The organism is Streptomyces sp. NPDC102259 (genome assembly GCF_044766465.1).
Taxonomy (GTDB): Bacteria; Actinomycetota; Actinomycetes; order Streptomycetales; family Streptomycetaceae; genus Streptomyces.
Genome location: NZ_JBIWMA010000002.1, coordinates 817,201 through 872,388, shown reverse-complemented (window position 1 = coordinate 872,388; position 55,188 = coordinate 817,201). Strand labels below are relative to the sequence as shown.

Below are 55,188 nucleotides of genomic sequence, written 5' to 3'. Positions count from 1 at the left end.
GCTGCTCGCCGCCCTCGAACCGCTGCCGTTCCCCGCACGCCTGACCTTGACGGCTCGGACCGCACGTCGGCTCGCGGACGAGGGGACACTCGCCCCGCTGCTTGCCGAGTGGGACGGGCGCGGGCCGTACGAGCGGCGGCTCGCGGCGTTGGCGGCCCTGGTCGGACGGGACGCGGGGTTCCTCGCGGAGCGGCTGGCCGACCCGGACCCGGTCGTCGCCGGGTACGCGCGCCGCGCCGCACGGGACCTGCCCGTACCGGACCGGGCGGTGGAGGCCGCGTACGACGACGCACCGGCCGTGCTGAGGCAGCGACTGGCCCGCCTGCTCGCCGCGGGAGGCCGCAGCGAACTCGCCGAGCGGCTGGTGGCGCGACTGCGCGCGGAGTGGGGCGACGCCGAGGCCGCGCGGCTGCTGCCGGCCTGCTCCACCTCCTTCGTGGCACGGGAGTTGCCGGGCCTGGCGTACGCCGTCGACGGCTGGACGCGGCTCGCGTGCCGGCATCCCGACCCGGTGCTGGACCACGCCGAGCAGACCCTGGCGGACCGGGCCGGCGGAGAGCAGCGGGACCACTGGTGGCGCCGGCACGCCACCACGGTCGCGGCGCTCGCGCCCCTGCGCCCCGAGCGGGTGCTGACCCTGTTGGAGCGGCACGGCCCCGGCAGTATGCCGCCCGCGCTGAACAACGGACTCGGCCCCCTGGCCACCGCCGACGCCGAGCGCGTGATCCGCTGGATCACCTCCCCCGACCGCCGGGAACAGCGCAACGAGCCGGTACCGCCGCCCGGAGTGCTGCACAGGCTCGCGCGGGCCGAACCCGCGGCACTGACCGCGCTGGGCCGTCACTGGCTGACCCGCGGCGGCCACTTCGCCGCACTGGTGAAGGCCGTCGCGCCCGGCCGACGCCCCGCGTTCGTGGACGCGGTCGCCGCCGGAGGGACTCGATGGGACCCGGCGCAGAGCGTCCTCGACCTGCTGCCGCGCGAGCGCCGGTGGGCCGAAGTCCGGCGTGCGGCGGCGGAGTTCGACGGCTCCGACTACTGGTTCGATGACCTGGACACCCTCGCCCACGGCCCGATCGACGAGGTGCGTCCCGCGCTGCTCGCCGCGATCGGACGGTCCGACGCCGACGACCGGGCCACCGCCTGGCCGATGTTCGTGGCCTGCGCCGCCCGGGACGGCGGCCGGGAGGCGATCACCGAGCTGCTGACCACGGCGGGCCGCCGGCTGCGCAACGAGCGGGACCCCGTACGCGCCGAGGCGCTCGGCGCACTCGCCCGGGCGCACCCGCGGCTCTTCGGCTCCGACGACGCCCCGCTGCTGGACGCGATCGCCGCCGACGCACTGGAGGCGCGGGACAGCTCCGCCGCCACCCTGACGGCACTGCGCACACTCGCCGTACGTCTGCTCGTCGAGCACGCCACGGACGAGGAGGCGGGTCTGCGGCACTGGGCGCTGCGCACCCTGGAGCGCATCACGAGCCGGGTCGGCGTACCCGATTTCGGCCCGCTGCACCGCGTCCTGCGACGAGGCCAGGAACACCAGGTGTGCGAGTCCCTGCGCCCCTGGCTCGACGCCGGGGCCGGGCGGGCCGACTTCCGGCTGCTGCTGGGCCTGGCCACCGCACTGGGTCCGCGCGCCCGGCGGCTGCCCGAGCTGCAGGAGCGGCTGGCCACGGCCCTGGAACGCGGCGACGACGAGACGTTCCGGGCGGCGGCCCAACTATGGCTGGCCGCACCGGCGACCCGCGACGAACGGGTCGCCAGGATCGTCGCGCTCGAACCGTCGTCGGTCGTGCTGGCACCCGTACGGCGGGTGCTGAGCCGGCGGCGCACGGATCTGCTGGACACCCTGCTCGACACGTCCGCGCCGTACGGCCGCTTCCTGGTGGACGGGGCCCGGCGCCCGCTGCCGGACCTCGCCGACAGTGCCCGCTGGCTCCCCCGCCAGCAGCGGACGGCGGTCCGACTGGCCGCGGAGGCCGTCGCGGACGCTTCCCTTTCGCTCGACGACCGGGCCGCCCTGATCCGGGCGGCGGCCCCGGTGCCCGAGTTCGGGCGGGCTCTGGCGCTCGCGCACAAGGACGACCCGGAGGTGGTCGTCGCCGAGGCGGCGCTCGGCGCGCTGCCCCGGACCGATCGGCCCCACGACATCCTGCCGGCGCTGCTGGAGCAGGCGGGCAGCGACCGGGCCCGGGTCGCCGTGTACGCGGCGTCCCGCGCCGCCCGTTTCACCGCTCCGTCCGAACTCGCCTTCGCCCTGGGCGCGTTGCTCACCGGGGAGCGGCCCGTGAAGGTGACCTCCCGCAAGGAGGCCGTGCGGCTCGCCGCATGCTTCCTGCCGCCCCGGCAGGCGGTGTCCCTGCTGGCGAGCACCTTCCACGCCCCCGACCGCCACCCGGACGTGCGGGCCGCCGTCGTCCGCGCCCTGCCGCCGCTGCTCGGCGAACCGGAGGCCTGGCGCCTGCTCGCCGACGTCGCACACGACGACGCCCTGCCCGTGCACGAGGCCCTCCTGGCCGTCACCCCCTGGGAGCTGGCCGAGAAGCACCGCCGCGCCTACGCCGCGGCGATCGTCCCGGCCTACGACACGTCCCTCGCGCTCACGGAGGGTTTCGGGGGCGGCTACGCCCTGCTGCTCGCCATGGGGGTGTGGTGCCGCTACTCACCCGAACTGGCCTTCCGTATCTCTCGTACCGTCTGCGACCTCGGCGAGCGTACGCACTGGCGGTTCGCGGGGTGGGTGCTGCGCGATCTCGCCGCGTCCGAGCCGGCGCACCCCGTGGGCGGTGCCGCGCCGGGCAGCGTGTTCCATGGCGCGGTGGCCGAGTTGCTGGCCGCGATGCGCACGCCGGAGGGCGGCTGTGACGCGCAGGAGGGCCGGGACCTGCCGGCGCTGCAGCGGCTCCGGAACCTGACGTCGTTCGGCTTCGTCGACGGAGTGCGACCCGGGTTGCTCGAAGCGGTCGCGGCCCAGCTGGCGTCGGAACCCCTGCTGGCCGCGGAACGCGCCTCCCTGCTCGGCCAGTTGGTCGATCACACCGTGGAGCCGGTCGCGCTGCTCGAACGGCTGCGGGACCTCGCGGACGCTCTCGAGGGCGCCGGGACGACCGTCGCGGTGCACACGTCCGACCGACTGCGGACGTCCTCGTCGTATCGCGCCGTTCCGCAGCGCGCCGAGACCCTGCTGACCGCGGCCGACCGGTTCGCCCGCGACGGTGGCACCGCCACGGGCCTGCTGGCGGTCGGCCTCGTGAAGGGAACGGGCGTCGCACTGGGCTGGCCCGAGGAGTGGCGGTCGCTGCTGCGCCTGCTGCGCGGGCACGGGAACGCCGACGTACGCCACGAGGCGCACAAGACCATGACGGAGAACGAATGACCGCCGCCGGCCACCCTGGAGCCGGGCGGCAGCGTGCGATGTCCCGGTCGCTGTGGACCGGGACCCGCACGGCCCTGCTCACCGGGTCAGCTCGGCTGGTCTCCGGTGTAGCGGTAGATGCCGCCGGCGGAGTTGACGACCCAGACGGTGCCGTCGGCGGCGGCACCGACGTCCGCCGCTCCGCCGGGGATGCCGGTCCAGGGACTGGCGTCGTGGCCCGTGTACCGGTAGATCTGCTGGGAGGAGTTGGTGCCCCAGACGTTCGTCCGCGAGCCGGCGGAGATGCGCGACAGGCCTCCCGAGACGGAGATCCAGTCGGTGGCGCCCTGGTCCCCGGTGTAACGGAAGATCCCACCCGCGGAGTTGACGTGCCACACCGTCCCGTCCGCGGCCACACCGATGTCCACCGCCCTGCCCGGGATCCCGATCCACGGGTTCGCGTCGTGCCCGGTGTAGCGGTAGATCTGCCCCAGGGAGTTGACCCCCCACACACATGGGTCCGCGACCCCACCGAGATGCGGGTTAACCCGCCGGCGACGCCCACCCAGTCGGTCGCGCCCTGGTCCCCGGTGTAACGGAAGATCCCACCTGCGGAGTTGACGTGCCACACCGTCCCGTCCGCGGCCACACCGATGTCGACCGCCTTGCCCGGGATTCCGATCCACGGGTTCGCGTCGTGCCCGGTGTACCGATAGATCTGCCCCGCGGAGTTGACCCCCCACACGTGGGTCCGCGACCCCACCGAGATCGTCGTCAGACCGCCGGAGATCTGCTTCCAGTCAGCCATGCCTGTCGCCCCTCTCACGTCGCACGTCGCACGTTGCGCGCTGCACCCGGTACATGCGGTGCGACCAGGACGACCAAACAGCGCTATATACCGATTGACCGCTCAAAACATCCAGAAATCGATGTTTGGCACCACCTCGCCCTCTGGCGCACGGGAGCGGGAAAGTCGGCGCCGATTCCCGGAAGACCGGAAACGCCGTAACCCACATGGAGGCACCACGGCCCCGCCGCCACGGACCGCCTACCAGCGGAACGGCCATGAGCCCGGCGGATCGCGGCGGTCGCGCTCAGACAACGGCCGGTACGGGGACGCCGACGCCCAACGCCTCCAAGCGCTTGATCTTCTTCCGCACCACGTACAACGGGATCACCCCGAACACTCCGAACGACATGTCGATCACGCTCCACCAGAAGGGAATCCCCCGGACGGGTCCGCAGATCAGCGCGAGCGGGATGATCCCGGCGCAGGCGATCATCGAGAACTCGACGACCCAGATGTTGCGCACGGGGTCACGGTAGGGGCCGTAGAAGGCGACGGCGATGACGAGATGAGCGAAGGCCAGCCAGTCCGTTCCGTAGAGGAGGAAGGGATGGTCGGCGTCGGCGGTGTCGAGCCCGCGCCGGACGCGCTCGATCCATTCCATGAGGCCGGGCAGATGCTCGGGGACGGACAGGTGGGGCCATCACCACTCGCGCCGCCGACCCCCTATCGCAAATAAGACATACCGACCTAAGATGCTTGGAACCTCTGCCGGGTCGCGGCGCTGTCGCGCGCCGTGCCCATCGCTTGCCCTGCCTTCCGGCGGCCTTGAGAGGTGCACCATGACCGGCCCATGTTGCGAACACCCGGCAACGTCCGACTGGCGCGATCAAGCCGCGTGCGTCGGAGAGGATCCCGAGATCTTCTTTCCTCTCTCGGACCTCGCGACGCCCGGCGCGGAAGCCGCACTGGCCCGAGCGGTATGCCGCCGCTGCGCCGTACTCGTCGCCTGTCGCGACTGGGCGCTCGAACAAGGCGAGGACGACGGAATCTGGGGCGCCACAACGGCTGCCCAACGCCGTGCCATACGACGAGCGACCCTGGAGCCGACTCTTGCCACCAGACGCCGGCGGCATACAAAATCTGGCCAGGACGCAACTGCCGACGGCTGAAACTCGTCCCTTCCTCCCGAGCCGACGAAGCTCACGGAGATCTCAGACAAGCAAGATGGGGGACGCATCATGAACCTGACGCCGAGGAAGAGCCGTCGCAGACCGGGCGCCGTCCGAGCGGTCGTGCTGGGCGTGTGCGCCGCGGGCGCGCTGAGCCTCACGGGCTGCTCCGGTGACGACGGCACGACGGACGCCGGCAGCGGCGCGAAACCGAGCGCGACGACGGCGAGCGGCACCAGCGCCAAGCCGGGGGCGGATGCCGACACGACGGGCAAGAAGCCCGGCGCGGAGTCCTCCGCGGGCGCGGGCGGCGGCGTCAAGTCACCCAGTGTCGTTCCGATCGCCTCAAAGTCCCCCGCTCCCCCGGCGAAGGCCTCGGCGGGCGCCGAGGGTGACGGGGGTGCTGACGGTGACGACTGTGACCACAAGATGCCCATCTCCCCCGACGAGGTCGCGGTCTACCGCTACACGCCGGAAGGCGGATCGCTGAGCCTGATCGTCAAACACGGCAACTGGGGGTGCGGCTCTCCCGACTCGGACGGCGCGCCGTTCGAGACCGTCGGCAAAGAGATCTACATCCCGATGGATCAGGCCGCGTACGTCACCGTGACCAACCCCATCGTGGAAAGCACCGAGAACCAGCCCCTCGGCGTCCAGGAGTTCCTCGACTGGCTCGAGGCCCACCCGAACTCCGGGCTGGTCTTCACGTACCACCTGGGCGGCGACGGGGCCATCGACCGCCTCGACGAGGTCTTCACCCCCTAAGTACTCCAGCCGTAGATCGTGACCTTCATGCTTGATCGGCTTGTCGCCGGTAGTGGCTGGTCTGGGATCGGGCCTGGTGGCGGCGTCGCCGGACGGACCAGCCAAGCCGGTGGACGGGGTCAAGGACGGGCCGGTCATCAGGCCCTCGAACGCTTCCTGCCAGCGTGCAGGGTCTACGCTGTGACCTTCGGCCACCGCATGATCTTCAGTCTTCACACAGCGATGATCAACGGTGGCCGCCCCCGTCTCCACAGCGCGTCAGGGTCGTGCAGCGTCTGCCTGCCGTCCTGTGTCTGGAGGACTTGTGCAACGTGGCGAAGTCTGGTGGGTCCAGTTCGACGAGAGGAGGTTGGTCGTACTGCTGTCGGGAGACGACACGTCCGGGATCCGGGTGATGCAGGTCGTCGCTCCGGCGGGCGTCGACATCAGCGGTCTGGGCATCGAAGTGATGGTCGGCGCCGGTGAAGGACTGCCGTTCGAAGGCGTGCTGCGGCTCGCGTTCCCGCGTCCAGGCTTCACCCCTTGCACATGGCTGACCACTGTGTCCCGCGACGACCTGATAGAGCGGGCGGCCGTCCTGTCCTCCCTGAAGCTCAGCGAGATTGACAACGCCCTCCGACTCGCTGAACAAGCGCAGGAGCCGACCCCGGCAACGACCGCGAAGCTCAGCGAGATGAGGGATGCCCTCCGTCTCGGAGAACTCGGGTAGACGGAGAAGGAGCCGACGCCCGCGACGGCGTGGGCGACCTCGGGCGGGATGATCGACGCCGGCCACCTCTCGCCTCAGCGCCCCTCACCACCGAGATCGCGGGGGGATGGCCACGAAGCCCCCTGAAGGCCGGTGGATCCAGGCTCAGGCGAATACAGTCACCGTCGTGGTGGAGATGTTCAGGAATCCCTTCGCAAAGCATGGATCAGCCATGTGTACACAGGGATCAGATTCGGTACCACCTGCCAGCCGTTGACGATCCACACCAGCCGCCAGTACTCATCCACGCGGGGGTCATAGGCGACTTCGAACTGCTGGGCCAGCCAGTCCCGGAATTCCGCGTCCGGGGCGCGCGTGAACACGTCGGCGAAACGTTGCACGAGATCGTCGACGATGGGTGTTGCCTCATTGCCGAGCGGATCGATGCCAGTACTCCTGGCTTCGACAAGCTTTTGACGGGTGAACTCCATCAATTCTTCGCCGGCTTCGACCTCGATACCGAGCGTGTGCTGATCGGCCTGGAAGGTGGCCACCCGTCGCATTTGTGTCCGGAAGTCCTCGTCGCTGAGCAACTCGGCAAGCTCCACCCAGGCGGCGACCTGTTCAGTGGACGGGTCCTCCGGAAGATTCGGAGTGGCAGCGCGAACCATGGCCACCGCATTCGCGTCGGCGTCCTCCACTCCAAAGGTGCCATCGATGAAATCGTCGATCAGATGACGACGCTCCTCGACGGACAATTGCGCGAGCTTGTGCATGAGCTTGGTCTCCTTGGGACTGGATCCGAGTTTTGCCGCGGCTCGCAGAACACTCCGACGCAGATGCAGCATCTGGATCTGAACATCTACGGCGTCGGCGTGGGCCGAGAGGACTTCCGCCATCGACAGTTCGCGGTTCAGTACTCGCTGGACCGTGGGTAGGTCGATCCCCAACTCGCGTAGCGTGCCAACGAGTTCCAAGCGACGCAGTGCGTCGACATCGTACAGTCGATATCCGGCGGGAGTGCGGCTGGTCGGCGCTACCACCTTCGCATCGGAGTAGAACCGGATTGTCCTCACTGACAAACCGGTGCGCCGGGAGAGTTCCCCGATCGAATAGAGAGTCGCGCCGTCCATGTCGCCCATCCTGATGTCTCCAGTCGCTGGAGAGTCAAGGCTGTCTTCGAGCCGTGCGGACGGAGTCCGTCGATCACCCAGATCCCCAGGCCCTCCCGGGGCGCGGCCGGCGGCCGGCGGCCCGTTCAGGCCGCCCGGTCCCACCGCACGTGCAGGGTGCTGGGCTTGCGGAAGACCAGGCCGTACGGGGCCGCGGGGTGGTCGGGGTCCAGGCGCAGGGCGGGGAGGCGTTCCAGCAGGCGCTGGAGGGCGATGCGGGTCTCCAGACGGGCGAGATGTGCGGCGAGGCAGTAGTGCGGGCCGTGTGCGAAGGCCAGTTGGAGACGCGCGTTCTCGCGGCGGACGTCGAACAGGTCGGGTTCGGGGAAGACGGCCGGGTCGCGGTTGGCCCCCGTCAGGGAGACGGTGACGAGGTCACCGCGGTGGATCACGGCGGGGCCGAGGACGGTGTCACGGGTGGCGTAGCGGTCCACGACCGCCGCGCCGGGTTCGAGGCGCAGTGACTCCTCGATCGCGCCGTCCAGCAGCTCGGAGTCGGCCCGGACAAGGGCGAGTTGGTCGGGGTGTCGCAGCAGGTGCAGCAGCAGGTTGGTGATCATCGCCTCGGTGGTCTCGATGCCTCCGAACATCAGCACCGCGGCATTGGACGCCACCTCGGGCACTGTCAGCTGCCCGGCGGCCGAGCCGAGGAGGGAAGAGGAGCTCCGGTCGGCGACGGTGGCTTCCACCGCGGTGCGCAGCTGCGCGTACGCCGCGACGCCGGCGGGCCCCGCCTCGTGGCCGGCGGTGATGTCCGAGACCGACCGCACAATGGAGTCGTACCAGCCGAGCACCGTGTCCCCGGTGGTGCCGGCCAGCCCCAGCGCCTCGGTCACGACCGCGACCGCGAGGGGTCCGGCGAAGGCGCTGCGCAGTTCGGCGGCGCCCGTCGGCTCCAGCGCGGTGAGGAGTCGGTCGGTCTCCCGCTCGATGAACGCGGCGAATCCGTCGCGCACCGCCCGGGGGCGGAAGGGCGCCGTGAAGGGCTCGCGATGCCGGGTGTGGTGGTCGCCGTCGAGGGACAGCATGCTGGGGCCGACGACCTGCGCGGTGGAGAACCGGGGGTCGTCGACGGTGAAGGTCTCGGCGTCCCGCATCACGCTCAGCGCGAGGTCACGGCGGGTCACCAGCCAGCCGTCCAGCTCGGGGAGCCAGGACACCGGCTCCCGCGCGCGCAGCAGCGCCAGTCGCGGATGCGGATCCCGGGCGAGTTCGGCGAGCGTGGTCGCGGCACCGAGAGGGCAGGAGTCGACGACGCTCATGATGTGCCTCGGCCTGGCAGGGAAGAACTGTTCACGCCGGCGAGGCTAACAACCCGCTCCGCAGATGAGGAGGTTGAGGGAGCTTCGACGAGGCCGGTCGGACGAGGTCCTGGCCGTTCCCGGTCTGGAAGCCCTGTCCATCGGCGTGTGGGACAGCGCGCCCCTCAGCCTCGCCCCCGTCGCCGGGCTGCCCCGCCTGCGTACACTCACCGCCTACCCGGGCACGCTGGCCGACCCTCTGGAGATCGCCGAACTCCCCGGCCTGGAGTTTCTGCAGCTCGGCCCCCAGGAGTGGCGCGTCCTCCTCGACGCCCGAGCCGTTCCACGCAGTCTGTCGGCCGCCGCCATCGTGGTGCACGGGAACCAGGACCCGCTGCCCGTCGTGGCCCTCGCCAAACGAGATCCTGGCCCTCTGGGACCGGCCCCGGATCGTGCAGACCGTCCTCGAAGGGGCCGTTGGCCCTGGCCCTGGCCCTAGCCCTGGCCCCGGGGCCGGCCCGGGGCCGGCCGACGGTCGGCCGGGACACCTCAGTGAGCGGTGAGCATGCCTTCGCGCAGCCGGGCGAGGGTGCGCGACAGCAGCCGGGAGACATGCATCTGTGAGACGCCCAGGTGCTCGCCGATCTGGGCCTGGGTGAGTTCCTCCACGAACCGCATGTGGATGATCTGCCGGTCCCGCTCGCCGAGTTCGGCGATCAGCGGGGCCAGGGCGTGGAAGTCCTCCACGAGTTCCAGGGACTGGTCCGGGAGGCCGATGAAGTCCTGCAGCGCCGCTTCGCCGTCCTCGCTGCCGCTGATGGCGGCGTCCAGGGAGGAGGAGTTGTAGCCGTTCGCGGCGAGGCGGGCCTCGCGCACCTCTTCCTCCGGAAGGCTCATCAGCTCCGACAGCTCCTTCACCGTCGGGGTGCGGCCCAGCCGGCTGCGCAGTTCCTCCGTGGCGCGCGCGAGCTGGACGCGGGCTTCCTGGAGTCGGCGGGGCACGTGCACGGCCCAGGTGGTGTCGCGGAAGAACCGCTTGATCTCACCCACGATGTAGGGGATGGCGAAGGAGGTGAACTCCGCCTCCCGGGAGAGGTCGAACCGGTCGATCGCCTTGATCAGGCCGATCATGCCGACCTGGACGATGTCCTCCATCTCCTCCGGCCCACGACTGCGGAAGCGGCCGGCCGCGAAGCGGACCAGGGACATGTTCATCTCGATCAGCGTGTTGCGCGCGTACTGGTGCTCCGGCGTGCCCTCCTCCAGCACCGCGAGCTGGTCGAAGAACAGCCTGGAGAGTTCGCGCGCGTCCCTGGGCGCGACACGAGAGGGATCGGCGACCTCCGGCAACTCCCGTGCCTGTGTGTCCTCAGCCGTCGCGCTCATGAACGCCATGACCTACCCCTCCCACCATCGAAGCCGACCACCACTGCCGGCGGATACGACCGGCGCCATCGCGCGGATACCCTCACCTGGTGCGTCCATGCCTGCACTCACTCCCCTTTTTTTCTCGCCCCCCTTCTCCTCGCCGCCTTCTCCTCGCCGCCGCCCGAGCAGGCGCCGGCGGGCCGGTCGCGGCGGTCGAGAGGCGGGAACAGGCGAGAACAGGTGGGATTCATCGGTGCAGGGGCAGTCGGGAAAGGCGGATACGTCGTACGGGCGTGCCGCCCGTCAGCTGAGGAGATCAGGGCATGGCAGGACCGGAGGACACACAGGGCCACGGCAGACGGCTTCTGTCGGCGCCCGCATCCGCGGTCGCCGAGGTGCTGCAAGCCATCGGGGCCGGGGCTTACCTCGTGGACGAGGAGGGCCGTATCGTCGCCGTGAACTCCCGCGCCGAACAGTTCCTGGACCGGCCCGCCGAAGATCTCCTCGGCCATGACGCGCACGACCTGCTGCACCGGGACGCCCACGGCCATCCCTTGCCGAGAACCCAGTGCCGTATGCGGCTGGCTTTCCACGCCGGGCGCACCGCTCAGGCCGAGGAGGACCACTTCGCCTGCGGGGACGGCTCGGTGCTGCCCATCTCGTGGCTGATAACCCCGTTCGATCTCCCTGAGGGTGCGGGCAGCACGCTCGTCCTCTTCCATGCCCGGCATCCGCGGGAGGCCGACACACGGCCGGAGCCGGCGGCCACGCTGCTGCCGGACCTCGAACGACTCGCGCTGCTGGCCGCGACCACCACCCAGCTGACCTCGACCCTTGATGTCGAAGAGGCGCTGCGACGACTGGTGACTCTGGTGGTGCCCCGGCTCGCGGACTGGGTCATCATCGACCTGATCACCGAGCGCGACGAGGTGTGGCGCACCGTGGTCGTCGAGGCGACCGGTGACTCCCTGGTGGCCCACGAGGAGCTTCAGGGGCCGATGCCGCCGATCCCCGAGGAATCCCCGATGCCCCTGTCCAGGGCCCTGCGCGGAGTCGCCTCGACGCTGGCCGGCCCGCAGACCTACCAGGGGCCGCCGGATTCCGGCATCGCGGTCGAACAGCGCCGTCTGTTCGACGCCACCGCTATCCACTCCGCGGCCATCGCGCCCATCCGCAGCACCCGCGCCGTCCTCGGCGCACTGACCCTGGGCCGTGCCGGGCAGCCGGGGGACTTCAACACCGCCGACCTTCCCCTGATCGAGGACATCGCCCGCCGCGCCGGCCTCGCTCTGGACAACGCGCGCCTCTACCAGCGCCAGCGCAAGGTCGCCGAGACCATGCAGAACCATCTGCTGCCCCAGATGCCGCGCGTGTCCGGGCTGCAGATGGCGGTCCGCTACCTGCCCGCGCCCGACGCCTCGCAGGTGGGGGGCGACTGGTACGACGCGTTCTCCCTGTCCGACGGCGCCACCGCGCTGGCCGTCGGCGACGTCGTCGGTCACGACCTGGAGGCCGCGGCCGGCATGGCGCAGGTGCGCAACATGCTCCGCGCCTACGCCTGGGCCTTGCAGGAGCCCCCCAGCCAGATCGTCGAACGCCTCGACGAGGCGGTCCTGCACATCACCGACGTCACCATGGCCACCATGATCCTCGCCCGGGTCGAGGAGACCGACGAAGGCCGGTGGAAACTGTCCTGGACCAACGCGGGCCACCCGCCGCCGCTGCTGATCAGCCATGACGGCCTGGCCGACTACCTCACCGGCGGCCACGGCATCCTGCTCGGCACCGGCGTCGGCAAGCCCCGCACCGACGCCACCGCCCTGCTGCCGCCCGGATCCACCCTCCTGCTGTACACCGACGGTCTGATCGAGGAACCCGGCCACACCCTCGACGAGGGCCTGCAGCGGCTCCGCCAGCATGCCGCCGCCCTCGCCCACCGCCCGCTTACCTCCTTCACCGACCAGCTGCTGCGCCGGGTCCGCCCCGCCGCCAACGACGACGACGTCGCCCTGCTCGCCGTGCGGGCACCCGCGCGGACGTGATCCACGCGCCGCGGTGGCGAGGCCTCCGGCGGCTGCGCGAAGCCCCGTCGGGGGCCCGGCTGAAGGAAGTCGGCGAGGGCGAAGGCCCAGTGCTTCGGGCGCCTGTTCGGCGACACGGTGTCCGGAATCGACGCGACAGCTGCTCTCAGCGGCAGGCAGTCCAGGAACGCCACCCGGGAACGCGCCCCTCCGCCGAAGCGGATGAGGACGGAGGCCTCACCGACGCCGATCCGCGCCGTCTCGAACCCCTTCGCACACCGCGGCCTCCCTGGACCCCGACACGCACCACCGGCCGCGGCCGCGGCCGCGGCCGGTGGTGCGTGTCGGGGTCGCCGCGGCTCACCGCCGCGGGTCGGGTCTGGTCTCGTCCGGTCGGCGGCGATCGCCGTGCCAGTCCAGTATCAGGACCGTGGCGTCGTCCTTGAGGCTGCCGTGGCAGGCGTCGAGCACCGCGGCGGTCAGGGTCCGGACGGCTTCCCGCGGGTGCAGCTCGCGGGTGTCCTCGATGACCGAAGCCAGGTCGACGGCCGCGGCGCCGCGTTCCTGCATTCCGTCGGTCAGCAGGACCAGGCGGTCCCCGGGGCGCAGTTGCAGTTCCTGTAGGCGGTAGGCGGTGGGTGCCACCACGCCGAAGGGCAGGTTGACGGCGAGACGGACCTCTTCGACGACGCCGTCGCGCATCCGCAGCGGCCGGGGGTGGCCGGCGTTGACCAGTTCGCACAGGCCCGTGTCGAGGTCGACGCACAGCAGTTGCCCGGTGGCCAGACCGCGGCTGTGGCTGAGCAGGGCCTCGTGGGCGTGCCGGGCTTGCTTGAGGGCGTCGCAGCCGCTGCGCCGTGCCCGGCGCAGTGCGCCGACCAGCAGGGTGGCCAGCAGCGCCGATTCCGTGTCGTGGCCCATGGCGTCGGTGATGGACAGGTGCAGGGTGTCCCGGTCGAGGGTGTAGTCGTAGGTGTCGCCACCGATGTCGTCCGCCGGGACCAGCCCGGCGGCGAGGGTGAACTGGGCCGCCTCGCAGCAGGGCGCCGAGGGAAGCAGCTGGTGCTGGATCTCCGCGGCCAGACTGGTCTCGGTGGTGCGCCGGCCCAGGTGGTACAGATCGGTGAAACGGCGGTCCGTGACGATGATGTAGGCCAGCGCGTGTGCCGCGTCGCGGACCTGTCGGAGCACGGTCTCGTCGGCGGACTGGAGGGTGACCTCCAGGACTCCGATGCAGTCACCGCGGTTGGTGACCGGCGTGATGACGCGCCGTCCGCCCTGGCCGTCCGGTTCCACATGCTGGCGCTGGCTGCGCAGCACGCCGTCGTAGACGCTGCCGTGCAGGTCGATGGGCTCACCGTGGTCGGCGGGCTCACCGCCTGCCGGGGCGAGGCGTACCAGTCGCTGACCGATGAGGTCGACGAACAGGAATGACACACGCTCGGCTCCGAACCGCTTTTGCAGATCGTGTGCCACCACATCGACGGACTCACCGGGCGGGGCTGCTTCGGCAGCGGCAAGCAACTCGCCCAGTTCCAGATCTCCACCCTCCACGACAACCTCCTATCGGTTGCCGCAACTTCTTCCCCGAGTCTCCGCAACATCACCTAATGTGCCCATCTTGCCTGGTCAGGACAGTGGGTTGGGGAAAGGAGACGCTGCCCCGCGGGGGGATCAGCCCAGAGATGCGGGTGCGAAGCGGCGCAGCTGAAGGGGTGCCACGAGGTACTCGTCCTCGCCCGGCAGCACCACGGGCTGGTCACGCCAGTGTTCGCCGACGTAGCCGACCAGATCCTGCTCGCTGCGCCAGCGACTGACGTACAGCAGTGAATCGGGCGGCGCGAGCAGTACCTCGTGGTCGATCAGCCCCGGGTAACGGCCGGGAAACTCGCGTACCGCGGAGACGATCATGTCGCGGAATTCCTCGAACCGTTCAGGACGTACGCGTGCCTCGCTCACCCTGATGATCACGGTCGTCAGGGTGTCACGCGAGCGGACGCGGCTCCACCTTCCTGCCGGGTGCCCCGGCGCCCGCTGCCGCAGCGGCGCGGATGAGCCGTCGCTCGCGGTCCGGACGCCGCGACGAGGTGGCCGTCGTCAGACGGTCGGGACGTGTCCGACCTCCGTCGAGGCTTCGGCCTCCGACGAACTGATCACCTCGGAGCCTCCGTTCCCACGGTCCGTGAAACCTCCGAGGAGGGCGAGACCGAGGCCTCCGGCGGCGAGGGCCGCGCCGACCAGGGCGGGCGAGGCCCAGCCCCAGCCCGCCGAGATTGCCAGGCCGCCGAGCCAGGCGCCGCCGGCGTTGGCCAGGTTGAAGGCGGAGTGGTTGGAGGCCGCCGCCATCGTCGGGGCGTTCTTCGCCTTGGCCATGAGCAGCATCTGCACGGGGGTGGTGACGAGGGCGCCCATCGCGCCCATGAAGGCGAGTGTCACCAGGGCGGGGACGGTGCTGTGGACCGTGAAGTAGAACGTCACGAGCGACGCGCCGAGCACGGCGAGCCCGCCGTACAGCGTCGGGCGCAGGGCACGGTCCGTCAGCGGGCCCGCGATCAGTGTGCCCAGCGTCATTCCGACGCCGTAGAGCGCGAGGACCCAGGTGGTCGAGGCGTCGGAGAAGCCCGTCAGGTGCGTCAGGATCGGCACCAGGTAGCTGTAGACGGCGAAGAAGCCGCCGAATCCCACGACGGCGGTGGCCAGGCCGAGGGCGACCTGCCTGTTCCCCATGGCCCGCAGCTCGTGCCGGATGCCGGCCTGGTCGCCGCGCGGCTGGTGGGGGACGAAGGCGGCCAGCGCGGCGAGGGCGACGAGGCCGATGACGGCGACGGCGCAGTAGGCGTACCGCCAGCCCAGTTGCTGTCCGAGGGCCGTGCCGGCCGGGACGCCGACGATGTTGGCGATGGTGAGGCCGAGGAACATCCTCGACACGGCCCGCCCGGCTCGTTCGGGGGCGACCAGCCGGGAGGCCACGACGGCGCCCACGCCGAACAGCGCCCCGTGGGGCAGGCCCGCCAGGAATCGTGCGGCGAAGAGCGAGCCGAAGTCGGGAGCGAGGGCGGACGCGACGTTGCCGACCACGAACAGCCCGGACAGCAGGAGCAGGAGACGCTTGTGGGCGATGCGCGCGCCCATGGCCGTCAGCAGGGGGGCGCCGACGACGACGCCGAGGGCGTAGGCGGAGACGATGTTGCCGGCGTGCGGTACGGACACGCCGACGCCGTCGGCGATCTGGGGCAGCAGCCCCATCGTGGCGAACTCGGTCGTACCGATACCGAACGCGACGAGTGCAAGGGCCAGCAGGGCCAGTGGCATGGAGCGGGAGTACCTTTCGCGGGCGGCGGTCCGGATGCGGTGGAGCGGGCGGGACCGCGATGGCCCTGCTCCTGTGGTCAGTCGCGCCGGCCACCGTTGCCCGGTGCGCCCCCCAGGACAGGGGAGGCCCACGAACCGTGCAGCCGTGGCGCAGGCTCACGCATTCCAAGATCGGCCGACCGGAATTATGGCCTCCATCACACTCCGACGGACGGGCTCCCCCTGCTCCCACTCCTCGGCTCCGTGCCCAGTGCCGACGACCGGCCGGAGACGCACCCCCGGCGAGGTTCCCCGGCCGACCAGGAGCCGGGGGCGGCGGGGCGGCAGGCCGGGGGTGCGCTCGGGGAAGAGGTCAGTGGCGCTGGATTCCGAGCTGGCTCGCGGCGGCGTCCACGGTCTGCGCGAGCAGGACGGCGATGGTCATCGGCCCGACGCCGCCGGGCACCGGGGTGATCAGACGGGCGCGGGTGCGGGCGGTGTCGAAGTCCACGTCGCCCACGTTGCCCGGGTTGTAGCCGGCGTCGATCACCACCGCGCCGGGCTTGACGTCCTCGCCCCGGATCAGCCGGGGCCGTCCCACGGCCGCCACCACGACATCCGCTTCCCGGACGATCCCGGGCAGGTCGGCCGTGCGGGAGTGGCAGTACGTCACCGTCGCGTCCTTGGCGAGCAGGAGCATCCCCACCGGTTTGCCGAGAATCGCGCTGCGGCCCACCACGGCGGCGTGTTTGCCGGCGAGGTCGACGTCGTGGGCCTCCAGCAGTCGCATGATCCCGCCCGGGGTGCAGGACACGAAGCCCGGCAGCGCGAAGCTCATCGCGGCGAAGGAACGCGTCGTGACCCCGTCGACATCCTTCTGTGGGGCGATGGCCTCGAACGCCGCCCGCTCGTCGATGTGCGGGCCGCAAGGATGCTGGAGCAGGATGCCGTGCACGTCCGGATCCTCGGACAGACCGGCGAGGGTGTCGATCAGCTCGGCGGTCGTGGTGGTGGCGGGCAGCGCGAGGTGCCGGGACCGGATGCCCGCCTTCGCGCACCGCGCCCGCTTCATGCGGACGTACGTGACCGAAGCGGGGTCCTCTCCCACCAGCACCGTCGCCAGACAGGGACTGGTCCCCGTGCGCCGTGAGATCTCCGCAGCCTGGGCAGCGGCCTCTTCGACGATGCGTGCGGCAGGACCGGTGCCATCCATGAGCCGGGCCGTCTGAGTCAGGGACATTGTCGCCCTCCGGGTGTGGCTGACCACTTGCCCAGGCGCACGGCGACAACGACGTCTCGTCAGACCGCTCCCCGGTGGTGCTCCACCTCAGCGCCAGTCACGGCCCACGCCGCACTGTAGTGCACGCGACACGCTTCCACCGGTCAACGCCCGCAGCCGGCAGGCGACTTGCCGACGAGGGGGGGCGGCAAGGCATACGGGTCGTGCGCGGCCCGCGCGGGTCGGCGACCTCCGCCCGGTAGCGGTACGGCAGCCCGTCCACATCGGCGACGGCGGCGCCCACGCCGTATCCCACGACCCGTGCCGGACACGGGACGCGGGACACCGGGCGAGCCTGTGGCGCGATGCCGCCGACAAGTGCGTCGGCGTGAGCGGCAGGGCATGGTTCCGGCTAGTCCTCGAAGCCCCAGCTGTGGATCCGCCTCGGGTGGACGCGGATCACCTCCTCGCTGAAGTGCGGGCCCAACTCATGTGGCCCGGTGAGGAGTTCGGCCTCGCCTCGGATGTCCACACCGCGCACCTTCCAGGGCTGCAGGCTCACGATGTCGTCCACGACGAGCGCGACCTTCGGGTTCTTGCTGAGGTTGCGCCACTTCTTCGTCTCCCCCATGGCGTACCCGCCGATGAGGATCGTGCCGTCCTCCTGCAGGAAGAACGCCACGGGATTGGCCTGCGGCTGCCCCGACGGGTCGACCGTCGCGAGGCGCCCCAACCGCTGTGACTCCAGGTACGCGCGCTCGGTCGCGCTGAATTCGGTCATGACAGCAGCCAAGCATGTTCCCGACCGCACGCGCATCGGATCAAGGACCTAGGTCCGGAGGCTGAGCCCTCCGCTGCCGCCCCGGCCGCCCCCCTCCACCATTTCAGCCGACCGGTGCGTCGGGGGCGGGACACACGTTGCGTGGAAACCTGCGGGCGTGCGGGCGGCTCGTAATCTGGTCGGGTCTCATCGCCTGTGGGAGAGGAGTGCGCTCGTGCCGCCGTACGGGGAAGGACATTCCGGCTGGGCCGCACGATGCCGTCGGCCGTGAGCACCCTCGGCCGACGGGGAGACCTGGCGTTCGGCGGCCTGCGCCGGGTGAGCGGGCAGGAGCTGCGGGGCGGTGCCCGGATGGTCGTGTGCGCCACGCTGTCGTGGTACCTGTCGGTCGAGTTGGGCATCAGCGGCGCCCCGGTCGCCGCCGTGCTGCCGGCGGTGTTCACCCTGTCCGGGATCCCGCTGTGGGCGCCTCGGCTGGGGCTCTACCGTCTGGGCGGCGTCCTGCTGGGGGTGGGCATCGCGGCGATCGCCCTGCGCTGGCTTCCCGTGTCCACCCTCTCCCTGGCCGTGGTGGTGAGCGTCGGATACCTCGCCGGCCTGCTGCTGCGCATCGACGGCGCTCCCAGTCCACAGGTGCTCGTCAGCGCCGTGCTCGTCTTCGGTGTGCCCGTCTCCGGCTACCCGGAGCAGCGCGTCCTGGAGAACCTGGTCGGCATCGCGGTCGTCGTCCTCCTCGGCCCCCTGCTGTGGCCTCCCGACCCCTGCCGCCTCCTGGCCGCTCGGCTCGACGCCTACCGCGACGGCCTGGACCCTCTGCTGAAGGACCTGGACCGCCACTCCGACCGGCCCCCGCTTCGACGGGGGGCGGGGCAGACCGGGGATCTGTGGCAGCAGCCCCATGACCTCGGGCGGGATCTGGACCGGGCCCGGCGGGCGCTGCGCTGGAGTGTGACGCGTCGCCGTTCGGCCGCCGCGCTCGACGAGGTCGGACACCGCATCCACCTGGCCGAGCGCACCGCGGCTCCCTTGCACTGCCTCACCGACCAGCTGCGTGCCGCGAACGGGCTGCCGACGTCCGGCCCCCCTGCCGGTCGCGCCTCGGACAGTCCCGGCCCGTTGCTGGACGCCGTGCGGCACACGTTGATGCGCGCGCTGGAGGGCGCCGATCCCACGGAGCCGATCGCCCGGGCCCGGGCGATCGGCGGACAGGACGGGCTTGCCCGGAGCGGTCGGCACGACAGTCTCCTCAGCGGCATTCTGCTGCTCGTCCTCGACCGTCTCGACGACTACCGCGAAGCGCACTTCGCCCGCCGATGACCTGCCGTCGGCAGCACAGCGCCGACGCGGGGCGGCCCCGGGGTGGGATCTGCGCGGGCGTGCGGTGTGTGCGGAAGGCAGGACTGGGGACTTGAATGTGCAAGCCGGGTTCAGCGGCGCTTCCCTTGGGGCGCTGGCCTGGCCCAGGCCTCGCTGGTTCAGCCCACGAGCCAGGGAGGCCGCCCGCTTCCTCCGCGGTTACGGCAGGCTGCGCCCCGCGCAGACCATCCGGGCGACTTCACGGAGTTTGATGTTGTTCTCCTGCGAGTAGCGGCGCAGTACGTCGAAGGCCTGCTCCTCGGTGATGTGGTGGCTGCCCATGAGGATGCCCATGGCTTCGCCGATGGCGTGCCGGGTGGTGATGGCCTGTTCCATCTGGGCGTGGGTGCGGGCGCTGGAGAAGGCGACCGCGGCATGCGAGGCGAGCAGCCAGCCGGCCGTCTCGCTGGCCTCGCCGAACGCGCCGGGCTTGCGGGAGTAGAGGTTCAGCGCGCCGAGGTCCTCGTCCTCGGTGAACAGCAGGAAGCCCATCATGCTGCCCACGCCGAGCGAGTGGGCCCTGGGGGCATAGGCGGGCCAGCGCTGCCGCTCGCAGGTGAGGTCGGCGATGCGGAAGACCCGTTCGCCCCGCGCGCTGCGGGCGGCGTCGAAGCAGGGCCCTTCGCCCAGCCGTTCCTGGAGCCGGTCGCTGTCGAGGACCAGCTGGTCGGTGGGGGCGAGGGTCTCCACCTTCGCGTCGTGCAGCACGAGGATGCCGGCCGCGTCGCAGCCGTCGACCAGCTCGGTGGCCGAGGCCGTGATCCGCTCCAGCGTGTCGTCGACCGAATCCTGCGCCAGCAGGTCACGCGCCATCGAGGCCATCTGCTGCCCGAACCGACCCCAGTCCACTTCGACTCCCGTCCATAGCCCGCCTGGACAAGCCTCCTACCCAGCCTTTCACGCAACCTGCACACCGACGCCGGTGAGTGACGTACCGGACAGGACGCGTGAGGACTGGGCGTTTCCCGCATCGGGTCCGTTTCCTCCCCCGGCGGCCGGGGACTCGGGCTCCATGGTGCAAATCGGATACACGATGATGACCGAACAGGCCGGCCCCCGCGATCTGGTCGACCACGTGGTGCGGGCCGAGCAGGCGGGCTTCGACTTCTCGGTGACCTCGGACCACTACTTCCCGTGGCTGCGCTCGCAGGGCCACGCGCCGTACGCGTGGAGTGTGCTCGGCGCCGCCGCCCAGGCCACGTCCCGCATCCCGCTCATGACGTACGTGACGTGTCCGACCTTCCGCTACCACCCGGCGGTGGTGGCGCAGAAGGCCGCCACGATGCAGCTGCTGTCCGAGGGACGCTTCCGGCTGGGGCTGGGCTCCGGGGAGAACCTCAACGAACATGTGGTGGGCGGCGGCTGGCCCTCCGTGGACGTGCGGCACGAGATGTTCGAGGAAGCCGTGGAGATCATCCGCGCGCTGTTCGAGGGCGGCCATGTGACCCGGCACGGCACCCACTACGACGTGGACTCCGCCCGGCTGTGGGACCTGCCCGACGAACCGCCGCCGATCGGCATCGCCGTCTCCGGCGAGCGGTCCTGCGCACTCGCGGGACGGCTGGCCGACCTCGTGATCGCCACCGAGCCGAAGGCGGACCTGCTGTCCTCGTTCGACCGCCACGGCGGCACGGGCAAGCCGCGGGTGGGCCAGCTTCCGGTCTGCCACGACCCCGACCGGGACGCGGCCGTGAAGCGGGCGCACGACCAGTTCCGCTGGTTCGGCAGCGGCTGGAAGGTGAACTCCGAACTGCCCCATCCGGACTCCTTCGACGCGGCGACCCAGTTCGTGACGCCCGACGACGTCGCCGCCTCGATCCCGTGCGGCGACGATCCGGACGACTTCGTCGAGGCCGTACGTCCGTACGCCGAGGCCGGGTTCACGGAGATCGCCCTGGTGCAGATCGGCGGGGACTCCCAGCCCGCGTACCTGGACTGGTCGGAGAAGACGCTGCTGCCCGCGCTGCGGAACGCCTTCGGCTGACGGGCCGCCCGGCCCGCGCGCTGGTCCGGCAAAACATCGCCAAGCGGTGCATATAGGCTGCCGGTCTGCACGTTCGCAGTGCCGATCCTACGTCCAGCAGCCCGCAGAGGAGAGTCATCCGTGACCCTGGCGATCGATCTGCCCGAGACGTCCGCCCAGACGTCCCCCGCGCCCCTGTCCGACCTGGTGGCGCGGGACGCCCGTGAGTTCGGCGTCTACGCGCGGACCGGCGGGTGGGCCTTCGGCCTGATGGTGGCGCGCAGCGTCCGGCCGGGCGGGCAGAGCGCGGACGAGACGCCGAAGGTGCCGGCGAAGGAGTTCGCCGCGCTCGCCGGCTGCTCCCCCGACCGCGTCATGCGGTACTACAAGGCCTGGGACCGGGCCGCGGACGGCGGCCTCGTCCCGCACTTCGAGGAGCTCGCGCCGGGCCAGGAGGTCGAGCTGCCGGACGCCGAGGTGTGGCTGACCTACTACGTCTCCCGCTCCAGCGCCGGCTCCGAGCGCGGTACCGCGATCGCGGAGGCCGCCGAGGCCGAGGGGATCCGTCCGACGAAGGCGCTGGAGGTCGCGGAGAACCCCACCGCCCTGCGCGCCGCGATCCTCGCCGACCCCTCGACGGCCCGTGCGGCCCGCGCCGCCCTCCTGGACCGCATCAAGGAGGACCCCGATCTCCAGGTGGAGCTGGCCCGGGACGTCGTACGCACCGACGACCTGAAGAAGGCCGTGGCCACCGAGAGCCGCTCGGCCGACCGCATCGGGTACGTGCGTCAGATCGCCGAGTCCGGCCAGATCAAGACGCCCGCCGGGCAGACCCTCGACGCGCCGGCCGAGCTGCGCCAGGAGGCCGAGCGGCACCTCTCGCTGCTCGACGAACTGAACGACGACGAGGACGCCGGAGAGTGGGCGAGCGACGCCTACGACACGATGAAGAGCCTGGTCGTGGAGACCGTCGAGGCCGACCCCGAGCTGCGCGTCCAGGAACGGCGCACGAAGTTCTACAGCAGCCTCCAGCGGGCGACGAAGGTGTTCGAGGAGCTGACCTTCGACGACGCCGACGCGCAGGAGTTCTACGAGGACGACATGGTCCAGCGGCTGGAGGAGCTTCAGCAGGCGATCGGCAGCTGTATCACCGCGTTGCGCGGAGCCCGGGGCACCGCGCCCGAAGCCGGCTAGTCCGGCGGCAGCGCGTCGTGCGGTCCGGCGTCAGCGCGTCGTGTAGCGGCGCCGGGTCCACAGCGGCAGCACGAACCAGCACAGCGCGTACCACGTGAACACACCCGCGACGAGATAGGGCACGAACGCGTCGTGGGTGGCCACGCGCAGGATCAGCAGCAGCGAGGCGGTCATGGTGGCCAGCAGCAGGAGCAGGCCGACGAGGGTCAGCCGGGACGCCCACCGCACCGCCTGCGGTTTCACCCGCCGTCCGGAGACCAGGCGGTGCAGGGAGACGGGACCTATGAGGGCGCCGGTCGCACAGGCGCCCAGGACCACGGTCACGATGTAGATGACCTGGTCGACGTGCTGGAGATCCGTGTAGCGCGGGGTGAACACGACGGTGAGCAGGAAGCCGAAGAGGATCTGCACACCCGTCTGGGCGACCCTGATCTCCTGGATGAGCTCCCCCCACATGCGGTCGGCTCTCTCCTCCTCGGTCTCGTCCCGCCCCGTGCGCTGCTCGGCCTTCGTCGCCGTATCGGTCACGTGTGCTGTCCTCCCGGTTCGAGTGGTCGGTCCCCTCTCGCCGCGAGTACCCCGTGGGCGGCGGTTCTCTCCGGTCCGCCGCCCTGTTTCCGGCTACCAGCGCCCTTCGACCTGCTCCTTCACCCGCCGGTCGTAGAGGTCGCGGACCGCCGCGAGGGTCTCCCCGGTCAGCTCCGGGAGCTTGGCGGCGGCCGCGTTGGCGCGGGCCTGCTCGGGCGAACGGGCGCCCGGGATGACGGTGGTCACGCCGGGCTGCTGGATGATCCAGCGCAGGGCGAGCTGGGCCGGCGTGTACCCCTCGGGCGCGAGTGCCGCGAACTCGACGGCGGCCTCGACGCCGGTGGCGTAGTCGACGCCGGAGAACGTCTCGCCCTGGTCGAAGGACTCGCCGTGCCGGTTGTAGGCGCGGTGGTCGTTCTCCGGGAAGACGGTGTCCTTGGTGTACTTGCCGGTGAGCAGGCCGGAGGCGAGGGGGACGCGGGCGATGATGCCGACGCCGGCCTCTCGGGCCGCCGGAAGCACCTCGTACAGGGGCTTCAGCCGGAACGGGTTGAGGATGATCTGCACGCTCGCCACCCCCGGCCGGGCGATCGCGGTGAGGGCTTCGGCGCAGGTCTCCACGCTGACGCCGTAGTGCGCGATGCGCTCCTCCTCGACGAGGGTGTCGAGGGCGTCGAAGACCTCGTCGCTGGAGTAGACGGGTGTGGGCGGGCAGTGCAGCTGCACCAGGTCGATGCGGTCGACTCCGAGGTTGCGGCGGGAACGGTCGTTCCAGGCGCGGAAGTTGTCCAGGACGTAGTTCTCGGGGATCTGGTCGACGCGGCGGCCCATCTTGGTGGCGACCAGCACATGCAGGTCGGGCCGGCCGCTCAGGAACGTGGCGATGGTCTGCTCGCTGCGGCCGTCGCCGTAGACGTCGGCGGTGTCGAAGAAGGTGACCCCCGACTCGGCCGCCGCCTCCAGAACGGTCAGGGCCTCCTTGTCGTCGACGTCTCCCCAGTCGGCGCCCAGTTGCCAGGTGCCGAGACCGACGACGGATGCGTGCTGACCAGACCTACCGAATTCGCGCTCGTCCATGACGTCAGTCTGTCATCCGTCGTGACCTGGTGCGGAACGGGCCGCTCCGGGCCCCACCTGTGAATCTTTCACCCTCACGAGTGTCGTTGTTCGACACGGCGGCCGTATGTGCCGACAGGCCCCTACCGTGAGCGCGTGACCGATCGTTCACTGAGCAACCATCAGCCGGGGGACCCCTCCTGGACCCGTCGTGGCTTCCTGGGCACCGCTGCCGCCGCCCTGGCGGGCGTGCCTCTCCTGGTGGCCGCCGATCCGGCCGTCGCGGCGCAGGAACTGCCGGACTTCCCGCCGGACGTGCCCCTCTCCCGTACGGCGTACCGCAACTGGGACGGCGAGATCACCGTGACCGGCCTGTGGGCCTGCGCGCCCGAGGACCACGCCCAGGCGGTGGACGTCGTCAACTGGGCCTGGCGGCACGGCTGGGCGGTCCGGCCCCGGGGCGCCTCGCACGGCTGGTCGCCCCTGACCGTCCCGGCGGGCCTGCCCGCGGACGCGCCGGTCCTGCTCGTCGACACCGCCGCGCACCTGACCGGCCTGTCCCTGGAGTCGGCCGACGAGGTGCGGGCCGGGACGGGGGTCACGCTGGAGGTGCTGCTCACCTACCTCGAAGGACACGGCCTCGGCGTCACCGCCGCACCGGCCCCCGGCGACCTCACCCTGGGCGGCGCCCTCGCCGTCGACGCGCACGGCACCGCCGTACCGGCGCGGGGCGAGCAACGGCTGCCCGGGCAGACGTACGGCTCGCTCAGCAACCGCGTCCTCTCCCTGACGGCCGTGGTGTGGGACGCGGACAGCGGGGCCTACGCCCTGCGGACCTACCGGCGCGACGAGGCGGACTGCGCGGCGCTGCTCACGCATCTCGGGCGGTCGCTGGTCACCGAGGTGGTGCTGCGGGTGGGGGCGAACAGCAACCTGCGGTGCGTGAGCCGTACGGACATCCCGGCGAAGGAGCTGTTCGCGGCGCCCGGCGCGGACGGGCGGAGCCTGGCGGACTTCCTGGAGGCCGAGGGGCGGGTCGAGGCCATCTGGTTCGCGTTCACCGAGTTCCCCTGGCTCAAGGTGTGGTCCGTCGAACCGACCAGACCGCTCACCTCGCGGCGCGTGACGTCGCCGTACCCCTACCCCTTCTCCGACAACGTCCCGATGCCGGTGGCGGACCTGGCCGGGCGGATGGTCGCGGACGCGGCCTGGTATCTGGCGCCGGTGCTCGGCAACGCGCAGCTCGACGTGGCCGCGCTCGGGCTCGTGGCGACCCTGTCGGCGGACGTGTGGGGGCCGTCGAAGAACACGCTGCTGTACATCAGGCCGACCACCCTGCGGGTGCACGCCAACGGGTACGCGGTCCTGACCGGCCGGGACCAGGTCCAGCGGGTCGTCTCCGAGTTCACCTCCTTCTACCGCGAGCGGCTGACCGCGTACGCCGCCCTGGGCCGCTTCCCCGTCAACGGGTCGGTGGAGATCCGGGTGACCGGTCTCGACGATCCGGCGGAGGCCGGACTCACCGGCGCCCTGGCGCCGTCGCTCTCCGCGCTGCGGCCCGACCCGGACCACCCCGAGTGGGACACGGCCGTGTGGCTCGACGTGCTGACGCTGCCGGGGACGCCGTACGCCGACGCGTTCTACCGTGAACTGGAACGCTTCCTGCTCTCGACGTACGACGGCACGCACGCCCGTACCCGGGTGGAGTGGTCGAAGGGCTGGGGTTACACGGACGAGGCCGCGTGGAGCGACGCGGAGGTGCTCGGGACGGTGGTGCCGGAGTCCTTCGGCGGCGCCTGGGACCAGGCGGCGGCCGTGCTGGAACGGCTGGACCCGCACCGGGTGTTCCGCGCGCCCCTGCACGGGCGACTGTTCCCCTAGGGACGGCCGGGGACAGTCAGGGACGGTCGGGGGTGGTCAGGGCCTGTCGGGACTGTCCAGATGGGCCTGCACCGTCGGCCCGTACCGGTCCACGATGTGCTCGATCGGCGCGGCCCTGAGTTCGCGCCCGCGGGCGATGCCGAACATCACGCCGAGTCCGACCACGGCGGCGACGGCGAGTTCGGCGCGGATCCCCGGGTCGGGGCCGGTGAGGCGGGCGGCCAGGCGTTCGGTGACCTGGGTGCGGAAGTTGGCGCGCAGGATGTCGCCGTGGTCGCCGTGCAGGGGCGCGAACGCGATGCGCAACACGGGGTCGGCGCCGCGCTCGCGCTGACTCGCCACCACGTGCCGGACCATGTGCGGGCCCAGCTCCGCCAGCGGGGCGTCGAGCAGGGCGTCGGCGTCCTCCTCGAAGGACATCACCCGGGCGAACAGGGCGTCCTTGTTGCCGAAGTACTTCAGGACCAGCGGCGCGCTCACCCCGGCGCGTTCCGCGACGGCCTTGAGCGTGATGTCGGCGTGCGCCTGGCGGGCGAGAAGGTACCGGGCGGCTCGCAGGATCGCCGCCTTGGTCGCCTCGGCGTCGCGCCGGGCGGGGGACGGGGGCTCGGTCGCGGCCGAGGCGTCGGGTGGAGTGCTCACGGCACTCATGTTCCCTCCAACGCCCCGTCGCTGACGGAGCGGGTACGGCCACGGGCTCGCCGTGTGCCGTCCGGTCCGGCGTCTCCGTGCGGTCCGCCGTCGCCGGGGATGCTGAGCGCCACCGCGCAGGCGGCCAGGGCCACCGCGCCCGCGACGCCGAACGCCAGCAGATAGCCGTGCAGGGTCGGTACCGGTGCTCCGCCGACGAGGCCGGTGTGGTGCACGAGGACGGCGGCGACGGCGGCGCTGGAGGCGGCCTGGCCGATCGTGCGCATCAGCACGTTGAAGCCGTTCGCCGAGGCGGTCTGTCCGGGCGGGACAGCACGCAGGATCAGCGAGGGCAGCGCCGAGTACGCGAGGGTGGTGCCGGTCGCCACGACCGTCGCCCCCACCATGATCATCCACAGGTCGCGGCTGTCGACGATGCGCACGGCGTACCCGGAGGCGATGACGGCGGCGCCGAGGGCGAGGGTGATCCGCGGTCCGCGCCTCTCGGAGATACGGGCGGAGAGCGGCGACAACAACAGCATGGTGATGCCGCCGGGCAGCAGGCACAGGCCCGTCTGGACGATGGACAGCCCGAGTCCGTACCCGCTCGCCTCGGGCGCCTGCACCAACTGGGCGGTCACCAGGGAGTTTGCGTAGAAGGCGAAACCGGTCAGGAGCGCCGCCACATGGGACAGGCCCACTCTCGGCCGGGACACCAACCGCAGGTCCACCAAGGGCTGTTCGGTGCGCAGCTGGTGCCACCACCACAGGCCGAGGGCGATCACGGCGGCGAGGAACAGGCCCACGATGCGGGCGCTCCCCCAGCCCCACTGACCGCCCTGGGACACGGCGAGGAGCAGACTGACCAGCCCGGTGGCCAGCCCCAGCGCCCCCGTCACGTCGAACCGGCCGGGCTCGCGCACGGGCGACTCCGGCACCGCCCACCGGACCAGCGCGACACCGGTCGCACCCAGCGCGGCGGTCACCCAGAACATCACGTGCCAGTTGGCGTACTGCACGACCACGGCCGCCGCCGGCAGCCCGAGCGCGGCGCCGATGCCGACGGTGGAGCTCATCAGCGCTACGGCGGATCCCCGGCGTTCCGGCGGCAGTTCGTCGCGCAGGATGCTGATGGACAGCGGGACGACGGAGTACGCGGCGCCCTGGAGGGCCCGGGCCGCGATGAGCACGCCGATGTCGGAGGTGAGGGCGCAGATCACCGAGCCGGCGGCCATCAGGCCGAACGAGACGAGCAGCACCCGCCGCTTGCCGTACATGTCCCCGGCGCGACCGAGGACGGGGGTGAGGACCGCGCCGGACAGCAGCGAGGCGGTCACCATCCACGAGACCGCGCCCGCCGAGGCGCCGGTCAGCCGGGGCAGGTCGGGCAGCAACGGGACGACCACGGTCTGCATGACCGCCATGAGGATGCCGCAGTACGCCAGGACCGGGATGGTGAGGCGGGACCGCAGACGGGCGGCTCCCCCGGCCGGGGCGGGTATCGGAGCGGGCGACGCCATGGGCACTCCAGCGGCCTGAAGGAAACGCGAAAGGGTGAATGACAATTCACCGTAGCAGTGAATTGTCATTCACCCCATGCTCGCCCGAACCGCCGCGACTGTCTCCCGGCTACTTTCGCGAGGTCAGAGCCCTGGCGTGCGCGCCGCGCGCCACCTTCGGCCCCAGCCAGCGCTTGAACCGGCGCAGGGCTTCCAGCTGCCCGGCCGCCCGGTCGAGCCGGTAGTACAGCTGGGGCGGGACGTAGGGCAGCAGCGGGGAGTGACGCTGGCCGAGCAGGGCGAACATCTGCTCCGGGGGGAGGTCGATGTAGCGGGTTAGGTTCTCGTACCACTGGGCGCTGTAGCGGGCGGCGCTCTGCGGCGACAGCAGGGCGGACTTGCGTTCCTGTTCGTAGCGGGCGAGGGCCCCCGGCAGGTCGGTGCTCTCGCGCAGGGCCTCGGCGAGGGCGATGGCGTCCTCCAGGGCGAGGGTGGTGCCGGCGCCGATCGAGTAGTGGGTGGTGTGGGCGGCGTCGCCGAGGAGGACGAGGTTGCCGCGGTACCAGCTGCGGTTGGTCAGGGTGCGGAAGGTCAGCCACTGGGTGCTGCCGTCGGCGGCGGCGCGGCCGATCAGGGGCCGGCCGTCGAGGATGTGCGCGAAGAGCTTCTCGAGGCGGGCCAGTCCGTCCCCCTCGCTCGCCCGGTCCAGGCCGAGTCCGGCCAGGGTCTCGGGGGCGCACTCGATGACGCAGGTGCTCTGCTCGGAGCTGAAGGGGTAGCCGTAGCACCAGATCCAGCCGTGCTCGGTCTCCACGAACGCGAAGGTGAAGGAGTCGAACACCTTCGTGGTGCCGAGCCAGATGTAGGCGTTGCGCCCCGGGGTGAGCTCGGCGCCGAAGTCGTCGGCGTGGTGCGTGCGCAGGGCACTGTGGACACCGTCGCCGGCCACGACGAGATCGGCGTCCGGCAGGTTCTCGGCGGTGATCCCGCTCTCGTACTCCAGCCGCACACCGAGGGCGCGGGCGCGGGCGGCGAGGATCTCCAGCAGCTTGTGCCGGCCGATCCCGTGCCCCTCGTCGCCCGGCTGACGGGTGGCCAGGTCCCGTACGTGGGCGACGCCCTCGTTCCAGCGGACGGACTCCGCCTCGATCGCGTGCGCCGACTCGGGGTCGCAGACGCGGAGTCTGTCGAGAAGCCCTTGCCAGTACGTGACACCCCAGCCGTAGGTCGAGCCCTCCGGGTCGCGCTCGTGGACGGTGACGTCGTGGGACGGATCCTGCCGCTTGAGCAGGATCGAGAGATACAGGCCGGCGGGCCCGCCGCCGACACAGGCGACCTTCACGCACACTCCCAGGAGTTACCAGACGTGGTTGATTGACGACGCAGGGTAGCAGGGCGTAACGCACGTCGACGGACGCCCCACCTGTCCGATCACGCCACTTTCCCCACGTGGGCCACGCCACCTCGGACGGGCCGGCGCGCGAAAGATCACCGGAAGCGGTGCCTTCACGGACAGGAATTGCCCCTTCCGCCCGGCCCGACCCCTCCCGCACAACAAGATCATCTTCGTTCAAGATTGCACGACATGTAATTGATTGTCCTGATCGCAGCCAACCCCTCTCGGGCGATTTCTCCCTTTCTCCCCCAGGTCGATAGGCATACGGGGTCGCCAACCGAACGCACCCCAGGAGGTCCCGCATGCCGGAACTCAACCGTCGTCGCGCACTCACCGCGGCGGCCGTCGTCGCCGGTGCCCCGCTGCTCGCCGTCCCCGCCGCCCGGGCGGCGGAGCACGACTCCCACGGCTCCCACGAGTCACACGGCTCCTCCGGCTCCCCCGAGGCCTTCGACGAGGTCTACAAGGGCCGCCGGATACAGGGCCGGACCGCCGGCGGGAGCGGCCACCACCACGGCGGCGGCTACGGCGTGTACGTCGACGGGGTCGAGCTGCACGTGATGCGCAACGCCGACGGGACCTGGATCAGCGTGGTCAGCCACTACGACCCGGTGCCCACCCCGCGGGCCGCCGCCCGTGCCGCGGTCGACGAGCTCCAGGGCGCGCGACTCGTGCCGTTCCCCGCCGGCTGACCGGCCGACCGCCCCCCTTCCGCGCACACTTGGAGCACCGCACATGACCGTCCGCAAGAACCAGGCGTCCCTGACCTCCGACGAGAAGCGACGTTTCGTCGCCGCCGTCCTCGAACTCAAGCGCAGCGGCCGTTACGACGCCTTCGTCACCACGCACAACGGGTTCATCCTGGGTGACACCGACAACGGCGAGCGCACCGGCCACCGTTCGCCCTCGTTCCTGCCGTGGCACCGCAGATTCCTGCTGGAGTTCGAGCGGGCGCTCCAGTCGGTGGACGCCTCGGTGGCGCTGCCGTACTGGGACTGGTCCACCGACCGCTCACCGCGTTCCTCGCTGTGGGCGCCGGACTTCCTCGGCGGCAGCGGGCGCAGCCGGGACGGCCAGGTGATGGACGGGCCGTTCGCCGCCTCGGCGGGCAAGTGGGCCGTCAACGTCCGCGTGGACGGCCGCACCTACCTGCGGCGCGCGTTGGGAACCGGCGTCCGCGAACTGCCGACCCGGGCCGAGGTCGACTCGGTGCTGTCGATGGCGACGTACGACATGGCCCCCTGGAACAGCGGTTCGGACGGTTTCCGCAATCATCTGGAGGGCTGGCGCGGGGTCAATCTGCACAACCGGGTCCATGTGTGGGTCGGCGGGCAGATGGCGACCGGGGTGTCCCCCAACGACCCGGTGTTCTGGCTGCACCACGCCTACATCGACAAGCTGTGGGCCCAGTGGCAGCGTCGGCATCCCGGGTCCGCGTACCTCCCGGCCGACGGGACGCCGGACGTGGTCGACCTCCACGAGACGATGAAGCCCTGGAACGACACCACCCCGGCGGACCTTCTCGATCACACCGCCCATTACACCTTCGACACCGACTGACCGCCGCTCAGCCTGATCACCGCTTCAGCCTGATCGCCGCTCAGCCGGCGTCGGCGTCCGCCGTACGGCACTCCGGGTGCCCCCAGCCCTGCGCGTTCTTGGCGATGTCCTCGCCGGCGGCGTACGGGCGTCCGCACACACAGCGGCCGGGGAACTTGGCCTTGATCGTGCGGGAAGCCGAACCACCGCTCCGCCGGGGGGACTTGCCCCCGGCGGGGCGGCCGGTTTTCGCGGACTTCGACTTCGGCGTGTCCGGCGAGGCCGGCGGCTCCGGGGAGCCCTGGTCGCTGCCGGCCGGCTGCTGGACGATGGCCGCCTGGCTGGCGGCGCGGTCGGCGAAGTCGTTGAGCGGATCGCCGTCGACCTGGTGCGCGGGCACATAGCGGAAGTCGACCGAGCGGCCGTCGAGCAGCTCGTCGATGCGGACGACCAGCTCCTGGTTGGCCACCGGCTTCCCCGCGGACGTCTTCCAGCCGTTGCGCTTCCAGCCCGGCAGCCAGGTGGTGACGGCCTTCATGGCGTACTGCGAGTCCATCCGGACCTCGAGCGGCACCGCCGGGTCGGTCGAGGCGAGCAGGCGTTCCAGCGCGGTGAGTTCGGCGATGTTGTTGGTCGCCTTGCCGAGCGGACCCGCTTCCCAGCGGGTCGGTGTCTCCGCGTCGTCCGCGACCACCCATGCCCAGCCCGCCGGTCCGGGATTTCCCTTCGAAGCCCCGTCGCACGCGGCCACCACTCGTTCACGCATGCGCCCGATCATGCCACGGCCGCGCAGGTGCTCCGCCGGGTGGCTAGGACACGTCCGTGGTCCGCGGCATGTCGCCCGCGGTGGTGGTGACGTCGATCACCGAGAAGCTCGCGCCCTGCGGGTCGCTGATCGCCGCGAACCGTCCGAACGGGGTGTCCATCGGGCCGAAGCGCAGGACGCCGCCCAGCTTGGTGGCCCTGGCCACGGCGTCGTCGCAGTCGTCGACGGTGAAGTACACGTTGACGTACGACGGCACCTCGGGCGGGAACTCCTCCGTCATCTTCATACGGCCGAGGACGGTCTCGCCGCCGATCTCGAACATGCGGAAGTCGACCGCGTCGTCCTGCATCTGCTTCGCCGCGTACGGGAACACGGCCGGGAGGAACGCGTCCGTCTTCTCCGCATCGCGGGTGAAGACCTCGGCCCAGCAGTAGGCGCCGGGCTGCTCGGGCGGCGCCTCGAAGCCCTCGTGGACGCCCGCCTGCCACACGCCGAACACGGCGCCACCGGGCTCGCGGCCCAGGCACATCGTGCCGAAGTCACCGACCCGCATCGGCTCCATCAGCACCTCGCCGCCGTTCTCACGGATCTTGCCGGCGGTCACCGCGGCGTCCGCGGAGGCGAGGTAGAGGCACCACTGCGACTGGCCCTCCTGGCCGGGCATCGGCGGGACGACGGCGGCGACCGCCTTGCCGTCCACGTAGGCCTGGGTGTAGTTGCCGTACTCCGACGACGCGTCGCCGAAGGTCCAGCCGAGAACCTCGCCGTAGAAGGTCTTGGCGCCCTCCACGTCGCTGAACATCGCGTCGGCCCAACAAGGGGTTCCCTCTGGTCGTACGACCATGACCGCAGCCTTCCGGTGAGACGGGTTGTCCGGTTCCTCACGCTAGCCACCCGGCCGTCCGCTCGCGCGCCGAACACACGGGTAACCCGGAGTGACCCCTGTGCGCTCCGGCGCGCGGGAGCACTCGGGGGAAGCGCTTGCACACGCGGGGCGCCTTCCGCCCCATCAGGCAGGTTTGCACCCTCCGGGCCACGAAACCGCCCCCTTCACGCCGTACCCGTCCGTCACTCAGGGTGTTTGGCTGGTGCACGCGGATCACCGAACCGAACTCCGGACGGTCCGCCCGTCTCCGTGCACCTCCTGGAGGGAATGTGTCCACACCGGACAGCGCCACCGGTCCCGCCCTAGACGAACCCGCCCCCGAACCCGCTGCCGACGCGCAGCTCACCAGTCTCAGCACCCAGGCGGCCCGCCAGCTCGCCACGACCCACAAGTCCGAACCGCAGATGCAGGGCATCAGCTCGCGCTGGCTGCTGCGGATGCTGCCCTGGGTGGACGTGAAAGGCGGCGCCTACCGTGTCAACCGGCGCCTCCAGCTGCGCGTCGGCCGGGGCCGGGTGCAGTTCGAGCACAACGGCGGGAACGACGTACGGGTCATCCCGGAGACCCTCACCGAGCTTCCGGTGCTGCGCGGCTACTCCGACAACGGAACCCTCGCGGAGCTCTCCTCCCGGTTCCAGGCGCGCGAGGTCCGGGCCGGGCAGGTCGTCTTCGAGGCCGGACAGCCGGTCACCGAGGCCTATCTCGTGGTGCACGGCCGGTTCACCCGCTTCACCGCCGGCAAGTACGGCGGTGAGGAGATCGTCGGGATGGTCTCCGGCGGCGACCAGCTCGGCGACGAGGCCGTCGGGCAGGACGACCCGCTGTGGCTGACCTCGGTGCGCGCCGAGACCTCGGGCGTGCTGCTGGCGCTGCCCTGGGACACGCTGCGGGAGTTCGTCGGGCGCGTGCCGTCCCTCGCCGCCCATCTGGAGACCTACGCCGCCCGGCAGAGGCTTCCGATGAACCGCAGGGGCGAGGCCGACCTGCCGTTGCAGGCCGGGCACAGCGGGGAGCCGACGCTGTCCGGGGGCTTCGTCGACTACGAACTCTCGCCCCGCGAGTACGAGTTGTCGCTGACCCAGACCGTGCTGAAGGTCCACACCCGGGTCGCCGACCTCTACAACAACCCGATGAACCAGACCGAGCAGCAACTGCGCCTGACCGTCGAGGAGATCCGCGAACGGCAGGAGTGGGAGCTGGTCAACAACCGGGAGTTCGGGCTGCTGCACAACGCCGACTACTCCCAGCGCGTCAGCACGTTCACCGGACCGCCGACCCCGGACGACATGGACGAGCTGCTGTCGATGCGGCGCAAGACCAAGCTGTTCCTCGCCCACCCCAAGGCGATCGCGGCCTTCTTCCGGCAGTGCAACCGGCGTGGCCTGACGCCCGGTACGGCCACCGTCCAGGGCCACGAGATCCCGGCCTGGCGCGGGGTGCCGATCTTCCCCTGCAACAAGATCCCGATCAGCCCGCAGCACACCAGCAGCATCATCGCGCTGCGCACCGGCGAGGCCGACCAGGGGGTCGTCGGCCTGTACCAGACGGGCATCCCGGACGAGTTCCAACCCGGCCTGAACGTACGGTTCATGGGGATCGACGCCAACTCGATCATCCGCTACCTCGTGACCGCCTACTACTCGATGGCCGTCCTCGTGCCGGACGCCGCCGGGGTCCTGGAGAACGTCCAGGTCGGCCGGACGGCCGAGTGACGGCGGGGAGTTCGCGATGACCACACCCACGAGCACCGGGAGCGCGCTGCCCGGCCCGCCGAACCTCGCCCGCAGCATGCGGGCCCGGCGCGGCGGGGCGATCCCCGGCCTGCGGTACCGCGAGGTCGAGCCCGCCGACCCGGAGAAGGCCGCGGAGATCGACCGCAGGCTGGAGGAGTGGGCGCGCGGCCTGGACCTGTTCCCGGCGGCCTGGAACGGGGACTTCACGGGCTTCCAGTTCGGGCGCGCGGTGGTGCTCCAGCATCCGCGCGCGCTCGACCTGGAGCGCCTCACGGTGGCGGGCAAGCTGCTGCTGGCCGAGAACATCGTCGACAACTGCTACTGCGAGGAGGACGAGGACAAGGGCGGCTCGCGCAGCGGACTGGGCGGCCGGCTGATCATCGCCCAGTCGGCGCTCGACCCCTATCACGGCCCGCCCGACCTCCAGGAGGAGTGGGCACGCGGCGTACAGGCCGACGGGCCGTTGCGCTCGTACCACTGGGCGCTGAAGGACTACGCGGCCGTCGCCACGCCCAGCCAGAGCGACCGGTTCGTGCACGACATCGCTCGGCTGCACCTGGGCTACCTCGGCGAGGCGGCCTGGGGGGAGACGCGGTACGTGCCGCGGATCTGGGAGTACCTGGCGATGCGGCAGTTCAACAACTTCCGGCCGTGTCTGTCGATCGTCGACGCGGTGGACGGCTACGAACTGCCCGAGCAGCTCTACGCCCGCCCGGAGGTCCAGCGGGTCACCGCGCTGGCCTGCAACGCCACCACGATCGTCAATGACCTGTACTCCTTCACCAAGGAGCTGGCGGCCGACCCGACCCATCTCAATCTGCCGCAGGTTGTCGCCGCCAACGACCGGCGCGGGCTGAAGGCCGCCTATCTGAAGTCGGTCGAGATCCACAACCAGGTCATGGAGGCGTTCGAGGAGGAGTCGGCCGTGCTCGCCGCCGCCTCACCGCTGCTCGAGCGCTATCTCCAGGGGCTGTCGGACTGGGTGGCCGGCAACCACGAGTGGCACGCGACCAACGCCCACCGCTACCACCTGCCCGACTACTGGTGACCGCCGCTTTCCTGGCCCACCGTCACGTACAGCACCATGAGGAGCCACTGTTGACCACAGCCCACGACGCCGGCACCAAGCCCGTCCCGGTGCCCACCCAGTCCACGTACCAGAACCGCGTCGCGGACTACTGGAACGCCGAGGAGAACCCGGTCAACCTCGAACTCGGCAGGATCGACGACCTCTACCACCATCACTACGGCGTCGGCGCGGCGGACTGGACCGTGCTCGACGAACCCGACGCGGACCTGCGCCGGAACCGGGTCACCGCCGAGCTGCACCGGCTGGAGCACGCCCAGGCCGAACTGCTGGCCGCGCGCCTCGGCCGGCTCACTCCCGCCGACCGCGTCTTCGACGCGGGATGCGGACGCGGCGGCGGCAGCGTCACGGCCCATCTGCGCTACGGCTGCCACGCGGACGGCGTCACCATCTCCGCCAAACAGGCCGAGTTCGCCAACGAGCAGGCCCGTAAGCGGGGCATCGACGACCAGGTGCGCTACCACCACCGCAACATGCTCGACACCGGCCTGGAGACCGGCGCCTACGCGGCGTCGTGGAACAACGAGTCGACGATGTACGTCGAGCTGGACCTGCTGTTCGCCGAGCACGCCCGGCTGCTGCGCCGCGGCGGACGCTACGTCGTCGTCACGGGCTGCTACAACGACGCCTACGGCCAGGCCTCGCGCGAGGTGTCGCTCATCAACGCCCACTACATCTGCGACATCCACCCGCGCTCGGCGTACTTCCGGGCGATGGCCCGCAACCGGCTGGTACCGGTCCATGTGGAGGACCTCACCGAGGCGGCCATCCCCTACTGGGAGCTGCGCAGTCAGGCCGACCACCTGGTCACCGGCATCGAGGAGACGTTCCTTACCGCCTACCGCAACGGCAGCTTCCAGTACCTGCTGATCGCGGCCGACCGGGTCTGAATTCCGTTGGACAGCAACGAGGTCGGTCCTCTGCAATGGGGCGCATGTGCGCTGTGAGGATGCATTCGGACGAGGCCGACCTCGATGCCCCGCTGGTGAGCCGGCTCGTCGCCACCCAGTTCCCGCGGTGGGCCGGGCTGCCCGTGCGGCGGCTGGACTCCTCCGGGACGGAGAACGCGATGTTCCGGCTGGGGGCCGACAAGGTGGTGCGGCTGCCCCGGCATCCCGGCGCCGTCGAGAGCGTGGCGCACGAGCAGCGCTGGCTGGCCCGGCTGGGGCCGGCGCTGCCCCTCTCCGCGCCCGTGCCGCTGGAGCGGGGCGGGCCGGGTGAGGGGTTCGCCTGGCCCTGGTCGGTCTACCGCTGGCTGGACGGCCGCAATCCGGTCGCCGGCGCCGTCGAGAAGCCCCAGGCGCTGGCGGCGGACCTGGCGGGGTTCGTCACCGCCCTGCGCGGGATCGAGACGGAGGGCGGGCCGCCGAACCACCGGGGTGTCCCGCTGGCCGAACGGGACACCCCCACGCGTGACGCCCTCGCCCTGTTGGAGGGGCGGATCGACACCGCCGCGGTCACCGCCCTGTGGGAGGAGGCACTGCGGGCGCCGGGGCGGACACAGCCGCCCGTCTGGGCCCACGCCGACCTGTCGCCCGGGAACGTGCTGGTCCGGGACGGACGGCTGACGGCGGTGATCGACTTCGGCTGCGTCGGGGTGGGTGACCCGGCCGTCGACCTGATCGTCGCCTGGAACCTGCTGCCCGCCTCGGCGCGCGGAACCTTCCGGGAGGCGGTGGGCGCGGACGACGCCGAGTGGGCGCGCGGCCGGGGCTGGGCCCTGTCGATCTCGCTGATCCAGCTGCCGTACTACTGGGAGACCAATCCGGCGCTGGCGGAGAACTCCCGGCATGTGATCAAGGAGATCCTGGCCGAGGCCCGTTGACGAGCGCCCGTTGACGCGCTCCCGCCCCCGCACCCCCTGCCGCCGGGCGCCTACTCGCCGTCGTAGGCCTTCTTCAGGGCGGCGACGTCGAGCTTGCTCATGGCGTACATGGCCTTGGTGGTGCGGGTCGACTTCTCGGGGTCGGGGTCGCTGATCATCTCGATCAGTCCGTCGGGGATGACCTGCCAGGACAGGCCGTACTTGTCCTTGAGCCAGCCGCACGGGCCGGGCTCGCCGCCGTTCTCGGTGAGCCTGGTCCAGTAGTGGTCGACCTCCGCCTGGTCCGCGCAGTAGATCTGGAAGGAGATCGCCTCGCTGAACGTGAACTGGGGGCCGCCGTTGATGCCGACGAACTTCTGTCCGTTGGCCGTGAACTCCACGGCCAGCACGGAGCCGGCCGGACCCGGACCCGCCTCGTTGTAGCGGCCGATGTCGCCGATGCTGGAGTTCTTGAAGATCGAGACGTAGTAGTGGGCGGCTTCCTCGGCCTGGCCGTCGAACCAGAGACACGTGGTGAATCCGTCGGTGGTCATGAGTACCTCCTGGGCGTGGAACGCGGTCATCAGTGTCGACTGCCGGCCGTCCCGGAACTCATCGCTCGGGCCGTGGGGTGACCCGGACGGCCGATTCGTCCGCCCGGACGGACAAGGACCGAGTCCAAGCACCGAGGCCAAGGACCTGGTCCGGGCGAGGGCGAGAGGTGCTCTGCCCCTGGCGGATCTGCCACGGGCAGAGAACCGCGTGCGGGCGCTCCCCGAGGTCAAGAGTGGAGTCGACGGCAGTCACGCCACGACGAGGAGAACCGATGACCCCACTCACCATGCTCGCTCCCCGTGCCGAGGAGGGCGACACCTCGCCGACCCGCTTCGACGACCAACTCGCCGCCCAACTCCTCGGCCAGCGCATCGTGTTGCTCGGCACCCAGGTCGACGAGGTCTCCGCGAACCGGATCTGCGCGCAGCTGCTGATCCTGTCGGCGGAGGACCCGCGCTCCGACATCGTCCTCTGCATCAACAGCCCGGGCGGGTCGGTGCACGCGGGACTCGCCATCTACGACACGATGCAGCTGATCCCGAACGACGTCTCGACGCTCGCCATGGGCTTCGCGGCCAGCATGGGCCAGTTCCTGCTCAGCGTCGGCGCACCCGGCAAACGGTACGCGCTGCCGAACGCGCGGGTCATGATGCACCAGCCGTCGGCCGGGATCGGCGGGACCACGGCGGACATCGAGATCCAGGCGGAGAACCTGGAGCACACCAAGCGGACCATCGAGCGGATCACCGCCGAGCACACCGGTCAGTCCCCGGAGACCATCTCGCACGACGGCGACCGCGACCGCTGGTTCACGGCCGAGGAGGCCAGGGAGTACGGCATCGTGGACCGGGTCGTGGACTCCCTCGCGGACGTCCGACCGGCCGCGCAGAAGCGACGGGTGGGGCTGTGACATGGGGACCTACACGATTCCGAACGTGATCGAGCGGACCCCGCAGGGCGAGCGGTCCTACGACGTGTTCAGCCGGCTGCTGTCCGAGCGGATCATCTTCATCGGCACCGAGATCGATGACGGCGTCGCCAACGTCGTCATCGCGCAACTCCTCCATCTGGAGTCGGCGTCACCGGAGAGCGAGATCTCGATCTACCTCAACTCCCCCGGTGGCTCGTTCACCTCGCTGATGGCGATCTACGACACCATGACGTTCGTCCAGGCGCCGATCTCGACGCTCTGCGTCGGGCAGGCGGCGTCGACGGCGGCCGTGCTGTTGGCGGGCGGGGACCCCGGCCGGCGGCTCGTCCTGGAGCACGCGCGCGTGCTGCTCGGGCAACCGGCCAGCGGCGGCCGCCAGGGCACGGTCTCCGACCTCGCTCTCCAGGCCAAGGAGATGGTCCGCGTCCGCGCCCAGGTGGAGGAGGTGCTGGCCCGCCACACCCGTCACGACCTCGCCACCCTGCGCGCGGACATGGACCGCGACAAGGTGTTCACCGCGCAGGAGGCGGTGGCGTACGGCCTGGCCGACGAGGTGCTGAGCCGGCGTCCCGTGACGGTGTGAGACGCCGGCCCGCGTGGCCCGTCAGGCGGCCAGGCAGAGGCCGTCGTACGACGACGCCATGGTCGTACGGCTCCGGGCGGAGTGCCGGCTGCTGAGCCGGACCAGCTCTCCCTGGGCCCGCGCGAGCAGGTCGCCCAGGCTCAGGCCGAGGGCGTGGGCGGCGGCCGCGAGAACCTCCGAGGAGGCCTCCTTGCGGCCGCGCTCCACCTCCGACAGGTAGGGCATGGAGATACGGGCCGAGTCGGCGACGTCCTTGAGCGTGCGTTCCTGGGCCTGGCGCTCACGGCGCAGGACGTCTCCGACCAGGTCGCGCCACAGGGGCTCGCGCGGCACGGGCCGTCGGCCGGGCGCGGGTGCGGTGGGAGACGCGGGTGCGGTGGGAGAGGCGACGGCGGCGATGCCCGGGCGCTCGGCAGGCGGGCGCAGCGGGATCACGCGGGCTCGGTTCGGCGCTTGGTTGCTCACCTCCCCAGCCTAGGAAAGCGGGCCGCCCGCGGAAGACCCGGGGGTTGCGCCCTCGGTGGAATCGGACGAAGCGCCCCTGGGTCGCGGCGACGCGAAGCCCGCATGCATGGGTCCGCCCGGACGGGGTAGTCGCACCGGGAGTGGGTCTGCTCGTAGGTGCTCGCTCACGGACCGGGTACGCCAGACGTCGCACCGTGACCTTCCTGGGAGACGCAATGGAGACCGCCGTGATCCGGACAGAGGCCGAGGCCGTCGAGGACACCGCCGTAACCATCGGCACGGCCGGCGCGCCGCTCCCGGGTATCGAGGCGCCCCGGAGCGTGGCTCCGCGGGACGCGCGGGAGCTGTCCCGTCAGTTCTTCCAGCGGCTGGCCGTCCTCGAAGAGGGAAGCGACGAGTACCAGTACGCGCGCAACACCCTCATCGAGATGAACATGTCCCTGGTGCGGTTCGCCGCCGGCCGGTTCCGCGGTCGTGGGGACGACATGGAGGACATCGTCCAGACCGGGATGATCGGCCTGATCAAGGCCATCGACCGGTTCGAGGTCTCGCGCGAGGTGGAGTTCACCTCGTTCGCGCTGCCGTACATCGTCGGTGAGATCAAGCGCTTCTTCCGGGACACGACCTGGGCGGTGCACGTCCCGCGGCGGCTCCAGGAGCTGCGCGTCGAGCTGGCCAAGGCCCGTGACGAGCTCTCCAGCCGTCTGGACCGGGACCCGACCGTGCCCGAGCTGGCCACGCTGATGAACCTGGCGGAGAACCAGGTGATCGAGGCGCAGATCGCCGCCAACGGCTACAACTCCTCCTCCCTCGACGCGGCGCTCACCGGGGACGGCCCCGAGTACGGCGAGGCGGTCCTCGCGGACTTCATCGGCGTGGAGGAGGAAGGGCTGCGGCTCGTCGAGGACTTCCACTCGCTCGCCCCGTTGATGGCCGAGCTCAGCGAGCGCGACCGGCAGATCATCCACATGCGGTTCGTGGAGGAGGCCACCCAGGCGGAGATCGGCGAGCGGCTCGGCTGCTCGCAGATGCACGTGTCCCGCCTGATCAAGCGGATCATCATGCGACTGCGCCACGGGATGCTGGGCGAGCTGGGCTGCGCCTGATCGCTCGGCCCGCGGGGCGCCAGTCCCGCGGGGCGCGCGTCCCGCGGGACTAGGGTCCGAAGGTGAGCACCGCCCGCACCCGCTTGCCCACCGGCACCCGCTCCGCGGTGACCTCCGCCGCCACCGCGTGCACGATCTCCAGACCGTGCCCGCCGATGCGCTCGGGGTCCTTCGGGAACCGCAGCGGCAGTGCGTCGCTGCTGTCGTACACGCAGACCGTGACCGAGTCCTCCGAACCCTCCAGCTCGAGGATGTACGGCCCGTTGCTGTGCCGGTCGGCGTTGGTGATCAGCTCACTGACCACCAGCAGCACCTCGCCGATCGCCCGGTCGCCGATCGTGGCGCACCACTCCGTCCTCAGCTGGTCGACGAAATGTGCTGCGAAGGCGCGGGCGTCGGCTATGCAACCGGGCTCGCCGGTGTAGTGCGCCGCCCGCCGCAGCGGTTCCACGGGTACGTCGAAACCAGTAGGTATCACTGCCCCGTCCAGGTACTCGATCATGCGTTTCTCTCTCGAAGGCCGGAATGGCCGGACGCCGCTGGGTGTGCATCTGTGCTCGTACCCCGTGTCGCGCCGCGCAGTCCAGGTCAGTTTTCCTCCTGTACGCGGGACGGCCACGGTATGCCTCACGCGCCCGGCGGGTCGGCCGGTGAGCCGGGGGCCGGAGAGCTGCCGCCGGAGGAAACCGCCGAGGTCGGCGGCGACTGGCTCGTGCTGTCGCCCGTCAGCGGCTGCCGCGGGGGCGAGGCCGGGGAGCTCTCGGGTTCGCTCGTGGGTTCGGACGGTGAGCTCGGCTTCGTCTCGGATCCCGGCGAGTCGGGCACCAGCTGGTGGGGGGACCGGGGCGCGGAGGAGGGGGGTTCGGAGGACGGGGACTCGGAGGACGGGGGTGCGACCCCCCTCGACTCCGGGCCCGAAGACCGCGAGGACGGCGGTTCCCCTGACGGGGGTTCCGACGACGGGGGTTCCGAGTGCGGCCGTTCCGAGGGCGTGGACGAACCGGAGGACGGCGGCAACGGACAGCCCGGCGGCCGGTCGGCGGGCGAGACGCACGGCGGGGACGTCCGCGCGCCGTCGCTCGTCGGTGGGCTCGGCGTGCTGACCGTGATGGACGGCGTGAGCCTCGCCGGCGGCCGGGTCGGCCGGTCCCGGTGCGGCTTGTCGCCCGGCTCGCGGGCGAACCAGTGGTGGTCGTGTTCGGGGTCGTAGAGCACGAACACGTCGATCACCGCCACGGACGGCTTGACCACGACGGTGGTCGAGGGACTGTACGAGGGCCACGACTCGCCGGTCCGCTTGAAACCGGACCGCTGGGCGAGCGGCGGGGTCAACGGGTTGCCGCAGGCGCAGCGCACCCGCGGCACGCCGTGCCGGTCGACCAGGACGGCCGTACCGGCCTGGAGGACGGCCTGGTAGGTGGTGGCGGCGCCGTCGCGATAGCCGTGATTGGTGACCCGGGTGTCCAGACGCAGCTGCACGGGGGTGAGGGAACGCAGGTGGGCCGGGACTCGGGAGGGGGCGACGCCGGCCACCGAGGCGAACGCCCTGTTCTTGGCGGGATCCGCCTGGAGGGCCTTGATCTGCCGCTCCACGTCGCAGCTGGAGACGTTGCGGGTGCCGCCGTAGAGCCCGTCGTCCCCGCCGTCGACACCGGGGGCGGTGTCCATGGGCGGGGAGGAGCCCGACGGGGCGACGGAGGCCGGTGGGAGGGAACTGTCGGTGGCGGCAGGCTGCGTGTAGGGCTCCGGGCCCGTCTTGGCGGCCGGCTGCATGAAGATCTCGCCGACCTGGCCGGAGTCGCCGCCGGATCCGGAGCCGCCTCCCTTCACGAGGGTGAGCACCAGGGCGAGCGCCGTCACGGCCACGACCGCGGTGGTGATCAGCGCGATCCGGGGCGCGGACTTCCACCGGCTCCGGCGCGGTCCGTCGTCGTCGCCCCCCGGGGAGCCGGCGTCCGACGGCTGGGAGGGCGGACCCGAGGGCGGCCCCGGAGGGGGCTGGGAGGGCGGTCCCGACAACGGGCCGGAGGGCGGTCCCGTGGGGCGGCCGGAAGACGGCGGTTCGACGCTCACGAGCACTCCCGACGTGGGTTTCCCGCGGCGCTTCGACAGATGGCCCTTGCAGACCCGACAGGAATCGACAGGACTCGACAGGGGCGACTTGTCAGAGACGCGCCGCTTTCTTCCACAACGCACCATTGTGTGCGCCGGTCGGGTGCGACTCGCAAGCGGGGCGCGGACGGCCCTCCCGACAGGCGGGCTCTCCCGGCGCTGCTTAGCGTGGCAGGGTGAGCTCGCACACCCCGCACGACCAGGCAGTCTCCCGCCACGGCTGGGTGCGGGCGATCGTCGTGGCGCTGGCCGGACTGATCGCCATGGCGGTGGTGGCCGCGCTGGGACTGTGGGCCGCCGGAGCCACGGACCTGCCTCAGGGCGCCTTCCCGCGGGTCGTCGCGGCGACCGTGGTGACGGGCGTCGGCGGCACGGTCGAACTCTCCGGGAACGCCGGCGGGCTCGCCGACACCCAGGCCGGTCTGACGGTGATCCCGCTGTCCGTGACCCTCGTCGGGGCGCTCGTGGTGGGCGTCGGATTCCTGCGGCCGCTGCGGCACCGGGCGGTGGCGGGCGCCGCGGAGCTGGCCGGGTGGGCGGCCCGGATCGCCGTGGTGTGGCTGCTCGGCCTCCTCGGCCTGGCCCTCGCCGGACGGCAGACCTTCAAGGTCTCCCTCGGCGACGACTCGCTGAGCGACCTCGGTGACCTGTTCGACGTCAGCCCCGAGGCCGGCTTCACCACGGACGTCCCCGTCACCCTCGTCGTCGGGCTGGTGTGGCTGGCGGGTGTGCTGGTGCTGGCGCTGCTGGTCTCGCCCGGCGCTCCGTTGCCGCCGCGGTTGCTGCGCCTGCAACGGTCGGTGCGGCCGGCCGCGTACGCGATGGTCCTGCTGCTGCTCTGCTGCGTCGTCCTGGGCCTCGTCGTCGCGCTCGTCGTCGCGGCGACCCGCGGGCATGCCGCCGAGACCTTCGCCGTGATCCTGCTCGGCCTGCCCAATCTGGTGTGGCTCACCTTCACGATCGGGCTGGGCGCCACCTGGAACGGCCGGGTCGAGGGTCCGTTCCGGCTGCCGATGCCTCAGGTGCTGGACGAGGTGCTGCGCAGTCCGGACGACTCCCGGCTGAACCTCGGCACCCTCGCCGAGCACGACAGCCGTGTGTGGTGGCTCCTCGCCGTGGACGCCGTCCTGCTGCTGGTGGCCGCGTTCGTGATGGCTGCCCACTCCCCCGCCGGGACGCGCGCCTGGCGGCACGCGGTGCACATGGCGGTGGCGCTGGTGCTCACGGTGCTGATGATCTGTCTGGTCGGCCGGATCTCGGCGCACTACGGCCTGTCCGTGCTCGGCATCGGTGATCTGGGCGGCGATCTGTCCGGGGAGCTGTATCTGCGCCCCGAGGTGTGGTCGGCGCTGGGTCTCGCCGCGTTGTGGGGGCTGGTCGCCGGTTTCCTGGGCGGCCTGCTGGCGGGGCGGCGCGGAGCCGGGGCCGGGGCCGCACAGGAACCCACTGAAAGCGGCGCCGGGCCCTCCGGTCACTCGGGTCACTCGGGTCGCTCGTGACCGCTCGGGACACTCGTGGCCCTCGGGTCACGGGGGACCGAGGGGGTGGAAGACCGGCCGGGCCCAGCGCGGAGGCTGCGGCGCCGACACCGGGGTGCCGGCCAGTTCGGTCGGCGGGTGAGCGGGCCTGAGCCCGCCGCCCGCCGTCGGCCTGAGCTCGGCGACGAAGGCGCCGCAGGTGTCATGCCGGGCCTCGGGGCTCTTGGCGAGGGCCCGGGCGAACACCGCGTCCATGTGCGGGGGGAGGCCGGGACGGGCCTCCGTCAGCAGGGGGGGTTCGGCCTTCTGGTGTGCCCAGAGCAGGGCCACGTCGTCGTCGCGGAGGAAGGGCGGGCCGCCCGCGAGGCACTCGTAGACCACGCAGGCCAAGCCGTAGACATCGCAGCGTCCGTCGACCGGTTGCCCGGAGATCTGCTCGGGGGCGACATAGTCGAGCGTGCCGACGAACTGGCCGACCGAGGTGAAGCCGGTCAGGGAGAGCGACTTCTTCGTCAGGCCGAAGTCGGTGAGGTAGACGTGCTCGGGGTGGTCGCTGTCGGTGCCCCGGGCGACGAGGATGTTGCCGGGTTTGACGTCCCGGTGGACCAGCCCGTGCTCATGGGCGGCGTCCAGCGCGGAGGCGACCTGCGCGGCGATGCGGACGGCGGTCGCTGGGGGCAGCGGCCCCTCGCGGTCGAGGAGGTGGCGCAGATCGCTCCCCTCCACGTACCGCATGGCGATGTACAGGACCCCGTCGGTCTCGTCCGCCTCGAAGACGGGCACGATGTGCGGGTGGTCGATGGCGGCAGCCACCCGCGACTCGTGGGTGAAGCGCTTGCGGAACACATCGTTGCGGGCCAGCTCCGGGGCGAGCAGTTTGAGCGCGACGGTCCGGTCCAGCCGCAGGTCGTGGGCGCGGTAGACGACGGCCATGCCGCCGCGTCCGATCTCGCCCTCGATGCGGTAGCCGGCGATCCGCCGGCCGACCAGTTCGGAGGGCCGGCCGGAGAAGGGGGTGCTTCCGCGGGCCATCAGGAACCCCGGCCGGGGTTCACGACCCGGGTGGCCGTGTGGTCCCGGTCCTCGGCTGCCGCGTCCGGCGCCCGGTCCGTCGCGTAGGTGCTGAGACGGGTGCCGTCGCCGTACAGCCAGCTCTCCCGCGCCGGGTCGTACAGCCACACGTCCTCGCCGTCCACGACCACGCCGATCCGCAGTCCGTGGGTGCGGCGCCGGAAGGACTCGCCGTCGAGGCCCGCGTCGGCCAGTTCCTCCACCGCCGCCCGGTACCGGGCGAGGGCCTGTTCGGCGCGGCCGAGGAGCGGGCGCGGGTCGGCGGCGGTCGCGAGGGGGACGTCGGAGCTGGGCGGGTCCTGGGGGACGGCGACCAGATAGCGGCCGTCGACCCAGGCCGACCAGCCGTTGGAGCACAGCACGCGCCCCCAGTCGCCGCGCCGCTCCATGAGCCGCACCGGCAGCAGCGGATCGAGGGGCACGGTGGGGCGGGCCGGGTCGGGGGCCTCCCAGGCGGGCATGCCGTGCTGGGGGACCACGTGCGTGGGCCGGAATCCGGGAGTCGTCATCGGCCCGACCTACTTCCGCATCACGGCGGGCTCGTGCCGGCGCAGCAGCCGGGAGACGAGGAATCCGCAGACCGCCGAGAGCACGACGAGCATGCCCACGTCGAGCAGCCACACCGCCGCCGAGTGCTCGAACAGCGGATCGGCGGTGATCTCCCCGGGCACGATCCTGGCCAGCTCGATGGTGCCGGCCATCGCGCCGAGCGCCCAGCGCGCGGGCACCAGCCACGACAGCTGCTCCAGACCGGGCACGCCGTCCAGGGTCAGCAGCGCCCCGCAGAAGACCACTTGGACGATGGCGAGCAGCACCAGCAGCGGCATCGTCACCTCCTCCTTGCGGACGAGCGCGGAGATCAGCAGGCCGAGCATCATCGCCGTGAAGGCCAGCAGGGCCACGGCGACGGTGATCTCGATCAGGGGTGGCATCAACACGCCCTCGCCGCCGGGAGCGTTGAGGTCGACGCCGAGCAGGGCGACGAGGGTCAGTACCACCGCCTGCACGACGGTCACCGCGCCGAGGACGACGACCTTGGACATCAGGTACGCCGATCTGGACAGGCCGACGGCGCGTTCCCGCTGGTAGATCACGCGTTCCTTGACGAGTTCGCGCACGGCGTTGGCCGCGCCGGTCAGGACGCCGCCGACGCACAGGATGAGCAGCACGTTCATCGCGTGCTCCCGGTCGAGCTCGCCGCCGGACAGGGCGCGGGCCATGGCGCCCATGACGAACGGCAGGGCGATCATGATCGCGAGGAAGGTGCGGTCGGCGGCGAGCGCGGCCGCGTAGCGGCGGACCAGGGTGCCGAGCTGGGCGCTCCTGCTGCGGGGCCGGGGCGGCGGCGGCATGACGACCGGGCCGGAGCGGGGCAGCCGGGGCTGATCGCTGTCGTTGACGACGTACTGCCGCCGGAACGGCGAGTCGAGGTACTCCCCCGCCCAGTCCCGGTCCTGGTCGCGTTCGAAGGCCTCGAAGGCCTCCGGCCACTGCTCGAAGCCGAAGAAGGCGAGGGCGTCCTCGGGCGGCCCGTAGTAGGCGACCCTGCCGCCCGGCGCGAGCACCAGCAGCCGGTCGCAGACGTCGAGGCTGAGGACGCTGTGCGTGACGACGATGACGGTACGGCCGTCGTCGGCGAGGCCGCGCAGCATGTGCATCACCGAGCGGTCCATGCCCGGGTCGAGGCCCGAGGTCGGCTCGTCCAGGAAGAGCAGCGAGGGTTTGGTCAGCAGTTCCAGGGCCACGCTGACGCGCTTGCGCTGGCCGCCGGAGAGGCTGTGCACGGGTTGGGTCGCGCGCTGTTCGAGCCCCAGCTCGCGGATGACCTCCTCGACCCGGTCGCGGCGCTCGGCCTTGGCCGTGTCCTGCGGAAAACGCAGCTCGGCGGCGTAGACGAGGGCGCTGCGCACGGTCAGCTGGGCGTGCAGGATGTCGTCCTGCGGGACCAGTCCGATGCGCTGGCGCAGCTCGGCGTAGTCGCGGTAGAGGTCACGGCCGTCGTACACGACCGTGCCGTGATCGGCGGGGCGCTGGCCGGTGAGGGCGCCGAGCAGCGTCGACTTGCCGGCGCCGCTGGGGCCGACGACGGCGAGCAGGCACTTCTCCCCCACCGGGAAGGACACCCGGTCGAGCAGGACCTTGCGGCCCCGGTCGACGGCGACCGTCAGGTCCTGTACGTCGAGGGAGACCTCGCCGGTGTCGACGTACTCCTGGAGCTGGTCGCCGACGAGGCAGAAGTCCGAGTGGCCGATGCCGACGATGTCGCCGGGGTCGAGCGGGGCGCGGGTGACGGGCAGCCCGTTGAGGTACGTCCCGTTGTGGCTGCCGAGGTCGACGATCTCGTGGCCGCCCTCGGGCAGCGCGCGCAGTTCCGCGTGCCGGCGCGAGACGACCAGGTCGTCGACGACGAGGTCGTTATCGCCGGCGCGGCCGATGCGGACGGTGCGCGCGGGCAGCGGCCGGACGGAGGTGGGCTCCCGGAAGGTGCCGGTCACGCCGGGCATGGAAACCCCCGACGGGCGTTCCGCCGCGGGCGGGGGGCGGGCCGACAGGACGAGGCAGGGGCCGTCGTCCGGGCTGCCGACGCGGATCACGCTGCCGGGGCCGACGCCCCACTCGTCGATGCGCCGGCCGTCGGCGTAGGTCCCGTTGGTGCTGTGTTCGTCGGCGACGGTCCAGTGGTCGCCGTCGGGCCGCAGCATCGCGTGGTGCCAGGAGACACGGGTGTCGTCGATGACGATGTCGCTGAGCGGGTCCCGTCCGACGCGGTAGTCGTGGCCCGGGATCAGCACGCGGGAACCCGTCTCGGTCTCCAGCACGAGTTCGGGCGCGGTCGAGGAGACCGGTCGCTCCACCATGTCCGAATTCTATCGATTGACACCCTTGTGTGCCCAACGGGCGACAGGGTCTCAGCAGACGAGGCCTCAGCCGACGGGGAGGAAGAGCGCCGGGACGGTCCGCTGCATCCGCAGCGCGTCGACGGATTCGGCGAGCAGTTCGTACTCGGTGGTCTCGTCGCTGATCGCGATCCGCACCAGCCGGCCGCCCGCCAGCTCGTCGGCCACCAGCTCCTGGCGGCCCATGTCGGCGCACCAGGCCCGCAGCAGTTCGGGCACGTCCGGCACATTGTCGGCGACCGGGACCAGCGCGCCCGGCGGGATGTGCTCGCTCTCGGGCCGCGGATCCAGCCGTTCGGCCATCCAGGAGGCCCGGTCGCGCAGCCACCACAGGGCGAGCGCCAGCGTCGGCGCACGGTAGGTGCCGAGCGGTACGCCGATGCGCCGGCCGTCGCAGACGCCGTACGCGGTGACATGGCACAGGAATTCGTCGTGCACGTCTCTCTCCCCCGGTGCTCGCCGGCCGGTCGTGCCTCGCTTTCCGTGCGGCTCCTATGGGGTGAACTGCCCCTGACCTTTGAGTATGTTCACTCTTGAAACACTGTCACCATGACTTTCCGGCCAGTCTCTTGGCATATTCCGTGCCGTTCATGGCCGAAATCCGGCGAGCACCGGATCCCGTCGTCATTACCCGACAGGTAATCGACCCGGACGGCGGGCGCGGGCAAGGTGGTCACACCGGATCGGCGATAACCGAGATCCGGGACCTGACCAGTATCGATGACCTCATTGGAGGCTGATTCACGATGTCCGCGAACACCGCCCGTTACGAGAATGCCGTCGCCCGCTACTTCGAGGCCTGGAACGCGCGGGAGCCCGAGGCTTTGGCCAAGGCTGTTACCGCCGCGTGGGCCGTGGACGGAGGCTACACCGACCCGCTGGCCGACGTCCGGGGCCATGAGGGGATCGCGGCCGTGATCGCGGCGGCGCACGCGCAGTTCCCGGGCTTCGCCTTCCGCCCCACCGGCGCCGTCGACGGGCACCACGACACGGCCCGCTTCTCCTGGGAACTGGTCAGCGAGGCCGACGGGTCGGCGCCGGTGGCCGGATCCGACGTGGTCGTCCTGGACGCCGAGGACCGGATCGTCTCCGTCCTCGGATTCCTCGACCGGGTGCCCGCCGGATCCTGAGCCGGCGGGCGATGAATTCCTCCGCCCGCGGCGGTCCACCCTTCAGGAGATCACCGCGAGCGGAGGACGTCATGAGCGCAACCGGAACACTGAATACCGAATTCACGGCCGTCCTGCGCAAGAGCCCGGCGAAAGGCGGCTGGACCTATGTCGTCTGGCCCGAGTCCGCCGAATTCTTCGGCACCCGCGGACTGGTCAAGATCCGCGGGACGGTCGACGGACATCCGTTCCGGAGTTCGTTCATGGCCCTCGGGGACGGCACCCACAAACTTCCCGTCGACGCCGAGGTGCGCAAGGCGATCGGAAAGCGGGAGGGCGATGCGGTGACCGTACTCCTGACGGAGCGGCTCAGCCGTTGATCACCGCGTCGATCCGGGTCAGCTCCTCGGCCTCGAAGTCCAGGTTGGCGAGGGCGCCGACGCTGTCCTCGATCTGCCGGGCGCTGCTCGCGCCCACCAGCGCGGAGGTCACCCGGCCGCCGCGCAGCACCCAGGCCAGCGCGAGCTGGGCGAGGGACTGGCCGCGGGACTTGGCGATGTCGTCGAGGGTGCGCAGCTTGCCGGTGAGCTCCTCGGTGACCGCCTCGGAGTTCAGGAACGGGCTGTCGCTCGCCGCCCGTGAGTCCTCCGGGATGCCGTTCAGGTAGCGGCCGGTCAGCAGGCCCTGCTCCAGCGGCGAGAACACGATCGACCCGACCTGGAGCTCGTCCAGGGCGTCGAGCAGGCCCTCGCTCTCCGGGCGGCGGTCGAGCATCGAGTAGCGCGGCTGGTGGATGAGCAGCGGGGTGCCCAGCTCACCGAGGATGCGGGCGGCCTCGCGGGTCTGCTCCGCCGAGTAGTTGGAGACGCCGACGTAGAGCGCCTTGCCCTGCTGGACCGCGGTGTGCAGGGCGCCCATCGTCTCCTCCAGGGGAGTCTCCGGGTCGGGGCGGTGCGAGTAGAAGATGTCGACGTAGTCCAGGCCCATCCGGGTCAGGCTCTGGTCGAGCGAGGACAGCAGGTACTTGCGCGAGCCCCATTCGCCGTACGGTCCCGGCCACATCAGGTAGCCGGCCTTGGTGGAGATGACCAGCTCGTCGCGGTACGGCGCGAAGTCCGCCGTCAGCGCCTCGCCCAGCGCGGACTCGGCGGCGCCGGGCGGCGGCCCGTAGTTGTTGGCCAGGTCGAAGTGGGTGATGCCGAGGTCGAAGGCGCGGCGCAGAATCGCCCGCTGCGTCTCGACCGGACGGTCCGGGCCGAAGTTGTGCCACAGTCCGAGCGACAGCGCGGGCAGCTTCAGGCCGCTGCGTCCGGTGCGCCGGTAGGGCATGTCGGCGTAGCGGTCGGGATGTGCGGTGTACAACGCGACTCCAGGAAGGGTTGGCACGCCAGGAAGGGTTGGCACGGAAGTGGGGGTTCGGGAACCTTCACCCACTCTGGTCGACCTGCGGGTAGTGGTCCAACAGAAGAATCCGATGGAATTGTGCGGCTACGCTTCTCAATCATGGAACTGCGCCACCTCCAGCACTTCGTCGCGGTCGCCGAGGACCAGCACTTCACCCGGGCCGCCGAACGCCTGATGGTCTCCCAGTCGGGCCTCTCGGCGTCGATCCGGGCCCTCGAGCGGGAGCTGCGTGCCCCGCTGTTCGTGCGGACCACCCGGCGGGTGACGCTCACGGAGGCGGGCCGGGCGCTGCTGGCCGAGGCCGAGCGGATCCTGGCGCAGGTGCGGGCGGCCCACGAGGCGGTGGCAGCCGTGCAGGGAGTGGTGCGCGGCACCCTCTCCGTGGGCACCGAGCAGTGCATCGCCGGAGTGGACGTGGCCGGGCTGCTGGCGGCGTTCCGGCGGCGCCATCCCGATGTGGAGATCCGGCTGCGGCAGACCGGCTCGGGCGCGCTCGGCGAGGAGGTGGCGGCCGGGCGGCTCGACCTGGCCTTCGCCTACCGGACCCAGACGGACACCGACCAGCTCCGCTGCGCGCCGCTGGCCACCGAGCCGATGTACGTGCTGTGCCATCCCGAGCACCGGCTCGCCGGGGTGTCGGCGGCGCTGACCCCCCAGGACGTCGCGGGCGAGGTGTTCGTCGACTTCCATCCGGACTGGGGACCGCGCCGCGCCACCGACGCCGCGTTCGCCGAGGTGGGAGTGCGCCGCACGGTCGCCCTGGAGGTCAACGACGTGCACAGTCTCCTGGACCTGGTGGACGAGAACCTCGGCGTCGCCGTCGTACCGCGCCACTTCCGGCACAAGCGGGAGGCGCTCACCGCGCTGCCCCTCAAGGGCACCGGCGAGGCGGTGTACGAGACGGTCGCGCTGCTGCCGCCCGCCAGGTCGACCAGCCCGGCGGCCCGGGCGCTGATGACGCTGCTGGAAACGGGGAGCGGGTGAGGGCGGGGTGCGCGATGGTGGACGTATGCATGCCAAGGACATCCTCATCGACGGGTACCACCGCATCCAGGAAGAGGTCCACGCCGCCGTCGAGGGCCTGGACCCCGACGACCTCAACGCCCGGCCCGCCGACGGGGCCAACTCGATCGCCTGGCTCGTCTGGCATCTCACCCGCGTCCAGGACGACCATCTCGCCGACGCCTTCGGACGCGACCAGGTGTGGCTGGCCCAGGACTGGGAGAAACGGTTCGGCCTCGACCTGCCGCGCCAGGACACCGGGTACGGGCACAGTGACGCGAAGGTCGCGAAGGTGCGGGTCTCCGACGGCGGCCTGCTGACCGGGTACCACGACGCCGTGCACGCGCAGAGCCTGGAGGCGCTGCGCGCACTCACGGCGGCGGACCTGGAGCGCGTCGTGGACGAGCGCTGGGACCCACCCGTCACCCTGGGCGTTCGGCTGGTCAGCGTCCTGTCCGACGATCTCCAGCACGTCGGACAGGCCGCCTACGTCCGCGGACTGCTTCAGAGCGCGGCGGCGTAACCCGGAAGGACGACGTCCTCGATGAGGGCCTTGCGCTCGTCGAACGGCAGGAACGCGCTCTTGAGGGCGTTCACCGTCACGGTGCGCAGGTCCTCGAGGGTCCAGCCCGCCTCCTGGACGAGCAGCGACATCTCGCGCGTCATCGTCGTACCCGAGACCAGACGGTTGTCGGTGTTGAGCGTGACCCGGAAGCCGAGGTCCTTCAGCGCGGTGATCGGGTGCTCGGCGATCGAGGTGGCCGCGCCGGTCTGGAGGTTGGAGGTCGGGCACATCTCCAGGGCCACCCGGCGGTCGCGCACCCATCCCGCGAGCCGCCCGAGCTTGCCGTCCACGATGTCGTCGGTGATGCGGACGCCGTGGCCGATGCGCTGGGCGCCGCAGACCTGGAGGGCCTGGTGGATGCTGGGCAGGCCGTGGGCCTCGCCCGCGTGGATGGTGAAGGGGACGCTCTCGCGGCGCAGGTGCTCGAAGGCGGCGAGGTGGTCGGCGGGCGGGAAGCCGTCCTCGGCGCCGGCGATGTCGAAGCCGACGACACCCGCGTCCCGGAAGGCGACCGCGAGGTCGGCGGTCTCCCTGGTCCGGTCGAACATGCGCATGCCGCAGAGCAGGGTGCCGACGCGGACCGGGGTGCCCGCGGCCGACGCCTTCGCCATGCCGGCCGCGAGGCCCTCCTGGACCGTCTCGACGACCTCGGGGAGCGTGAGCTCGCCGTTCAGCATCAGCTCGGGGGCGTAGCGGACCTCGCCGTAGACGACTCCGTCGGCCGCCAGGTCGAGCACGTACTCCTCCGCGGTGCGCAGCAGGCCCTCGCGGGTCTGCATGACGGCGAGGGTGTGCTCGAAGGTGGCTATGTACCGGACCAGGTCACCCGAGTTGGCGGCCTCGAAGTACCAGGCGGCGAGTTCACCGGGGTCGGTGGTGGGCAGAGCGTGGCCGACCGCGTCCGCGAGCTCGACGACGGTGGCGGGGCGCAGGCCGCCGTCGAGGTGGTCGTGCAGCACCGCCTTGGGCAGACGGCGGAGGGTGTCGGTGTCGATGTGGTGCGCGGTCATGAGCGTGTTCCTCGGCAGCTGGTTCTCAGGTGGTTTCTCGAGCGGATTCTCAGACGGTGGCGGGCTGGAGCAGGTCCCAGCGGTTTCCGTACAGGTCCCGGAAGACGGCTACGGAGCCGTAGGCCTCGTGGCGGGGCTCCTCCAGGAAGGTCACCCCGGCGGCGAGCATGCGGGCGTGGTCGCCGGCGAAGTCCTCGGTGTGCAGGAAGAACCCGACGCGGCCGCCGGTCTGGTCGCCGATCCGGGCGCGCTGGGCGTCGCCCTTGGCCCGGGCGAGCAGCAGCCCGACGCCCTCCTGGCCGTCCCCCGGCCGTACGACGACCCAGCGGGCGCCGTCGGGACGGGGTTCGTCCTCGACGAGCCGGAATCCGAGCGCCTCGGTGTAGAAGCGGATCGCCTCGTCGTAGTCGTCGACGACAAGCGTGACCAGGGCGATGCGACTCATCATGGCCTTTCGGGGAGCGTGCGGGAAGGTGTGGGGAGGTGCGATTGACGGGTGAGGTTATACGTAAAACCCTCCGCACGCCAGTCGCCTCCGCGAAGGCGCCGAGATGGGGCCCGCCGTCTCCCTCGGGTGGATCAGGTCGCGCGTCGCGGCGGGGGTGGGGCAGGCCTAGGGCCTTTCTTTCGGATCAGGTCGGCTTGGAGCGGCGGTGCCTTGTTCGCGACCCGAGTGGGGTCTGGTGCGTGCAGCTGCAAGGCGGAGGAGGGAGTCGACGCGATGGGGGTCCCCCCGCGCGAGCGCAGTCGAGCGTGGGGGAGTCGGCGACCGACGACAACGCCGCAGATGGGCGTCCACACCCCGCGAGCGACGGCAAGATCCGAAAGAGAGGCCCTAGGTCGCGAGCCCGAGGCCGGATCGGGACCGCGGCCCGAGGCGGAGGAGGCCTCGCCGTCGCTACCGTCCCGGGCATGAAGATCACGGAGCCGCCCCGCACCTCCGGGCAGCGCAAGCGGGAACTGCTGGACCGGCTGGAACGCGATGTCGACGTCTGGGTCGCCACGGCGGACCGGGAGGGGTTGCCCTGTCTCGTCGCGCTGTGGTTCGTCTGGGACGGCGAGCACCTGTGGCTGTCCACCCGCCTCACCAACCCCACCGGCCGCAACCTCCGGGAGGGCGGCCGGGCCCGCCTGGCCTTCGGGGACACGCGGGACGTGGTCCTCCTCGACGCCGAGGTCGAGACGTACACGCGCGAGGAGGTACCGAAGGAGGCGGCCTCGGCGTTCCTGGCGAAGACGGGCTGGGATCCCGGCCGGGACAGCGCGTCGTACGCCTACTTTCGGGTGCGGCCGGTCGCGGTGCAGGCGTGGCGCGAGCAGCACGAGCTGTCTACGCGGCATCTGATGCGGGACGGGGTGTGGGTCGGGTAGGGACGGGGTGTGGGTCGGGTCGACGGACGCCGCCACCGAGATCCCGCCGCCGGACGCCGGTCCCGGCTCCCGCCGCCAGACGCCGTACCCGGATCCCGCCGGGCGGCGGAGTCCGGGACGCTGTCGGCGTCCGGCGACGTGCCAGGACCGTCGGACCCGCACGAACCGGCCGACCCGTCGGACCCACCCGACTCGTCGGACCCGGCCGACCTGTCGGACCCGCGGGACCCGGCCAGGCGGCGGGGCCCGGGAACACTGTCGGCGTCCGGCGACGTGCCAGGACCGTCGGACCCGCACGAACCGGCCGACCCGTCGGACCCACCCGACTCGTCGGACCCGGCCGACCTGTCG

52 protein-coding genes, 3 pseudogenes and 1 riboswitch (1 of these 56 only partly in view) are annotated in these 55,188 nt (G+C 71.5%); of the genes and pseudogenes, 25 read left to right on the top strand and 30 right to left on the bottom strand.

All coding sequences use genetic code 11. The features are described 5' to 3' along the window. On the top strand, positions 1–3,376 hold the 3' portion of the coding sequence (locus tag ACIRPU_RS08465; RefSeq protein ID WP_403863355.1) for a hypothetical protein. Its footprint begins 20 nt before the window's first position; only the last 3,376 of its 3,396 coding nucleotides appear in the window; its start codon lies off the left edge, out of view; its stop codon occupies positions 3,374–3,376. 86 nt (positions 3,377–3,462) lie between these two features. Here ACIRPU_RS08465 and ACIRPU_RS08460 read toward each other — a convergent pair whose 3' ends face one another. The 3 genes and pseudogenes from ACIRPU_RS08460 to ACIRPU_RS08450 all read right to left on the bottom strand — a co-directional run. Beyond that, positions 3,463–3,867 (bottom strand): tectonin domain-containing protein, encoded by a 405-nt coding sequence (locus tag ACIRPU_RS08460; protein ID WP_403863352.1) that lies wholly within the window; start codon positions 3,865–3,867, stop codon positions 3,463–3,465. Between the two features lie 50 nt (positions 3,868–3,917). Continuing rightward, a pseudogene (locus tag ACIRPU_RS08455) lies at positions 3,918–4,163 on the bottom strand (tectonin domain-containing protein); the annotation flags it as partial. Positions 4,164–4,449: 286 nt separating this feature from the next. Beyond that, positions 4,450–4,836: pseudogene (locus tag ACIRPU_RS08450) on the bottom strand (hypothetical protein); the annotation flags it as partial. Between ACIRPU_RS08450 and ACIRPU_RS08445 the strand changes: the two are divergent. The 3 genes from ACIRPU_RS08445 to ACIRPU_RS08435 all read left to right on the top strand — a co-directional run bounded on the left by ACIRPU_RS08445 (position 4,805) and on the right by ACIRPU_RS08435 (position 6,788). Continuing rightward, positions 4,805–5,314, top strand: a complete 510-nt coding sequence (locus tag ACIRPU_RS08445; RefSeq protein WP_403863349.1) for a WhiB family transcriptional regulator — start codon at positions 4,805–4,807, stop codon at positions 5,312–5,314. The pseudogene ACIRPU_RS08450 and the gene ACIRPU_RS08445 sit on opposite strands and share 32 nt — an antisense overlap. A gap of 69 nt (positions 5,315–5,383) precedes the next feature. Next, positions 5,384–6,079 carry a hypothetical protein gene (locus ACIRPU_RS08440; protein WP_403863346.1) on the top strand — a complete coding sequence of 232 codons (696 nt, stop codon included), beginning with the start codon at positions 5,384–5,386 and terminating at the stop codon, positions 6,077–6,079. A gap of 304 nt (positions 6,080–6,383) precedes the next feature. After that, on the top strand, positions 6,384–6,788 hold the full coding sequence (locus ACIRPU_RS08435; RefSeq protein WP_403863343.1) for a type II toxin-antitoxin system PemK/MazF family toxin: 405 nt from the start codon (positions 6,384–6,386) through the stop codon (positions 6,786–6,788). 179 nt (positions 6,789–6,967) lie between these two features. Here the strand turns inward: ACIRPU_RS08435 and ACIRPU_RS08430 are convergent, their stop codons facing one another. Together ACIRPU_RS08430 and ACIRPU_RS08425 are read right to left on the bottom strand one after the other, a co-directional pair. Continuing rightward, positions 6,968–7,900 carry a MerR family transcriptional regulator gene (locus ACIRPU_RS08430; protein ID WP_403863620.1) on the bottom strand — a complete coding sequence of 311 codons (933 nt, stop codon included), beginning with the start codon at positions 7,898–7,900 and terminating at the stop codon, positions 6,968–6,970. A gap of 125 nt (positions 7,901–8,025) precedes the next feature. After that, positions 8,026–9,201 carry a cytochrome P450 gene (locus tag ACIRPU_RS08425; RefSeq protein WP_403863340.1) on the bottom strand — a complete coding sequence of 392 codons (1,176 nt, stop codon included), beginning with the start codon at positions 9,199–9,201 and terminating at the stop codon, positions 8,026–8,028. A 112-nt stretch (positions 9,202–9,313) separates the two neighbouring features. On the opposite strand from ACIRPU_RS08425, the pseudogene ACIRPU_RS08420 reads away from it, so the two are divergent. Continuing rightward, positions 9,314–9,743: pseudogene (locus ACIRPU_RS08420) on the top strand (hypothetical protein); the annotation flags it as partial. Here ACIRPU_RS08420 and ACIRPU_RS08415 read toward each other — a convergent pair. Next, complete coding sequence (locus tag ACIRPU_RS08415; protein ID WP_403863337.1) at positions 9,730–10,575, bottom strand: RNA polymerase sigma factor SigF; 846 nt, start codon at positions 10,573–10,575, stop codon at positions 9,730–9,732. The pseudogene ACIRPU_RS08420 and the gene ACIRPU_RS08415 overlap by 14 nt on opposite strands. A 296-nt stretch (positions 10,576–10,871) precedes the next feature. On the opposite strand from ACIRPU_RS08415, the gene ACIRPU_RS08410 reads away from it, so the two are divergent. Beyond that, the gene (locus ACIRPU_RS08410; protein ID WP_403863334.1) at positions 10,872–12,590 is read left to right on the top strand and encodes a SpoIIE family protein phosphatase; all 1,719 of its coding nucleotides are present in this window, start codon (positions 10,872–10,874) and stop codon (positions 12,588–12,590) included. Between the two features lie 339 nt (positions 12,591–12,929). On the opposite strand, the gene ACIRPU_RS08405 is transcribed toward ACIRPU_RS08410, so the two are convergent. The 5 genes from ACIRPU_RS08405 to ACIRPU_RS08385 form a co-directional block, all read right to left on the bottom strand. Beyond that, on the bottom strand, positions 12,930–14,123 hold the full coding sequence (locus ACIRPU_RS08405) for a PP2C family protein-serine/threonine phosphatase (protein WP_403863331.1): 1,194 nt from the start codon (positions 14,121–14,123) through the stop codon (positions 12,930–12,932). A gap of 120 nt (positions 14,124–14,243) precedes the next feature. After that, positions 14,244–14,540 carry an antibiotic biosynthesis monooxygenase gene (locus tag ACIRPU_RS08400; RefSeq protein WP_403863328.1) on the bottom strand — a complete coding sequence of 99 codons (297 nt, stop codon included), beginning with the start codon at positions 14,538–14,540 and terminating at the stop codon, positions 14,244–14,246. 126 nt (positions 14,541–14,666) lie between these two features. Continuing rightward, entirely contained in the window at positions 14,667–15,881 is a 1,215-nt protein-coding gene (locus tag ACIRPU_RS08395) for an MFS transporter (RefSeq protein ID WP_403863325.1), read from the bottom strand. Positions 15,882–16,233: 352 nt separating this feature from the next. Continuing rightward, the gene (locus tag ACIRPU_RS08390) at positions 16,234–17,100 is read right to left on the bottom strand and encodes a bifunctional 5,10-methylenetetrahydrofolate dehydrogenase/5,10-methenyltetrahydrofolate cyclohydrolase (RefSeq protein ID WP_403863322.1); all 867 of its coding nucleotides are present in this window, start codon (positions 17,098–17,100) and stop codon (positions 16,234–16,236) included. A 22-nt stretch (positions 17,101–17,122) separates the two neighbouring features. Further along, a riboswitch (ZMP/ZTP riboswitch) is annotated at positions 17,123–17,211 on the bottom strand. Between the two features lie 280 nt (positions 17,212–17,491). After that, the gene (locus ACIRPU_RS08385) at positions 17,492–17,860 is read right to left on the bottom strand and encodes a PPOX class F420-dependent oxidoreductase (protein WP_403863320.1); all 369 of its coding nucleotides are present in this window, start codon (positions 17,858–17,860) and stop codon (positions 17,492–17,494) included. A 267-nt stretch (positions 17,861–18,127) separates the two neighbouring features. Here ACIRPU_RS08385 and ACIRPU_RS08380 point away from each other — a divergent pair, with 267 nt between their 5' ends. Beyond that, positions 18,128–19,177, top strand: coding sequence for an aromatic acid exporter family protein (locus ACIRPU_RS08380; protein WP_403863317.1), 1,050 nt, complete (start codon positions 18,128–18,130; stop codon positions 19,175–19,177). Positions 19,178–19,375: 198 nt separating this feature from the next. On the opposite strand, the gene ACIRPU_RS08375 is transcribed toward ACIRPU_RS08380, so the two are convergent. Further along, complete coding sequence (locus ACIRPU_RS08375) at positions 19,376–20,065, bottom strand: GAF and ANTAR domain-containing protein (protein ID WP_403863314.1); 690 nt, start codon at positions 20,063–20,065, stop codon at positions 19,376–19,378. A 163-nt stretch (positions 20,066–20,228) separates the two neighbouring features. On the opposite strand from ACIRPU_RS08375, the gene ACIRPU_RS08370 reads away from it, so the two are divergent. Both ACIRPU_RS08370 and ACIRPU_RS08365 read left to right on the top strand, forming a co-directional pair. Further along, positions 20,229–21,200 (top strand): LLM class F420-dependent oxidoreductase, encoded by a 972-nt coding sequence (locus tag ACIRPU_RS08370; protein ID WP_403863311.1) that lies wholly within the window; start codon positions 20,229–20,231, stop codon positions 21,198–21,200. 120 nt (positions 21,201–21,320) lie between these two features. Next, entirely contained in the window at positions 21,321–22,373 is a 1,053-nt protein-coding gene (locus ACIRPU_RS08365) for a hypothetical protein (RefSeq protein WP_403863308.1), read from the top strand. A 30-nt stretch (positions 22,374–22,403) separates the two neighbouring features. Here the strand turns inward: ACIRPU_RS08365 and ACIRPU_RS08360 are convergent, their stop codons facing one another. Further along, a complete protein-coding gene (locus tag ACIRPU_RS08360; RefSeq protein WP_403863618.1) occupies positions 22,404–22,829 on the bottom strand; it encodes a DUF6328 family protein in 426 nt (141 codons plus the stop codon). A gap of 165 nt (positions 22,830–22,994) precedes the next feature. After that, positions 22,995–23,978, bottom strand: coding sequence for an aldo/keto reductase (locus ACIRPU_RS08355; RefSeq protein WP_403863305.1), 984 nt, complete (start codon positions 23,976–23,978; stop codon positions 22,995–22,997). Between the two features lie 135 nt (positions 23,979–24,113). Here ACIRPU_RS08355 and ACIRPU_RS08350 point away from each other — a divergent pair, with 135 nt between their 5' ends. Further along, positions 24,114–25,838, top strand: a complete 1,725-nt coding sequence (locus ACIRPU_RS08350) for a cholesterol oxidase substrate-binding domain-containing protein (RefSeq protein ID WP_403863302.1) — start codon at positions 24,114–24,116, stop codon at positions 25,836–25,838. A 36-nt stretch (positions 25,839–25,874) separates the two neighbouring features. Here ACIRPU_RS08350 and ACIRPU_RS08345 read toward each other — a convergent pair whose 3' ends face one another. The 3 genes from ACIRPU_RS08345 to ACIRPU_RS08335 all read right to left on the bottom strand — a co-directional run bounded on the left by ACIRPU_RS08345 (position 25,875) and on the right by ACIRPU_RS08335 (position 29,315). Then, positions 25,875–26,489, bottom strand: a complete 615-nt coding sequence (locus tag ACIRPU_RS08345; protein WP_403863299.1) for a TetR family transcriptional regulator — start codon at positions 26,487–26,489, stop codon at positions 25,875–25,877. Further along, positions 26,486–27,988, bottom strand: coding sequence for an MFS transporter (locus tag ACIRPU_RS08340; RefSeq protein ID WP_403863296.1), 1,503 nt, complete (start codon positions 27,986–27,988; stop codon positions 26,486–26,488). Before ACIRPU_RS08340 ends, ACIRPU_RS08345 begins: the two co-directional genes overlap by 4 nt. A gap of 109 nt (positions 27,989–28,097) precedes the next feature. Next, positions 28,098–29,315, bottom strand: a complete 1,218-nt coding sequence (locus tag ACIRPU_RS08335) for an FAD-dependent monooxygenase (protein ID WP_403863293.1) — start codon at positions 29,313–29,315, stop codon at positions 28,098–28,100. 350 nt (positions 29,316–29,665) lie between these two features. Here ACIRPU_RS08335 and ACIRPU_RS08330 point away from each other — a divergent pair, with 350 nt between their 5' ends. Together ACIRPU_RS08330 and ACIRPU_RS08325 are read left to right on the top strand one after the other, a co-directional pair. Then, entirely contained in the window at positions 29,666–30,055 is a 390-nt protein-coding gene (locus ACIRPU_RS08330; RefSeq protein WP_403863290.1) for a tyrosinase family oxidase copper chaperone, read from the top strand. 43 nt (positions 30,056–30,098) lie between these two features. Further along, positions 30,099–30,923: a tyrosinase family protein gene (locus ACIRPU_RS08325; RefSeq protein ID WP_355709068.1), complete on the top strand. Its 825-nt coding sequence runs from the start codon at positions 30,099–30,101 to the stop codon at positions 30,921–30,923. Positions 30,924–30,963: 40 nt separating this feature from the next. Here ACIRPU_RS08325 and ACIRPU_RS08320 read toward each other — a convergent pair whose 3' ends face one another. Continuing rightward, on the bottom strand, positions 30,964–31,680 hold the full coding sequence (locus ACIRPU_RS08320; protein WP_355709070.1) for a ribonuclease H: 717 nt from the start codon (positions 31,678–31,680) through the stop codon (positions 30,964–30,966). A gap of 31 nt (positions 31,681–31,711) precedes the next feature. Next, a complete protein-coding gene (locus tag ACIRPU_RS08315; RefSeq protein ID WP_403863286.1) occupies positions 31,712–32,512 on the bottom strand; it encodes a VOC family protein in 801 nt (266 codons plus the stop codon). Between the two features lie 311 nt (positions 32,513–32,823). On the opposite strand from ACIRPU_RS08315, the gene ACIRPU_RS08310 reads away from it, so the two are divergent. The 4 genes from ACIRPU_RS08310 to ACIRPU_RS08295 are packed head-to-tail and all read left to right on the top strand — an operon-like array spanning position 32,824 to position 37,199. Then, on the top strand, positions 32,824–34,266 hold the full coding sequence (locus ACIRPU_RS08310; RefSeq protein ID WP_403863283.1) for a family 2B encapsulin nanocompartment shell protein: 1,443 nt from the start codon (positions 32,824–32,826) through the stop codon (positions 34,264–34,266). A gap of 16 nt (positions 34,267–34,282) precedes the next feature. Beyond that, on the top strand, positions 34,283–35,335 hold the full coding sequence (locus ACIRPU_RS08305; protein ID WP_403863280.1) for a family 2 encapsulin nanocompartment cargo protein terpene cyclase: 1,053 nt from the start codon (positions 34,283–34,285) through the stop codon (positions 35,333–35,335). 50 nt (positions 35,336–35,385) lie between these two features. Continuing rightward, complete coding sequence (locus tag ACIRPU_RS08300) at positions 35,386–36,264, top strand: geranyl diphosphate 2-C-methyltransferase (RefSeq protein WP_403863277.1); 879 nt, start codon at positions 35,386–35,388, stop codon at positions 36,262–36,264. Positions 36,265–36,323: 59 nt separating this feature from the next. Further along, complete coding sequence (locus tag ACIRPU_RS08295; RefSeq protein ID WP_403863274.1) at positions 36,324–37,199, top strand: aminoglycoside phosphotransferase family protein; 876 nt, start codon at positions 36,324–36,326, stop codon at positions 37,197–37,199. A 50-nt stretch (positions 37,200–37,249) separates the two neighbouring features. Here the strand turns inward: ACIRPU_RS08295 and ACIRPU_RS08290 are convergent, their stop codons facing one another. Continuing rightward, positions 37,250–37,732 carry a VOC family protein gene (locus ACIRPU_RS08290; RefSeq protein WP_355709082.1) on the bottom strand — a complete coding sequence of 161 codons (483 nt, stop codon included), beginning with the start codon at positions 37,730–37,732 and terminating at the stop codon, positions 37,250–37,252. 272 nt (positions 37,733–38,004) lie between these two features. On the opposite strand from ACIRPU_RS08290, the gene ACIRPU_RS08285 reads away from it, so the two are divergent. Then, a complete protein-coding gene (locus tag ACIRPU_RS08285) occupies positions 38,005–38,643 on the top strand; it encodes an ATP-dependent Clp protease proteolytic subunit (protein ID WP_403863271.1) in 639 nt (212 codons plus the stop codon). A gap of 1 nt (position 38,644) precedes the next feature. After that, the gene (locus ACIRPU_RS08280; protein ID WP_355709086.1) at positions 38,645–39,247 is read left to right on the top strand and encodes an ATP-dependent Clp protease proteolytic subunit; all 603 of its coding nucleotides are present in this window, start codon (positions 38,645–38,647) and stop codon (positions 39,245–39,247) included. Between the two features lie 21 nt (positions 39,248–39,268). Here the strand turns inward: ACIRPU_RS08280 and ACIRPU_RS08275 are convergent, their stop codons facing one another. After that, the gene (locus tag ACIRPU_RS08275; protein ID WP_403863268.1) at positions 39,269–39,712 is read right to left on the bottom strand and encodes a helix-turn-helix domain-containing protein; all 444 of its coding nucleotides are present in this window, start codon (positions 39,710–39,712) and stop codon (positions 39,269–39,271) included. Positions 39,713–39,927: 215 nt separating this feature from the next. On the opposite strand from ACIRPU_RS08275, the gene ACIRPU_RS08270 reads away from it, so the two are divergent. After that, positions 39,928–40,818, top strand: a complete 891-nt coding sequence (locus tag ACIRPU_RS08270; RefSeq protein ID WP_403863265.1) for a SigB/SigF/SigG family RNA polymerase sigma factor — start codon at positions 39,928–39,930, stop codon at positions 40,816–40,818. Between the two features lie 49 nt (positions 40,819–40,867). Here ACIRPU_RS08270 and ACIRPU_RS08265 read toward each other — a convergent pair whose 3' ends face one another. Both ACIRPU_RS08265 and ACIRPU_RS08260 read right to left on the bottom strand, forming a co-directional pair. Then, positions 40,868–41,320 carry an ATP-binding protein gene (locus tag ACIRPU_RS08265; RefSeq protein WP_385557610.1) on the bottom strand — a complete coding sequence of 151 codons (453 nt, stop codon included), beginning with the start codon at positions 41,318–41,320 and terminating at the stop codon, positions 40,868–40,870. Between the two features lie 125 nt (positions 41,321–41,445). Further along, positions 41,446–42,891 carry a DUF6777 domain-containing protein gene (locus ACIRPU_RS08260; RefSeq protein WP_403863262.1) on the bottom strand — a complete coding sequence of 482 codons (1,446 nt, stop codon included), beginning with the start codon at positions 42,889–42,891 and terminating at the stop codon, positions 41,446–41,448. Between the two features lie 215 nt (positions 42,892–43,106). Between ACIRPU_RS08260 and ACIRPU_RS08255 the strand changes: the two genes are divergently transcribed. Continuing rightward, positions 43,107–44,429: a streptophobe family protein gene (locus ACIRPU_RS08255; protein ID WP_403863259.1), complete on the top strand. Its 1,323-nt coding sequence runs from the start codon at positions 43,107–43,109 to the stop codon at positions 44,427–44,429. Positions 44,430–44,456: 27 nt separating this feature from the next. Here ACIRPU_RS08255 and ACIRPU_RS08250 read toward each other — a convergent pair whose 3' ends face one another. The 4 genes from ACIRPU_RS08250 to ACIRPU_RS08235 form a co-directional block, all read right to left on the bottom strand. After that, the gene (locus ACIRPU_RS08250; RefSeq protein ID WP_403863256.1) at positions 44,457–45,440 is read right to left on the bottom strand and encodes a serine/threonine-protein kinase; all 984 of its coding nucleotides are present in this window, start codon (positions 45,438–45,440) and stop codon (positions 44,457–44,459) included. Further along, positions 45,440–45,988: a hypothetical protein gene (locus ACIRPU_RS08245; protein WP_403863253.1), complete on the bottom strand. Its 549-nt coding sequence runs from the start codon at positions 45,986–45,988 to the stop codon at positions 45,440–45,442. Before ACIRPU_RS08245 ends, ACIRPU_RS08250 begins: the two co-directional genes overlap by 1 nt. Positions 45,989–45,997: 9 nt before the next feature. Next, on the bottom strand, positions 45,998–48,337 hold the full coding sequence (locus tag ACIRPU_RS08240; RefSeq protein ID WP_403863250.1) for an FHA domain-containing protein: 2,340 nt from the start codon (positions 48,335–48,337) through the stop codon (positions 45,998–46,000). A 66-nt stretch (positions 48,338–48,403) separates the two neighbouring features. Beyond that, on the bottom strand, positions 48,404–48,814 hold the full coding sequence (locus tag ACIRPU_RS08235) for a hypothetical protein (protein WP_355709104.1): 411 nt from the start codon (positions 48,812–48,814) through the stop codon (positions 48,404–48,406). A gap of 308 nt (positions 48,815–49,122) precedes the next feature. Here ACIRPU_RS08235 and ACIRPU_RS08230 point away from each other — a divergent pair, with 308 nt between their 5' ends. Both ACIRPU_RS08230 and ACIRPU_RS08225 read left to right on the top strand, forming a co-directional pair. Then, entirely contained in the window at positions 49,123–49,506 is a 384-nt protein-coding gene (locus ACIRPU_RS08230) for a nuclear transport factor 2 family protein (protein WP_403863247.1), read from the top strand. 71 nt (positions 49,507–49,577) lie between these two features. Continuing rightward, positions 49,578–49,865, top strand: a complete 288-nt coding sequence (locus ACIRPU_RS08225) for a DUF1905 domain-containing protein (protein WP_355709108.1) — start codon at positions 49,578–49,580, stop codon at positions 49,863–49,865. Here ACIRPU_RS08225 and mgrA read toward each other — a convergent pair. Next, a complete protein-coding gene (mgrA, locus tag ACIRPU_RS08220; protein ID WP_403863615.1) occupies positions 49,855–50,847 on the bottom strand; it encodes an L-glyceraldehyde 3-phosphate reductase in 993 nt (330 codons plus the stop codon). The two genes, ACIRPU_RS08225 and mgrA, sit on opposite strands and share 11 nt — an antisense overlap. A gap of 141 nt (positions 50,848–50,988) precedes the next feature. On the opposite strand from mgrA, the gene ACIRPU_RS08215 reads away from it, so the two are divergent. Further along, entirely contained in the window at positions 50,989–51,873 is an 885-nt protein-coding gene (locus ACIRPU_RS08215; RefSeq protein WP_384120452.1) for a LysR substrate-binding domain-containing protein, read from the top strand. 25 nt (positions 51,874–51,898) lie between these two features. Continuing rightward, positions 51,899–52,414, top strand: coding sequence for a DinB family protein (locus ACIRPU_RS08210; protein WP_403863243.1), 516 nt, complete (start codon positions 51,899–51,901; stop codon positions 52,412–52,414). Here ACIRPU_RS08210 and ACIRPU_RS08205 read toward each other — a convergent pair. Further along, the gene (locus ACIRPU_RS08205) at positions 52,396–53,466 is read right to left on the bottom strand and encodes an adenosine deaminase (RefSeq protein ID WP_384120448.1); all 1,071 of its coding nucleotides are present in this window, start codon (positions 53,464–53,466) and stop codon (positions 52,396–52,398) included. The two genes, ACIRPU_RS08210 and ACIRPU_RS08205, sit on opposite strands and share 19 nt — an antisense overlap. Positions 53,467–53,515: 49 nt before the next feature. Then, entirely contained in the window at positions 53,516–53,911 is a 396-nt protein-coding gene (locus ACIRPU_RS08200; protein ID WP_403863612.1) for a VOC family protein, read from the bottom strand. Between the two features lie 467 nt (positions 53,912–54,378). On the opposite strand from ACIRPU_RS08200, the gene ACIRPU_RS08195 reads away from it, so the two are divergent. Next, positions 54,379–54,837 (top strand): pyridoxamine 5'-phosphate oxidase family protein, encoded by a 459-nt coding sequence (locus ACIRPU_RS08195; protein WP_403863240.1) that lies wholly within the window; start codon positions 54,379–54,381, stop codon positions 54,835–54,837. Positions 54,838–55,188: the final 351 nt, after the last annotated feature.

Excerpts from the sequence above, each read along its gene's own strand:
- ACIRPU_RS08445 (WP_403863349.1), top strand. The coding sequence starts at position 4,805 with ATGAGGCCGGGCAGATGCTCGGGGACGGACAGGTGGGGCCATCACCAC.
- ACIRPU_RS08440 (WP_403863346.1), top strand. The coding sequence starts at position 5,384 with ATGAACCTGACGCCGAGGAAGAGCCGTCGCAGACCGGGCGCCGTCCGA.
- ACIRPU_RS08430 (WP_403863620.1), bottom strand. The coding sequence starts at position 7,900 with ATGGACGGCGCGACTCTCTATTCGATCGGGGAACTCTCCCGGCGCACC.
- ACIRPU_RS08425 (WP_403863340.1), bottom strand. The coding sequence starts at position 9,201 with ATGAGCGTCGTCGACTCCTGCCCTCTCGGTGCCGCGACCACGCTCGCC.
- ACIRPU_RS08415 (WP_403863337.1), bottom strand. The coding sequence starts at position 10,575 with ATGGCGTTCATGAGCGCGACGGCTGAGGACACACAGGCACGGGAGTTG.
- ACIRPU_RS08410 (WP_403863334.1), top strand. The coding sequence starts at position 10,872 with ATGGCAGGACCGGAGGACACACAGGGCCACGGCAGACGGCTTCTGTCG.
- ACIRPU_RS08395 (WP_403863325.1), bottom strand. The coding sequence starts at position 15,881 with ATGCCACTGGCCCTGCTGGCCCTTGCACTCGTCGCGTTCGGTATCGGT.
- ACIRPU_RS08390 (WP_403863322.1), bottom strand. The coding sequence starts at position 17,100 with ATGTCCCTGACTCAGACGGCCCGGCTCATGGATGGCACCGGTCCTGCC.
- ACIRPU_RS08385 (WP_403863320.1), bottom strand. The coding sequence starts at position 17,860 with ATGACCGAATTCAGCGCGACCGAGCGCGCGTACCTGGAGTCACAGCGG.
- ACIRPU_RS08370 (WP_403863311.1), top strand. The coding sequence starts at position 20,229 with ATGGTGCAAATCGGATACACGATGATGACCGAACAGGCCGGCCCCCGC.
- ACIRPU_RS08360 (WP_403863618.1), bottom strand. The coding sequence starts at position 22,829 with ATGTGGGGGGAGCTCATCCAGGAGATCAGGGTCGCCCAGACGGGTGTG.
- ACIRPU_RS08355 (WP_403863305.1), bottom strand. The coding sequence starts at position 23,978 with ATGGACGAGCGCGAATTCGGTAGGTCTGGTCAGCACGCATCCGTCGTC.
- ACIRPU_RS08345 (WP_403863299.1), bottom strand. The coding sequence starts at position 26,489 with ATGAGTGCCGTGAGCACTCCACCCGACGCCTCGGCCGCGACCGAGCCC.
- ACIRPU_RS08340 (WP_403863296.1), bottom strand. The coding sequence starts at position 27,988 with ATGGCGTCGCCCGCTCCGATACCCGCCCCGGCCGGGGGAGCCGCCCGT.
- ACIRPU_RS08330 (WP_403863290.1), top strand. The coding sequence starts at position 29,666 with ATGCCGGAACTCAACCGTCGTCGCGCACTCACCGCGGCGGCCGTCGTC.
- ACIRPU_RS08325 (WP_355709068.1), top strand. The coding sequence starts at position 30,099 with ATGACCGTCCGCAAGAACCAGGCGTCCCTGACCTCCGACGAGAAGCGA.
- ACIRPU_RS08320 (WP_355709070.1), bottom strand. The coding sequence starts at position 31,680 with ATGATCGGGCGCATGCGTGAACGAGTGGTGGCCGCGTGCGACGGGGCT.
- ACIRPU_RS08315 (WP_403863286.1), bottom strand. The coding sequence starts at position 32,512 with ATGGTCGTACGACCAGAGGGAACCCCTTGTTGGGCCGACGCGATGTTC.
- ACIRPU_RS08305 (WP_403863280.1), top strand. The coding sequence starts at position 34,283 with ATGACCACACCCACGAGCACCGGGAGCGCGCTGCCCGGCCCGCCGAAC.
- ACIRPU_RS08295 (WP_403863274.1), top strand. The coding sequence starts at position 36,324 with ATGCATTCGGACGAGGCCGACCTCGATGCCCCGCTGGTGAGCCGGCTC.
- ACIRPU_RS08290 (WP_355709082.1), bottom strand. The coding sequence starts at position 37,732 with ATGACCACCGACGGATTCACCACGTGTCTCTGGTTCGACGGCCAGGCC.
- ACIRPU_RS08285 (WP_403863271.1), top strand. The coding sequence starts at position 38,005 with ATGACCCCACTCACCATGCTCGCTCCCCGTGCCGAGGAGGGCGACACC.
- ACIRPU_RS08280 (WP_355709086.1), top strand. The coding sequence starts at position 38,645 with ATGGGGACCTACACGATTCCGAACGTGATCGAGCGGACCCCGCAGGGC.
- ACIRPU_RS08270 (WP_403863265.1), top strand. The coding sequence starts at position 39,928 with ATGGAGACCGCCGTGATCCGGACAGAGGCCGAGGCCGTCGAGGACACC.
- ACIRPU_RS08265 (WP_385557610.1), bottom strand. The coding sequence starts at position 41,320 with ATGATCGAGTACCTGGACGGGGCAGTGATACCTACTGGTTTCGACGTA.
- ACIRPU_RS08250 (WP_403863256.1), bottom strand. The coding sequence starts at position 45,440 with ATGGCCCGCGGAAGCACCCCCTTCTCCGGCCGGCCCTCCGAACTGGTC.
- ACIRPU_RS08245 (WP_403863253.1), bottom strand. The coding sequence starts at position 45,988 with ATGACGACTCCCGGATTCCGGCCCACGCACGTGGTCCCCCAGCACGGC.
- ACIRPU_RS08240 (WP_403863250.1), bottom strand. The coding sequence starts at position 48,337 with ATGGTGGAGCGACCGGTCTCCTCGACCGCGCCCGAACTCGTGCTGGAG.
- ACIRPU_RS08230 (WP_403863247.1), top strand. The coding sequence starts at position 49,123 with ATGTCCGCGAACACCGCCCGTTACGAGAATGCCGTCGCCCGCTACTTC.
- ACIRPU_RS08225 (WP_355709108.1), top strand. The coding sequence starts at position 49,578 with ATGAGCGCAACCGGAACACTGAATACCGAATTCACGGCCGTCCTGCGC.
- ACIRPU_RS08215 (WP_384120452.1), top strand. The coding sequence starts at position 50,989 with ATGGAACTGCGCCACCTCCAGCACTTCGTCGCGGTCGCCGAGGACCAG.
- ACIRPU_RS08210 (WP_403863243.1), top strand. The coding sequence starts at position 51,899 with ATGCATGCCAAGGACATCCTCATCGACGGGTACCACCGCATCCAGGAA.
- ACIRPU_RS08205 (WP_384120448.1), bottom strand. The coding sequence starts at position 53,466 with ATGACCGCGCACCACATCGACACCGACACCCTCCGCCGTCTGCCCAAG.
- ACIRPU_RS08200 (WP_403863612.1), bottom strand. The coding sequence starts at position 53,911 with ATGAGTCGCATCGCCCTGGTCACGCTTGTCGTCGACGACTACGACGAG.
- ACIRPU_RS08195 (WP_403863240.1), top strand. The coding sequence starts at position 54,379 with ATGAAGATCACGGAGCCGCCCCGCACCTCCGGGCAGCGCAAGCGGGAA.